The 48,294-nt window shown below is 40.4% G+C and carries 43 protein-coding genes and 2 pseudogenes (1 of these 45 running past the window's edge); 35 read left to right on the plus strand and 10 right to left on the minus strand.

All coding sequences use genetic code 11. The features are described from left to right. Both KQI87_RS05135 and KQI87_RS05140 read right to left on the minus strand, forming a co-directional pair. Positions 1-142, minus strand: the beginning of a protein-coding gene (locus KQI87_RS05135; protein WP_118330588.1) for an ABC transporter ATP-binding protein. Its footprint begins 971 nt before the window's first position; 142 of the gene's 1,113 nt are visible here — the first part of the coding sequence; the start codon lies at positions 140-142; its stop codon lies off the left edge, out of view. Between the two features lie 404 nt (positions 143-546). Further along, positions 547-1,566 (minus strand): ABC transporter substrate-binding protein, encoded by a 1,020-nt coding sequence (locus KQI87_RS05140; RefSeq protein ID WP_216459170.1) that lies wholly within the window; start codon positions 1,564-1,566, stop codon positions 547-549. Between the two features lie 433 nt (positions 1,567-1,999). On the opposite strand from KQI87_RS05140, the gene KQI87_RS05145 reads away from it, so the two are divergent. The 3 genes from KQI87_RS05145 (at position 2,000) to KQI87_RS05155 (ending at position 3,961) form a co-directional block, all read left to right on the plus strand. After that, entirely contained in the window at positions 2,000-3,001 is a 1,002-nt protein-coding gene (locus KQI87_RS05145; protein ID WP_216459171.1) for a calcium/sodium antiporter, read from the plus strand. Positions 3,002-3,017: 16 nt separating this feature from the next. Next, on the plus strand, positions 3,018-3,707 hold the full coding sequence (locus KQI87_RS05150) for a TMEM165/GDT1 family protein (RefSeq protein WP_216459172.1): 690 nt from the start codon (positions 3,018-3,020) through the stop codon (positions 3,705-3,707). A gap of 95 nt (positions 3,708-3,802) precedes the next feature. Then, entirely contained in the window at positions 3,803-3,961 is a 159-nt protein-coding gene (locus KQI87_RS05155) for a helix-turn-helix domain-containing protein (protein WP_253292373.1), read from the plus strand. Between the two features lie 137 nt (positions 3,962-4,098). On the opposite strand, the gene KQI87_RS05160 is transcribed toward KQI87_RS05155, so the two are convergent. Beyond that, positions 4,099-4,611, minus strand: a complete 513-nt coding sequence (locus KQI87_RS05160) for a substrate-binding periplasmic protein (protein ID WP_216459174.1) — start codon at positions 4,609-4,611, stop codon at positions 4,099-4,101. 324 nt (positions 4,612-4,935) lie between these two features. On the opposite strand from KQI87_RS05160, the gene KQI87_RS05165 reads away from it, so the two are divergent. The 8 genes and pseudogenes from KQI87_RS05165 to KQI87_RS05200 all read left to right on the plus strand — a co-directional run bounded on the left by KQI87_RS05165 (position 4,936) and on the right by KQI87_RS05200 (position 11,446). Beyond that, positions 4,936-5,115 (plus strand): DUF6440 family protein, encoded by a 180-nt coding sequence (locus tag KQI87_RS05165; RefSeq protein ID WP_216459214.1) that lies wholly within the window; start codon positions 4,936-4,938, stop codon positions 5,113-5,115. A gap of 104 nt (positions 5,116-5,219) precedes the next feature. Beyond that, positions 5,220-6,578 (plus strand): M20 family metallopeptidase, encoded by a 1,359-nt coding sequence (locus tag KQI87_RS05170; protein ID WP_216459175.1) that lies wholly within the window; start codon positions 5,220-5,222, stop codon positions 6,576-6,578. Positions 6,579-6,667: 89 nt separating this feature from the next. Next, complete coding sequence (locus tag KQI87_RS05175) at positions 6,668-7,744, plus strand: acyltransferase family protein (RefSeq protein ID WP_216459176.1); 1,077 nt, start codon at positions 6,668-6,670, stop codon at positions 7,742-7,744. A gap of 169 nt (positions 7,745-7,913) precedes the next feature. Then, entirely contained in the window at positions 7,914-8,468 is a 555-nt protein-coding gene (locus KQI87_RS05180; protein ID WP_216459177.1) for an alpha/beta hydrolase, read from the plus strand. A gap of 7 nt (positions 8,469-8,475) precedes the next feature. Continuing rightward, positions 8,476-8,646 (plus strand): annotated as a pseudogene (locus KQI87_RS05185) (LysR family transcriptional regulator); the annotation flags it as partial. A gap of 190 nt (positions 8,647-8,836) precedes the next feature. Beyond that, positions 8,837-9,307, plus strand: coding sequence for a flavodoxin (locus KQI87_RS05190; protein ID WP_216459178.1), 471 nt, complete (start codon positions 8,837-8,839; stop codon positions 9,305-9,307). 165 nt (positions 9,308-9,472) lie between these two features. Then, positions 9,473-10,240, plus strand: coding sequence for a carboxymuconolactone decarboxylase family protein (locus KQI87_RS05195; protein WP_216459179.1), 768 nt, complete (start codon positions 9,473-9,475; stop codon positions 10,238-10,240). A gap of 201 nt (positions 10,241-10,441) precedes the next feature. Further along, the gene (locus tag KQI87_RS05200) at positions 10,442-11,446 is read left to right on the plus strand and encodes an aldo/keto reductase (RefSeq protein WP_216459180.1); all 1,005 of its coding nucleotides are present in this window, start codon (positions 10,442-10,444) and stop codon (positions 11,444-11,446) included. Between the two features lie 157 nt (positions 11,447-11,603). On the opposite strand, the gene KQI87_RS05205 is transcribed toward KQI87_RS05200, so the two are convergent. Next, positions 11,604-12,968 carry a sensor histidine kinase gene (locus KQI87_RS05205; RefSeq protein ID WP_216459181.1) on the minus strand — a complete coding sequence of 455 codons (1,365 nt, stop codon included), beginning with the start codon at positions 12,966-12,968 and terminating at the stop codon, positions 11,604-11,606. A 103-nt stretch (positions 12,969-13,071) separates the two neighbouring features. After that, entirely contained in the window at positions 13,072-13,776 is a 705-nt protein-coding gene (locus KQI87_RS05210) for a response regulator transcription factor (protein WP_216459182.1), read from the minus strand. A gap of 424 nt (positions 13,777-14,200) precedes the next feature. On the opposite strand from KQI87_RS05210, the gene KQI87_RS05215 reads away from it, so the two are divergent. The 3 genes from KQI87_RS05215 to KQI87_RS05225 are packed head-to-tail and all read left to right on the plus strand — an operon-like array spanning position 14,201 to position 16,615. Next, positions 14,201-15,124: an ABC transporter ATP-binding protein gene (locus KQI87_RS05215; protein ID WP_216459183.1), complete on the plus strand. Its 924-nt coding sequence runs from the start codon at positions 14,201-14,203 to the stop codon at positions 15,122-15,124. A 1-nt stretch (position 15,125) separates the two neighbouring features. Beyond that, positions 15,126-15,878, plus strand: a complete 753-nt coding sequence (locus KQI87_RS05220; RefSeq protein ID WP_216459184.1) for an ABC transporter permease — start codon at positions 15,126-15,128, stop codon at positions 15,876-15,878. Positions 15,879-15,880: 2 nt separating this feature from the next. After that, on the plus strand, positions 15,881-16,615 hold the full coding sequence (locus tag KQI87_RS05225; protein WP_216459185.1) for an ABC transporter permease: 735 nt from the start codon (positions 15,881-15,883) through the stop codon (positions 16,613-16,615). Positions 16,616-16,687: 72 nt separating this feature from the next. Here the strand turns inward: KQI87_RS05225 and KQI87_RS05230 are convergent, their stop codons facing one another. Continuing rightward, entirely contained in the window at positions 16,688-17,527 is an 840-nt protein-coding gene (locus tag KQI87_RS05230) for a hypothetical protein (RefSeq protein ID WP_216459186.1), read from the minus strand. A 306-nt stretch (positions 17,528-17,833) separates the two neighbouring features. Between KQI87_RS05230 and KQI87_RS05235 the strand changes: the two genes are divergently transcribed. From KQI87_RS05235 to KQI87_RS05245, 3 genes are all read left to right on the plus strand, one after another. After that, on the plus strand, positions 17,834-18,205 hold the full coding sequence (locus KQI87_RS05235; protein WP_216459187.1) for a DUF2500 domain-containing protein: 372 nt from the start codon (positions 17,834-17,836) through the stop codon (positions 18,203-18,205). Between the two features lie 255 nt (positions 18,206-18,460). Further along, entirely contained in the window at positions 18,461-19,027 is a 567-nt protein-coding gene (locus tag KQI87_RS05240; protein ID WP_216459188.1) for an RNA polymerase sigma factor, read from the plus strand. Further along, on the plus strand, positions 19,011-20,210 hold the full coding sequence (locus tag KQI87_RS05245; RefSeq protein WP_216459189.1) for a DUF4179 domain-containing protein: 1,200 nt from the start codon (positions 19,011-19,013) through the stop codon (positions 20,208-20,210). The genes KQI87_RS05240 and KQI87_RS05245 overlap by 17 nt, the downstream gene beginning before the upstream one ends. A 55-nt stretch (positions 20,211-20,265) precedes the next feature. On the opposite strand, the gene KQI87_RS16525 is transcribed toward KQI87_RS05245, so the two are convergent. Both KQI87_RS16525 and KQI87_RS16530 read right to left on the minus strand, forming a co-directional pair. Then, positions 20,266-20,586 (minus strand): hypothetical protein, encoded by a 321-nt coding sequence (locus tag KQI87_RS16525; RefSeq protein WP_253292374.1) that lies wholly within the window; start codon positions 20,584-20,586, stop codon positions 20,266-20,268. Beyond that, positions 20,579-20,866, minus strand: a complete 288-nt coding sequence (locus KQI87_RS16530; RefSeq protein WP_253292375.1) for a hypothetical protein — start codon at positions 20,864-20,866, stop codon at positions 20,579-20,581. The genes KQI87_RS16525 and KQI87_RS16530 overlap by 8 nt, the downstream gene beginning before the upstream one ends. A gap of 238 nt (positions 20,867-21,104) precedes the next feature. Here KQI87_RS16530 and KQI87_RS05255 point away from each other — a divergent pair, with 238 nt between their 5' ends. The 12 genes from KQI87_RS05255 to KQI87_RS05310 all read left to right on the plus strand — a co-directional run bounded on the left by KQI87_RS05255 (position 21,105) and on the right by KQI87_RS05310 (position 35,708). Then, positions 21,105-21,380 (plus strand): DUF2442 domain-containing protein, encoded by a 276-nt coding sequence (locus tag KQI87_RS05255; RefSeq protein ID WP_216459190.1) that lies wholly within the window; start codon positions 21,105-21,107, stop codon positions 21,378-21,380. Positions 21,381-21,446: 66 nt separating this feature from the next. Then, positions 21,447-22,106, plus strand: coding sequence for a response regulator transcription factor (locus KQI87_RS05260; RefSeq protein WP_216459191.1), 660 nt, complete (start codon positions 21,447-21,449; stop codon positions 22,104-22,106). Between the two features lie 5 nt (positions 22,107-22,111). Then, on the plus strand, positions 22,112-23,383 hold the full coding sequence (locus KQI87_RS05265) for a sensor histidine kinase (RefSeq protein WP_216459192.1): 1,272 nt from the start codon (positions 22,112-22,114) through the stop codon (positions 23,381-23,383). A gap of 329 nt (positions 23,384-23,712) precedes the next feature. After that, positions 23,713-25,089: a DUF6034 family protein gene (locus tag KQI87_RS05270; protein ID WP_253292376.1), complete on the plus strand. Its 1,377-nt coding sequence runs from the start codon at positions 23,713-23,715 to the stop codon at positions 25,087-25,089. 467 nt (positions 25,090-25,556) lie between these two features. After that, positions 25,557-26,387: a helix-turn-helix domain-containing protein gene (locus KQI87_RS05275; RefSeq protein WP_216459193.1), complete on the plus strand. Its 831-nt coding sequence runs from the start codon at positions 25,557-25,559 to the stop codon at positions 26,385-26,387. 274 nt (positions 26,388-26,661) lie between these two features. Continuing rightward, entirely contained in the window at positions 26,662-28,029 is a 1,368-nt protein-coding gene (locus KQI87_RS05280) for an MFS transporter (RefSeq protein ID WP_216459194.1), read from the plus strand. 166 nt (positions 28,030-28,195) lie between these two features. Continuing rightward, entirely contained in the window at positions 28,196-29,125 is a 930-nt protein-coding gene (locus tag KQI87_RS05285) for an AraC family transcriptional regulator (RefSeq protein ID WP_216459195.1), read from the plus strand. 237 nt (positions 29,126-29,362) lie between these two features. After that, complete coding sequence (locus tag KQI87_RS05290; RefSeq protein ID WP_216459196.1) at positions 29,363-30,730, plus strand: ABC transporter substrate-binding protein; 1,368 nt, start codon at positions 29,363-29,365, stop codon at positions 30,728-30,730. Positions 30,731-30,856: 126 nt separating this feature from the next. Further along, positions 30,857-31,747, plus strand: a complete 891-nt coding sequence (locus KQI87_RS05295) for a carbohydrate ABC transporter permease (RefSeq protein WP_216459197.1) — start codon at positions 30,857-30,859, stop codon at positions 31,745-31,747. Continuing rightward, positions 31,734-32,549, plus strand: a complete 816-nt coding sequence (locus KQI87_RS05300) for a carbohydrate ABC transporter permease (RefSeq protein WP_026649109.1) — start codon at positions 31,734-31,736, stop codon at positions 32,547-32,549. The genes KQI87_RS05295 and KQI87_RS05300 overlap by 14 nt, the downstream gene beginning before the upstream one ends. A 23-nt stretch (positions 32,550-32,572) precedes the next feature. Next, positions 32,573-33,568 carry a LacI family DNA-binding transcriptional regulator gene (locus KQI87_RS05305; RefSeq protein WP_216459198.1) on the plus strand — a complete coding sequence of 332 codons (996 nt, stop codon included), beginning with the start codon at positions 32,573-32,575 and terminating at the stop codon, positions 33,566-33,568. A gap of 112 nt (positions 33,569-33,680) precedes the next feature. Beyond that, entirely contained in the window at positions 33,681-35,708 is a 2,028-nt protein-coding gene (locus KQI87_RS05310; protein WP_216459199.1) for a beta-galactosidase, read from the plus strand. A gap of 199 nt (positions 35,709-35,907) precedes the next feature. Here KQI87_RS05310 and KQI87_RS05315 read toward each other — a convergent pair whose 3' ends face one another. Continuing rightward, entirely contained in the window at positions 35,908-36,783 is an 876-nt protein-coding gene (locus tag KQI87_RS05315) for an AraC family transcriptional regulator (RefSeq protein ID WP_216459200.1), read from the minus strand. Between the two features lie 316 nt (positions 36,784-37,099). Here KQI87_RS05315 and KQI87_RS05320 point away from each other — a divergent pair, with 316 nt between their 5' ends. Further along, positions 37,100-40,183, plus strand: a complete 3,084-nt coding sequence (locus KQI87_RS05320; protein ID WP_216459201.1) for a glycoside hydrolase family 2 TIM barrel-domain containing protein — start codon at positions 37,100-37,102, stop codon at positions 40,181-40,183. A 166-nt stretch (positions 40,184-40,349) separates the two neighbouring features. After that, positions 40,350-42,527, plus strand: a complete 2,178-nt coding sequence (locus KQI87_RS05325) for a hybrid sensor histidine kinase/response regulator (RefSeq protein WP_216459202.1) — start codon at positions 40,350-40,352, stop codon at positions 42,525-42,527. Positions 42,528-42,728: 201 nt separating this feature from the next. On the opposite strand, the gene KQI87_RS05330 is transcribed toward KQI87_RS05325, so the two are convergent. Next, positions 42,729-43,634 carry an AraC family transcriptional regulator gene (locus KQI87_RS05330; protein ID WP_216459203.1) on the minus strand — a complete coding sequence of 302 codons (906 nt, stop codon included), beginning with the start codon at positions 43,632-43,634 and terminating at the stop codon, positions 42,729-42,731. A gap of 98 nt (positions 43,635-43,732) precedes the next feature. On the opposite strand from KQI87_RS05330, the pseudogene KQI87_RS05335 reads away from it, so the two are divergent. From KQI87_RS05335 to KQI87_RS05350, 4 genes and pseudogenes are all read left to right on the plus strand, one after another. After that, positions 43,733-44,866, plus strand: a pseudogene (locus KQI87_RS05335) (MATE family efflux transporter); the annotation flags it as partial. A 257-nt stretch (positions 44,867-45,123) separates the two neighbouring features. Continuing rightward, complete coding sequence (locus tag KQI87_RS05340; RefSeq protein ID WP_216459205.1) at positions 45,124-46,437, plus strand: Na+/H+ antiporter NhaC family protein; 1,314 nt, start codon at positions 45,124-45,126, stop codon at positions 46,435-46,437. Positions 46,438-46,597: 160 nt separating this feature from the next. Further along, positions 46,598-47,392 (plus strand): pyrroline-5-carboxylate reductase, encoded by a 795-nt coding sequence (proC, locus tag KQI87_RS05345; RefSeq protein WP_216459206.1) that lies wholly within the window; start codon positions 46,598-46,600, stop codon positions 47,390-47,392. Positions 47,393-47,718: 326 nt separating this feature from the next. After that, positions 47,719-48,186: a LacI family DNA-binding transcriptional regulator gene (locus KQI87_RS05350; protein ID WP_216459207.1), complete on the plus strand. Its 468-nt coding sequence runs from the start codon at positions 47,719-47,721 to the stop codon at positions 48,184-48,186. The last annotated feature ends 108 nt before the right edge of the window (positions 48,187-48,294 follow it).

Genomic DNA, 48,294 nt, shown 5'->3' on the forward strand with positions numbered 1-48,294 from the left:
GAAGTGTAGTAGATTTACCACATCCTGAAGGTCCTACGAAAATGATGAATTCTTTATCTTCGATTTCCAAATTGAAATCTTTAACTGCCTGGAAACCATTTGGGTAAGTTTTGTTAATGTGCTGTAATGATAAGCTTGCCATGATTATTATTCCTCCAAAATTATTTCATAGTGTTTTTGCTGATTGATTACTCGTTTTTTCATCTGTAGACAGTATAGCGAAAAGGAGGAGGGATGGCTAGGGAAGAATCGTACAAAGATTTTTTTTGTTTCTTGTCATTCTGACGAAAAGCCGGAATCAGTATTCGGGGATTCCATCAAACTGTCAAAAGGCATGAGAAAAACGCAGGACAAAATGACGAAATTCTGTCTGCGTTTCTCAAAATTGGAGTTAAAATATGGTTCTTTTTACTACCTGTTACTCAAAATATATATAAGATTATGGTTTGGCTGAATCAAGTCAAAAATCTCTGACAATATGAAGGAACGGATGAGAAGAGACGAATATCGGGCTAAAATTACAGGAGGATCAGAAAAAGCAAATCATCAGGAAGCATTTTGCGCAAATTCTGTGTTGACCAGTTCTGTATACGGTGTACGTTCTTTCAGTTCACCTGCATCTTCCAGGATATCCTGCAGCAGTTCAAAACCATCCTGCCCGAACACCAGATTTTCTTTCCAGGTGTCCTGATCGTAATAACGTTTTACAATGGCTGTGATGGTATCCAGATCTGTTTCAGGGAACTGTGGCTCGATTACTTCTGCAATCTCCTCTGGAGTATGACTCTGAACGTAGTCCATACCTTTCTGCAGAGCATCAGTGAATTTCTGCATGATATCAGGATTTTTTTTCATATAGCTGGTTTTGGCACTGTAGGAGGTATAAGGCACATAGCCGGAGTCAACACCAAGGGATGCCACGACATACCCAGCGCCCTGCTTTTCAAGAGCAGTAGCAGACGGCTCAAATTCTACAGTGAAATCTGCCGAATCATCTCCTGTAAAAGCAGCCGCAGTAGCGCCGAAGTCAATGCTCTGGTCAATAGACAGATCTTTCTGAGGGTCAAGGCTATTCTGCTTCAGAATATATTCAAATACCATTTCCGGCATGCCACCCTTACGTCCGCCTAATACTTTTTTATTTTTTAAATCTTCCCATTTAAAATCAGGCATTTCTTCCCGTGCCACCAGGAAATTTCCTGCCCTCTGGGTAAGCTGCGCAAAATTAACAACAGGGTCAGTAGCTCCCTCTTGATAAGCATAAATAGAAGCTTCAGCTCCCATAAATCCAATATCTGCTTCTCCGGAAATCACAGCAGTCATTGTTTTATCCGCTCCAAATCCAGTAACAAGCGTCAGATCAAGTCCCTCATCTTTAAAATATTCTTTTTCAATTGCCACATACTGCGGTGCATAGAAAATAGAATGAGCAACCTCATTTAAAGTAACCTTTGTAAGTGTCTTATCATCTGAACTGTCTTTTTTCTTCGCAAATGCTGTTACCGGCACTGCAGTCACGGCAAGTATAACCGAAGCTGCCAGTGCAATCCATTTTTTATTTTTCATGCAGATACTCCTTTTGAAGACTTCTGCTGTTAGAATATGCAGAAAGTATGGGCAGCGTTCGTATTTATTATTGTATGATCAGAAAGAAAACGATATAGAGATTTGGCGTTTTTTAGTATAAAAAAGTAGTATAAAAAAGTATCGAATGTTGTTGACAAGCCTGAATACATTTGATAAGATTTGTCAAGTAACTTAATATTCCATGAGGGAGTAGTTAGCGCGAAAGTGTGATTTGTCAACATTCTGATTATATTAGAGAGTATAATCTGGCAAATCTTAAATAATGAGACTCATGTATATCGATTAACAGCTGGTGTATGATGCATTGGCTGGTAATTGATATACATGAGTCTTTTTTTATCTGCTGGGTATACTCGTAATAGCAGATATTTCGGTTGACAGTGCTGTTGTGGAGAATAAAAAGGAGGAAAAAATGGAAAAATTCATTAACAATGCCCCATTTGCTCTTGTGCTTGTATTTCTTGTAATAGGTTTTGTACTGCTTATTAAGGGCGCAGACTTTTTTGTAGAGGGAAGCTCAAGCGTGGCAAAGAGACTGCATGTTCCATCTATTATTATCGGACTTACCATCGTTGCAATGGGAACATCACTTCCGGAGACAGCGGTCAGTGTATCGGCTTCACTTACCGGCAATAATGAACTTGCAGTAAGTAATGTAGTCGGTTCCAATATATTCAACCTGATGGTTGTTATCGGCGTGTGTGCAATGATCGCTACAGTAGATGTTGCAAAAGAAACAATAAAGAGAGATATCCCGTTTTCACTTATCTGTGCAGGTCTTTTATTACTTTTTGGAATTGCCGGATTTGGTGATAAAGCAGGTATGACACTTGGACATCTTGATGGTGTGATATTTCTTGGTGCGTTTGCAGGATATATTTTCTACATGATCAAGATTGCATTAAAGGCAAGTAAGGAAGGCAAGAAGGTTGAGATTGAAGGTGGTTCAGATGAAGATATCAAGCTGATTTCAGTGCCGCTCAGTATTTTATTCATTATTGGTGGTGCAATTGCGATTGCAATCGGTGGAGATGTGACTGTAGATGCTGCTTCAAGAATAGCAAGTGATCTTGGAATGAGTCAGACACTTATTGGACTTACAATTGTTTCAATAGGAACATCACTTCCGGAACTTGTGACTTCAATAGTTGCAGCCAGAAAGAACGAAGTCGATATGGCACTTGGCAATGCGATTGGTTCAAATGTATTTAACATACTTATGGTACTTGGTATTGCATCAGCGATCAGTCCAATCAGCATAATTACTGAGAATATTATTGATCTGTGTGTACTTATTGTATTTACAGTGTGTGTATGGATCTTTGCAGGAACCAAGAAGAAAATCGGAAAAATAGAGGGATTTGCTATGGTTGCGCTTTATGCGGCATATGCGGTTTACATTATAATAAGATAAAGGAGATATCAGACAAATGTTATTATTTTTAAAGGTATTTTTTACTGAATTCATAGCAGAAATGGGAGACAAAACTCAGTTCATGCTTATCGCTCTTACTTCTAAGTACAGGTTAAAAGATATTATATTTGGAACTGCTGCAGCAATCCTTGTACTTAACGGACTGGCTGTTTTGGCAGGCGGACTTGTCAGCGAATTCATTCCTGACTGGCTCATTAAGACAGCAGCAGCACTGGCATTTCTTTACTTTGCTGCATCAACGATTGCCGGTGATGATGACGATGAAGAGGAAGAGGGCGGTAAATCAAAAATTAAATTCGCTCCACTCGCAGTTTTCTGTACATTTTTCCTGGCAGAACTTGGAGACAAGACGCAGCTTACTGCTATTACATTTGGCGCTAATGAAGGTATAGAGTCAGCACTTGTTGTGTGGATCGGATGTTCCCTGGGACTTTTTGCTGCGGATATCCTTGGAATGTTAGTCGGCTATCTTTTAAAGAGCAAGACTCCGGATGGACTGCTTAATACACTTGCATTTGTGATATTCTCTGTATTCGGTGTATACACATTCTATCAGGGACTTAAGATTATCAGCGCAGGCGTCTGTCCAATCCCGGTATGGCCGATACTTATATCTGTAACTGTTGTTTTTGCTGTTTTATGTGTCTGTCTTTTTATAAGAAAAGAGAAGAAGAAAATTAAATAAATCGATGAGGAAAGCTATAGAAAGCAAGTCTATTATGTTTCATCAGTATTATTGTACGAAGAAATATGAAACTTAAAATTCAGGAGGACAACTATATGAAAATTGTAATTATTAACGGGGATGAAAAAGTGATAGATGTGGCATGGGCAGCGGGTTTTACAAGCTTGTCTGTATTTAATCGCTTTTTTAAAAAACAGATGGGACAGACACCATCAGAATATAGAAAGAACCAGTCAAAGCCATCTATAAACTGAAAATAAGTAGAAATTCTCAGCAAGAAAGAATCCTGCAAAAAAGCTCTGCCGATCTGACAGAGCTTTTTATTTTCTAACGAATATTTTTCTGATCTTTCTTTGTACGGATTTTATCGTCATACATTTTCTGGTCTGCTTCATTCAGCAGATCTAAGAGGGTAAGTCCGGAATAATCTTCGGAGTATGCATATCCGCAGGCATAATTTATCTGGAATTCTCCACGCAGGCCATGGAATTTCAGGATCATAACGTCCCTGTTCTTCTTTGGCAAACAGAATATCCTGAGCACGTTCGGCAGTGTAGGAAAGATCGCCCATAATATCAATCTCGCCGTTTTTGAGCATTTCAAGAAGTTCATTGAAGCTGCCGTTTACATATTCATATTCCCATCCTGCATAATAGGCAATCTGCTGGAGATATTCATAACCGTAGCCTGATTTTGGTTCATCGCCTTCGCCTTCCTGATAACCAGGATAATTCAGATATCCAACCCGGACTTTCTTTAATGTATGAGTTTCCTTCAGGGATTCTTTCTGTGTTTCTGGCGTTGCTTCGGCAGCTCTGGAAAGAACAGGGGGCGATGCAAAGATCAGGATTGCCATGATCAGTAAAATACTGACTTTTAATGTGTGTTGTAATTTCTTTTTCATACGTTAGCCTGTAAATCTTTCTCTGTTAATGTGTTTTTGGATGTGTGTATTTCTATATTTTATAGTGATAAAGTACTTGACGTCAATATATTTGTATATATTGTTGAAAATATAATAGTATTTTTATATTATAGTAAGAAATTCTGACAATTACATAAAGATGTGTGCTATAATAAAAAAGCAAAACTTAACCGAATCAAGTAAGTTCTCGGTTTCAATTGCGAAAAGTAATAAGCAATGGATGAGGACTTAGGAATGGTATTTGCATTATGCACAGCAGGCAGTAATTTGCTTCGCCTGACATTAATACTGGAGGAAAATAAAATGGCCAAAAACGAAAGATTCAAAAAAGTTTATTCTCAGGGTGCAATGACAGGAACAGAAATCTGGGTTGACAGAGAAACAGGTGTGAATTATGTATTCCATTTCAGTGGATATGCAGGTGGACTGACACCATTACTGGATAAAGACGGAAAGCCTGTTGTTACTTTGGTTGAGGACTGATGTTACGGGAAATTCGAACAATTCTGGGTTTTGGAATTTCGACATATAAAAAGAGAAATATAAATAAAGAGAAAGATATTATCTGATTGGAGGATACAAATACAATGGATATGAAAGAACAAATTCATGGATTAACAGATGAAATGCTTACAAACCTTGGCAGACTGGTAGCTATTGACTCTCAGCTTGGCACCCCGGCAGAGGGAATGCCATTTGGCGAGGGACCTGCGAAAGCGCTTGAAGAGGGACTTAAAATTGCAGAAGAACTCGGTTTCAAGACAGTAAATCTGGACAACTACTGTGGTTATGCAGAGATGGGCGAGGGCGAAGAAATCGTAGGTATTGCCGGACATCTCGACATTGTACCGGTAGGAGGAGACTGGACCTATGATCCATTTAAGCTGACACGAGAGGGTGACTATGTTTATGGCCGTGGAACAACCGATGACAAAGGCCCTGTTCTGGAGGCACTTTATGCTATGAAACTTCTCCGCGATTTTGGGGTGAAATTGAACAAAAGAGTCCGTCTCATCATGGGATGTAACGAGGAAACAGGCTCCAAATGTATGGAACATTATAATGAGGTAGCAGAAGAATTATCCTGCGGTTTCACACCAGATGCCAACTTCCCATGCATCCACGGTGAAAAGGGCCATATGGGAATGATGGCATATTCCAAGAACACAAAGATTATTTCAGCAGATGGCGGCTTCGTTTCCAACGCAGTATGCGATTCCTGCACCATCGTTGTTCCGGCAGAAGCAGGACTGAAAGAAAAGCTGGAAGCGTCACTTTCCGAAACAAAACTTCAGGAATACAAACTGACAGAAGAAAATGGACAGCTCAGCATCTATGCAAAAGGCGTTCCTGCACATGCCAGCACCCCGACTCTCGGAGTGAATGCAGCAGGTGTTACTTTTGAGTGCTTGGAGAAAGCAGGATTCGAGGATGATTTTGTGAAATTCTATAATACACATATCGGAACCTCCTGCGATGGTTCCGGAATCGGACTGAAATTTGCGGATGAGTACGGAGACCTTACTTTATGTAATGGAATCATTAAGACAGAAAATGGAGTAGTTTCCTGCACCATCGATATCCGTGTTCCTGTAACCTTAAAAGCATACGAAGTCCGCAAAATGTGCGCAGACAGACTGGAAGACGAAAACGGCCGCATGGAAATCCTGGAGATTGGTGATCCGTTATTCTTTCCAAGAGAATCTCCGCTTGTAAATGCCTTATACAAAGCTTATACAGATGTAACAGGCGATACAGAAAACAAGCCAATGGTAATCGGCGGCGGAACTTACGCAAAATCCCTCAAGAACATCATCGCATTCGGACCGGAGAAAATGGGAATCGACTACAGAATCCACAGCGCAGACGAGTATATTCTGGTGTCTGGTATGGAAGAAGCAGTTCTGATCTATATGGAGGCTATCAAAAATCTTTTGGCTATCTGAAAATTTGCATAATTATTCAGCTGCTTCGCAACTGGCAGCTGAATGGTTATAAATTCGCTTCTGTAAATGATAAAAAGAAAGGAATCTATATGTTTACAAAAGAAGAAACGAATTTTTGTAAAGGAATAGCCATTGTTATGATGCTGTTTCATCATCTGTTCAATGACTTCGAAGAGTACGCCGGATATATTGTGGATTATCGGCCATTTACGCCGGATTGTCTGACTTTTCTGGCTCTGTTGTGCAAAGTATGTGTAGCAGTTTTTGTATTCTTAAGTGGCTATGGCATTACTTTTGTTTATCACAAAACATTCGGGGACAGAGAACCGGAGAAAAAAGAACTGGTGGCTTTTACGTGGAACAGATACTGGAAACTTATGGCAGGGTACTGGTTTATTTTTATTCTTGCTTTGTTATGTCAGCCATTGGGAAGAACAATTGCGGATGCATACGGAACGGCAACAAAGGATATTATATTTTACTTTGTGATTGATTTCCTGGGATTGTCTTATCTGTTTTCAACACCTACATTAAATCCTACCTGGTGGTATATGAGTCTGGCAATTTTCATTATCTTTGTGATGCCTTTTATCATACGTCTGATGCGGAGATACGGGGCACTCACTGTAGTGGCAGTATTGACTGGCGGAGTTTATTTGCTGGGAACGGCGAATCCTTCCACATTTTATCTGTTCAGTCTGCTTTTGGGGGCGGCCTGTATGGAAACTGGATTCTTCCACAAACTGACACAGATAACGGATAAGAACAAGATAAGAAAATATACAGTATTTATTGTGGAACTGGTGATACTTTTTATACTTTTACGTTATCGTACGAATTACAATCTGAACGGAATTGTTGATGGATTACTTGCGCTGGTCATAGCCTGTGCAGTACATACGGTTCTGATAGATATACCGGTAGTATCACCTGCTGTTTGCTTTATTGGAAAGTATTCACTGAATATCTTTTTATTCCATACTTTATTATATTCCTATTATTTCCTGAGATTCTTTTTCTCATTCCATTACTGGGTTCTGATCGTGCTGTCACTGCTGGTGGTATCGCTTCTGGTATCTGTAGGAATTGAGTTTGTAAAAGAGAGAAGCGGATATACAAAAGTGATGAGAAAAGCAGGGGAAAAAGTGCTTCTGTTTTGGGAATAAATAGGTTTTGGAAGATAGGATTTCAGGCATTGCAGAATTAATTTGCGGTAAAATAGAGAAAATATAAGCAGAGCAGTATTTCGGAGAGGAAGTACTGCTTTGTTTATGGTTTGATTGTGGATATCTGTTTGATATGCAATGAAAGAAATATGACAAAGGAGAGCAAAACATGAAATTAGCAGTATTTTTCCCGGGCATCGGGTATCATTGTGACAAACCACTTTTATATTATTCACGGAAACTGGCCCAGGAATGTGGATATAAAGAGACAATTACATTGAGCTATTCTTATGATGGTGGAAACATCCGCGGAAATGAAGAAAAAATGCAGCAGGTATTTGAGATTCTGTATGCACAGGCGGAGAAAAGTCTTTCTGCGATTGATTTTAACAAATACGACGAAATATTATTCATCTCAAAAAGCGTAGGTACGATCATCGCATCAGCATATGCAGAAAAACACAACCTCAAATGCCGCCAGATTCTGTATACACCTCTGGAATACACATATGATTATAAACATGATAATGCAATCGCTTTTATCGGAACATCAGATCCATGGAGTATAGTTCCTGAAGTACAGGAACTTTCTCAAAAACAAAAAGTGCCAATATATGTTTATGAAAACACAAATCACTCACTGGAAACAGAAGATACACTGGAAAATCTGAAAATTCTTCAGGATGTTATGCTAAAGACAAGGGAATATTTAATTAAAAGGTGAAAAAAACATGGACTTACGAGTATTACGCTACTTCCTGACAGTAGCAAAAGAACAAAGCTTCACAAAAGCCGCCGAACAACTTCATATCACCCAGCCCACTCTTTCCCGACAGCTTGCGGCTCTGGAAGAGGAACTGGAAACGCCTCTTTTCAAACGTGGTGGTCATCACATTACCCTCCCGAAATACTGGCGCAGACACATTCCACATTCCCGTGCAGTGAATAAATTTATCGATGAAATCAATGCTTTTCAGGCATAAAAAGTAATTCAATATAAGTATTAGACATAATGACATTTGCAGATTAAAATAATGTGCAGGATATGAAAAAAGTATCCTGCACATTTTTTATCAAGGAGGATTCTTTATCATGGCAAAAAAATTAGTAGCATATTTCAGTGCAAGCGGAACAACAAAGAGAGTAGCAGAAATGGTTGCAGAAGCAGCAGGCGCAGACCTGTATGAGATTGAGCCAACCGTACCATACACAAAAGCAGACTTAAACTGGATGGACAAAAATTCCAGAAGCAGCGTAGAAATGAAAGACAAAACATCCAGACCGGAAATCAAACCAACAGATGCAAAAGTAGCAGATTATGATGAAATCCTCATCGGTTTCCCAATCTGGTGGTATGTAGCTCCGACTATCATCAACACATTCCTGGAAGCTTATGATTTCTCAGGAAAGAAGATTACACTCTTCGCAACATCCGGCGAAAGCGGATTCGGAAAAACCGTTCAGGAATTACAGCCATCCGCACCAGGCGTAGAAATCCGCGAGGGCAAACTCCTTAATGGTGGAAACAAACAGGCAATTGAGAACTGGGTTAAATCTTTATAATATAGAAAATGAGAGTTAGATTTTCGGAATAAAATTTCATATCTAAATGAGTAAACAATGGTCTGTCAAGTTTATAAATATGAAAATTTACAAACTGAAAATTAGTAATTGTGAACGAATGAAATAATTAGTAGAAATCATAACTCATAGCAGGAGGAAATTATTATGGCAAAGATCGTACAGACAGTAGGCAGAAATGCACTCGGAGAATTTGCTCCGGAATTTGCACATTTCAACGATGATGTACTCTTCGGAGAAAACTGGAATAATCAGGACATTGACATAAAAACAAGAAGCATCATCACAGTAGTAGCATTAATGGCATCCGGAATCACAGATTCATCCCTGAAATTTCATTTACAGAATGCAAAAGATCACGGAGTAACACAGAAAGAAATCGCAGCGATCATCACACATGTAGCATTCTACACAGGATGGCCAAAAGGATGGGCAGTATTTAACCTTGCAAAAGAAATCTGGCAGAACGGTGAGGGAGATCTTTCATATGAAGACGAAGCCATGAGAGCACATGCCAAATCCATGGTATTCCCAATCGGTGCACCAAACGATGCATTTGCTCAGTATTTCTTAGGACAGAGCTATCTGGCACCTGTATCCACAAGTCAGGTCGGAATCTTCAATGTAACATTTGAGCCGGGATGCAGAAACAACTGGCACATCCACCACGCAAAGAGTGGCGGCGGACAGATCCTCGTATGTGTTGCAGGACGCGGCTACTATCAGGAAGGAGGAAAAGAAGCCATCGAACTGAAACCAGGCGACTGCATCAACATTCCGGCAGAAGTAAAACACTGGCACGGCGCAGCACCGGACAGCTGGTTCTCCCACCTTGCAGTTGAAGTTCCGGGCGAAGAGGGCTCCAACGAATGGTGCGAAGCTGTTTCAGATGAAGAGTATAGTAAATTAAAATAAGAATCTGACTGAATCAGGGAAGTTATTTGCTTCTATAGCAGAGAACCATTTGATTCAATCAAGTCAAGTAGTGAGGCAGATAATTTTATCTGCCTGATGTTAAGTAGATCCTCCTTAGATTGATTTAATTGTGAAAACAATCATTCATAAAGGGGGATTTACTTCTATCTGAAATTAACAAAACAGGAAATGAGGATAAAAATGGAATACACAAAACTTGGAAATACCGACATAGAGGTATCAAAATTATGCGTCGGATGCATGAGCTTCGGTAAAGCAGGCACCATGCACGACTGGACACTGGACGAAAACGACAGTGAAAAAGTAATCAGACATGCCCTTGACCTGGGCATCAACTTCTTTGATACAGCCAACGGATACTCTGCAGGAACCAGCGAAGAATACCTTGGCAGAGCCTTAAAGAAAAACATTGCACGTGACAAAGTAGTCATCGCATCCAAAGTTTACTTCAATGAGGGCAGACTTTCCCGCCCTGCCATCATGAGAGAAATCGACGGCACTCTTAGCCGTCTGGGAACAGACTATCTCGACCTTTACATCATCCACAGATTTGACTTTGAAACCCCGATCGAAGAAACCATGGAAGCACTTCATGATCTGGTAAAAGCAGGTAAAGTCAGAGCCATCGGAGCATCTGCCATGTACGGCTATCAGTTCTACAACATGCAGCTTGCTGCAAAAGAACACGGATGGACCCAGTTCTCCACCATGGAAAACCACTACAATCTCCTCTACCGTGAAGACGAACGTGAACTGATCCCAATCTGCAAACAGATGAATGTGTCCTTAATGCCATACAGCCCTCTTGCAGCCGGGCACCTCACAAGACCACAGTGGAACACAGACACACTGAGAAGCAAAACCGACAGAGTAGCCATGGGAAAATATGACAAAATGGAAGAGTATGACATGAAGATTGTTAACCGTGTCCACGAACTCTCTCAGAAATACAACTGCAAAATGTCCCAGATCGCCATCGCATGGCAGTGGGCAAAAGGCATTGCCTCACCAATCATCGGAGCTACAAAAGCTTCTTACCTCGACGACGCAGTTGGTGCCCTTGATGTGAAACTTACTCCAGAAGATATTGCATATCTGGAAGAAATGTATGTTCCACATCCGATCGTAGGTGCTATCAACCACAACCCTGCACAGGGCGTGATTCTGCTGGATGAGAAGAAATAGTTTCACTATACAGAGAATATTTTAACCGAAACTGAGGAGCAGTTAATCGGTTATGAGCAAGTAACGAAGCGGATTACGAATATCCGATTGACACTGTATAATAATAAATAAGTGGCCGTATTAATTTATTCTTACAAAATTAATGCGGCCATGATTTTTATAGTAATGGCAGCCAAACTGTAGCTTTTGCACCGCAGGGAGTGTTTTGGCTAAAAAGTGTTTTTCCACCATGTGCCGCCGCGATTTGTTCGACTACATGCATTCCAAGAATGTGCGGTGTATTTTTCTGTATTTCATCAGAATTCAGCACTGCCAGAACTTCCGGCGGGTAACCTTTTCCGTTATCTGATACTGTTATCAGGAAAAACTTTCCGTCAATGTCGGTTTTTACAGAGATTTTTACATCTTCGGAATTATGCCGTACACTGTTATTCAACAGATTTTCCATCAATCGTCCAATCAACCCTTCATCAACAGAAATCTGCGCATGTTCAGCCTCAGCACTTTGTATCAGCGAAATCTCACATTTCTCCGCCAGTGGATTGTCGTAAAACTGCGCCGCCAGTTTCCGGATCAGCGGTCCTGCAGAGTACTCTTTCTTACGAAGCGGTTGTGCCCCATATTCCAGTTTACTTGTCAGATTCAGATCATCAATAAGACTGCGTAGTTTCTCGCTCTGTCCGCATATTCCAGAGGCTTTCTGCCGTGCGGCATCCGGAAGTGTTTTATCCTGCATTAACTGTTCCGCCCATCCAAGGATCAGTGCCAGAGGTGTCCGCACATCATGACTGACACCTGCAATCCACTGCGTTCTCGTATCATCTCTCCGCACAAGCATTTCATTCCTCTTCTGAAGATGAGAACTTGTCTGATTTAGTTTCTCAGCCAATTCCCCTGTAAATCCATTTGTCGGAAGCTGTACAGTCTGTCCGTCAGCCAGTGCATCCAGTCCTGCAGCAACTGTTTCCAGTCGTTTCGTTCCCCTCCATCCCAGCCAGAGGCAGAAAAGCAGTCCTGCAAACAATAATACAAGAACTACTACAGGAAGATTGTGTACCATACTGAGCAAAAGAGCTGGAGTACTGTAGAAATTATATTTCCACAGACTCCCCTTTGGAAGCCCGATTACAAACATCCCATAATCTTTTGTCTGACAGAACACAGGGTAATCATCCAGATACCAGCGAGTAAAATTGGCGATATCATTGACCGTGTAATGCCTATTCAGTTCAGATGGAAGCTGATAATCCCATTTAACATTTCCGTTATTATCCAGCACCATGCACCACGCATATCCATCCATCCATTCCTGCGGGGTATGCTGCGAGCCAAAAACAAGCCCGTCTTTTGTTTTAATCATAGAATCAGCAATATCACTGAATGTATACTCCCTTTGCGGCAGATAAGTCGCCTCATACCAGATCGTCCATCCCAGAAAACCAATACCTGAAACGAATAATAGCATTACAAATCCAACTGCAGCCAGTACGTATCTGCGGATCAGACGTACAAAAGTTTTCATGCTAATCCTCCTTTTACATCCGAATTTCTTGTTTCCGTGTTGTCATCAATTGTTATAGATAAAAAATTTATTCTGTAAAATTATCTAACAAGTCCATTTGTCATTACACCAGTTTATACCCAATTCCGCGTACAGTAAGAAGAAACTTAGGTGTACTCGGATGTTCTTCCAGTTTCTGCCTCAAATGACGGATATGCACACCAAGACTGTTCTCATAACCATAATAATCCGCACCCCACACAGCCGAACAAAGTGCATCAAAAGTCACAAGATGCCCACGGTTCTCCGCCAGTTTACATAAAAGTGCCAGTTCTGTAGCCGTCAAAGCAGTACTGCTTCCGTCTGGCATCGTAACAAGTGCATCATTCAGATCCACACTTCTTTCACCTAATTTCAGTGTTTTCTTCCCTGCATCTGCAAGTTCAGCACGATAAGAGCGTTGCAGGATATGCTGAATCCGGAGAAGCAATTCCTGCATCAGAAAAGGCTTCGTCAGGTAATCATCTGCGCCAAGCCCAAGCCCGAACAGCCGGTCCGCATCTGCATCCCGTGCAGAGAGAAACAGAGCCGGGATATCCGCCTCCGCCCGCAGGCTACGAAAAAGAGAAAAGCCATCTCCATCCGGAAGATTGATATCCAGGATCATCAGCTCGGGTCTTTCTGCAGCAAATACTTTTCTGGCTTCCGCGCAGTTTTTTGCAGTCTGAATATGGCAGTAACCGGCTCCGGATAGCTGTTCACAGAGCAGGTGAAGTAAGTCGGTATTGTCATCTACGATCAGAATCCGAACTTCATAAATACTATTCATAATTCTATGCCTCTTTCTATTTTATTTTCGAAGATTGCTATAGTCTAATCAGATAACTTCCCTGCTTTAACCGAATCAAGTAAGCACTTTGCTTCGATTGTGAAAAGCAAAAAAGCAACAGGCGACAGTTAAGATTTGCTTTACTATAACACATTTAAAAACTCTCCAGTCGGAAAATCCGAAATCTTAAGGGAAAATTAAGCCTGGATTCGGAGGGGATTAAGGCAGCAGGTGTAATCTGAGTGTGTTCCGAAAAAGTTATTGTTTACACGCTGTTATTCTTTGAAGTGTTTTCATATGGATGTGGCAAAATTCCGGGATGTACGGCGAAAATTTATGCGATTAGTATAAAATCTGCATATCTCAAAATGTATTGCTATGAAATAAACAATAACTGGAAAAACGAATTAAAGGAGAGGATATCATGAAAAATGTTATTGAAACTCATAATCTCTGTAAAAGTTATCACGGACGAATGGTAGTGGACAATCTAAATTTGAACGTCCTGCAGGGCAGCGTTTACGGCTTCATAGGACCAAACGGCGCCGGAAAATCTACCAGTATGAAAATGCTACTTGGACTGACACACCCCACCAGTGGCAGTGTGAAACTGCTGAACCAGACAATGAATGAAGAGAATCGCATAGCCTTACTGCGCCAGACAGGCAGTCTGATTGAATCTCCATCCGGTTATCTGCATCTGACAGCAAAGGAGAATCTCTCAATCATCGCAGAATTGAAGGGGATTTCCCATAAAGACATCGACAGAGTACTGGAAATCGTGAAATTAACTGCCGATGCCAACCGAAAAGTTGGCCAGTATTCTCTTGGAATGAAACAGCGTCTCGGCATTGCCATGGCACTCCTTGGAAAACCAAGACTGCTGATTTTGGACGAACCCACCAATGGCCTCGATCCCGCAGGAATTCAGGAAATGCGCAGTCTCATTGCCTCCATGCCGGATCGTACCGGAGCAACGATTCTGATTTCTAGCCATCTGCTCAGTGAAATGGAACAGATGGTCACTCAGGTTGGAATCCTAAATCACGGCAAAATGTTATTCGAGGGACCACTCCAGGAACTCCAGAAACACAGCCATGGAAATATCCAGCTAAAGGTATTAGACGTACCAAAAAGCATCGAGGTACTGAACCGTCAGGGAATCCGCACCACAATGATGCAGCAGCCCAATCTCCTGGAATTGCCGCCGTTATCAGATGAAATTCTGGCGGTTCTTGTCAGAGACCTTGCGGAAAGTGGAGCCGGAGTTGTGGGACTCACTACTCAGACCAAAAGTCTGGAAGAAATTTTCCTCAGTCTGACCCAAAGCAGCGGGGAGGTGGCATAAGATGACGGGAACTTTTCACATAGAAATACAAAAAGCCCACCGCCGTCATGACATATGGATCTGCCTGTTGGTTTCCATGATCATGGTAGTGTGGGTAGGAGGTCTGTCACCGTCTGTCCCGGACGAACTGGCAAATGCATACAGTGCACTGTTTTACAGTATTCCTGTTATCAATTCTATTATATTGCCAGTGTTTATGGCATTGCTTGCCAGTCGATTGTGGGACATGGAAATAAAAGGAAATACCACAAAACTTCTCTATACGTTACAGAGTCGCCGGAGCCTGTTTAAAGGAAAAGTTATATTTGGCGTTATGGAAATTTTTCTGACGGTGTTTATGGAAATGGGAGCTGTTCTTTTACTGGGAAAAATACATGGTTATACAGAAACTTTTCCGGCAGGACAGTTTATTTATCTGGCAGTCTGCACGACAGCAGCAGGACTAATGCTTTTCTTTTCTGAATTTTTTATTATGCTGATATGGAACAATCCGCTTCCGGCACTTTGCGTAGGAATCGTAGGGGCATTGTTAGGACTGTTCTCAGCATTTATGCCGCCGATTGTCAGTTACTTTGTGCCATGGGGATATTTTATTCCGTTAAGTTCTTATGAAGTTGCAAAATGGGATCAGGCTACACATACAGTGACTTATGGAACCCGAAGTTTTAACTGGGGACTACTGGCATTTACATTTGCTCTGGCAGCATTATTTTTTTATGCGTCATGGCGCAGAGTACAGAAACAGGAGGTGTGATCATGTTGAAACGTTGCATTATTGCAGAAAATCGTAAACTTCATGCATCCCCGATCTGGGTGATGTTCTTTCTTCTTCCGATCATTTCTGCCGGATACGGAACCTTTAACTATCTGCAGAATTTAGAGATACTGAAAGACAAATGGTACAGTCTCTGGACTCAGCACACCTTGTTTTATTCCATGTTTTTCTTCCCTGCCATGGTCGCCGTCTATGCGGCATACCTCTGGCGTCTGGAACATCTGGGTCACAACTGGAATATCATCATGGCAAGTCCGGTGAAACCGTTGGATCTGTTTGCTGCAAAATTTGTAGTCGTAGCAAAACTGGCTCTGTTGACACACGGATTTGTATTCTTATTGTACACATTCTGCGGCAAAACATTCGCCCATCTCCCCGGATGGCCGCCCATAGAACTGTCATTTTTTCTTTTACGCGGCGCTCTGGGAGCTCTCGCAGTCATCGCCGCCCAACTCGTCCTGTCCATGCTCATCCGCAGCTTCGCCGTTCCGGTATTCCTAGCCCTAATCGGAGGCATCTCCGGCATCCTTGCCAGTTCCAAAGGCTTTGCCCTGCTCTGGCCCTACTCACTGATGCAGGCTGGCATGAACGCCAACAAAAGCAAAGATGTACTGGACGGAGGATATGGACTATTCATTGCCAGTTGCGTGATCTGGTTGATCGCGATGTTCATACTGGCAGACATTCTTCTGAAGAAAAAAGACGTCCGGGCATAAAACCAAAATGCCACCGCATTGATTTAACATATGTCAATGCGGTGACATTTTGCTATCTGATATTTCAACTAATTAGTTGTTTGTGATAATTGTCTGACGATATTTCTCACGTTTATCCTCCGGAACTTCCAGAGCGTTCATTGCCTGGTCAATCGTCCAACTCATATTTTTCATAAGTTTTTTGATGGAGTCGGTCTGGTTGAGTTCGATACCTTTTTCAATACCCTTTTCCATTCCTTCATCCATTAACATCTGCCCAAGTCTGGTCATGCGCATTACCTCCTTAATCTCATCTAACTCAGCCTTATCCAAAAACTTATCAGCCAGTGTATACAACATAGCCGTTGCTTTTTCAGCACTCAGTTCAATATTTGGCTTTGCCAGACTAATAGCTTCTTTAAACATATCCTTGCGGCTCATCTTTCCGGACATCAATGGTGTCAGAGAAAGAGCAGCGTAATCATCTTCAGTAAAAGCTTCACCGTTATCCTGCTTCTGTTTTAACTTCTGGAATACTTCATCTGCATTCTTATCTTTCAGATAAATTGGTTGAACCCTGTAAGTATATAACCCACAGTCCAGCTCTGACTTTACATTGGTAATCCCACCAGAATAAATGACGTAGGTAATTACTTTCTTTCCTGTCTTGTTGGAATACACTGCATCATAAGCATGAAATCTGCGCAAATCGGCTTCTTTTTTATCCGTGGTCTGAAATTCCGTATGTACATAGAAACCACCAGTAGTCAAAAAAGTAAAGTCCATATACAAAGAATGAATTGTCAGTTCTACCAGCTCTGTAGGACCAATTTCTTCATACTGATAATCAATCCCAAGTGTCTTCAGAATTGTATTCCGAAAATAGTCAAAGCCCATCTTCATAACAGCATCTTCTTGTTTAGTGTTTGCCATGAGGCACTCCTTTAATTGGTTAAGTATAGTCCTCGTTTGTGCCTTGAAAATGTCTTCGGTTGTTCTTTTATCTTTTTATCATTTGTAAGGATTTCCAATTGTCCTCCTTTATATGTTTATCTTATCAGAAAACATCATACTTCACCATACAACAATTATGAAAAAACACTTAAATTTTTATTCTATTCTATTGCTTGTCTTGAAAAATATTTTACAAATTCGCTTTGTTCTATATTCTTACGATACTTTTACCAGATAGTATGCTATACTTAGACCAACAAAAATGAATGCGAAAGGAGAGCTGCTATGTTTTATATATTTAACGTTTTGTTTTCAATAATATTTTTCTGTATTTTGGGCTTAATAATCTATAATATTGCGAAAAACATAAGTACATGGAACCAAAATAATCATTCAGAAAGACTTACAGTTCCAGCAAAAATCGTTGCAAAACGAACTAAAGTTTCGCAGCATCAGCAGCCTAATGCAGGAGATCCAACCGGAGCACACGGATTTACTGTTATGTCATCTACTTCTTACTATGTAACCTTTGAACTGGAAAATGGCGAACGGATGGAACTGTCAGTGAAAGGACCGGAATATGGGATGTTAGCAGAGGGAGACATCGGAACATTAAGCTATCAGGGAACAAGATATCTTGGATTTGAACGGAAATAAAAGAGATTAAGTTCACAATACATTAATTTAGAAATCACCGCCGCATTGATTGATGAGACAATGTGACGGTGGTTTTTTATAAGAAAACTGCCCATTTTTCCAGTTAGAAATTATGAAAAGACAGGTTGACTTTTCGACAGTACATTGTTTACTCTGAAAAAAAGAAAAATTTTTCATTAAAACTGCAACTTCACACCCACAAAATCCGTCTTATTTTATGAAAACATAAATAAAAGAAATGCGAGGTGAAAAAAAGTGGAAGATACAGCAATCATCAACCTGTATTTTGACAGATCAGAAGAAGCCATACAAGCAACTGCGCAAAAATATGGCAGGTACTGCTTCGGTATCGCCTGGAATGTCCTGTATGACAAAGAAGACTCCGACGAATGCGTCAATGATACCTGGCTAGTCACATGGAACTCCATACCGCCAAGAAAACCAACAATCCTGTCTGCCTTTCTTGGAAAAATAACCCGAAATCTGGCAATAGACTGTTTTCGCAGGAAAAAAGCTGCAAAGCGGTCTGCAGACCACGTATCAGAATTATGCAAAGAACTGGAAGAAATAGAAGATGCAACCGCGTACTCTTTAAATGATGAGATTCAACGAAAAGAGATTTTAGAAATCCTTGAAAAATTCTTGGATTCCCTGAAACAAGGTGACCGTGACATCTTCATCCGGCGCTACTGGTATATGGACAGCATCAGCGAAATTTCAGCCCGTCATGGAATTTCAGAAAGCAGAGTCAAATCCAGCCTCTATCGAAGCAGAAAGAAATTATGGGAAAGGGTGAAGCATTTATATGGAAAAAGGATTTAAAACATTAGAACTGATTGGTGATCTGAACGATAAATACATCTATGAAGCCTCCAGACCATGGAAAAAACAGCGCCGTTTTTCCCGGATACAAAAAAGCTGGAAAATAGCAGTAGCCGGAATCATACTGCTTATCATGGTTGGATGTACACTGAGGTACCAGGAAGATGTAAAAGCAGCATTACAGAGAGTAACCTCGTGGATCGGACAGGCGCTGGGAATCGAGAATGGTGACACCGATTCTTATACAAATGTTGTAGGAAAAAGTATTTCAAGAGATGGAATCACCATAACCCTGAATGAGATTGTAATGGACAGCAAAAATCTATGGATCGCATATTCCGACAGTGAAGATTTAAACAACAGGAATCACACTGGAAAAGAACAAATTAAAAAAGACCTGACCTCTCAGGACACAGACTCAGATACACTGGATACAATAGAGGATAAAATCTTATTTACAGAAGTACGAATTAACGGTCAGGAAATCCAGCAAGGCTTAGGTCAAAGAACGGTTAATGATAATGCTCTGTCAGAAAATCCGATAACAGTAGAAGACTTTACAATTGGAGAAGAAATCAACACAGAGGGAACTGTAAATATAGAGTTCAAAGTATGGCCAATCGCAATGTCCGATGTCGAAACATGGGAAAATATCCAGAAAATACAGGCCAATACAGAACCTTATACATTTAAACTCACAACATCAAAAGAAGAACTGGAGAAAAGCACCGTAGATTTGAACCTGGATCAGAACATTAAATTCGATTCCAACATCCTGAACCTCACAGAATTCAGATGGAATCCATTCGAAAGTACAATTTACGGAACATATGATGGAACAGTGTATATTGACAGTGACTATTATCTGATCGGAGCAGACGATCAGGGAAACAAAATCTGCTATCAGGAGACAGGAAGAAATGGCGAAGAAACTGCATTCCAACAAACCATAGACCCTGAATTCACCGGCTACAAAGAAATCTCCCCGGAAGCAAAATCAATCACACTACAATTATATGAAGTAAAAAACGATACAACCCATCAGATATTCGAAGAAAAAACAGATAAAGATTCCTCAGATGATGTCTGCGAAGAATTCGCAGGCTACGTATATGATGATGGTGAAAACCCCACAGACGCCGCAATACCAATAGGAGACAATTTTACAATACAGATAAGATAAAAAATCCCGCCACATTGCCCCGGTAATAGGACAATGCGGCGGTACATTTTACCAGTTAATTGTTTGAAATAATTATCTGACGATACTTCTCACGTTTATCTTCCGGAACTTCCAGGGCATTCATTGCCTGATCAATCGTCCAGTTCATATTTTTCATAAGTTTTTTGATGGATTCGGTTTCTTTAAGTTCCATGCCTTTTTCCATTCCCTCATCCATTAACATCTGCCCAAGTCTGGTCATTCTTAATACCTCCTTAATTTCGTCTAACTCAGTCTTATCTAAAAACTTATCAGCCAGTGTATACAACATAGCTGTTGCCTTTTCGGCACTAAGTCCCATATTTGGCTTTGCCAGACGAATAGCTTCTTTAAACATATCCTTGCGGCTCATCTTTCCGGACATCAATGGTGTCAGAGAAAGAGCTGCGCAAATCTGCCTCTTTTTTATCCGTGGTCTGAAATTCCGTATGTACATAGAAACCACCAGTAGTCAAAAAAGTAAAGTCCATATACAAAGAATGAATTGTCAGTTCTATCAGCTCTGTAGGACCAATCTCTTCATACTGATAGTCAATTCCAAGAGTTTTGAGAATGGTATTCCGAAAATAGTCGAAGCCCATTTTCATAACAGCATCTTCATGTTTTGTGTTTGACATGAGTAACCTCTCTTATTCGTTAAGTATAGTCTTCATTTGTGCTCTGAAAATGTCTTCGGTTGTTTTTTTATCTATTTATCATTTGTAAGGATTTCCGATTGACCTCCTTTATATGCTTATTTTATCAAAGAATCACCGATTTCTCTAGATGAAAATTGTGAAAAGACAGATCAAAAAATATATAATTTTCAAATTTATGTATGATTGGTATAATGATTTATACAAAGGAGGCATTTATATGTTATACGATGTTGTTCAGGTAATTCCGTATAAAAATTATACAGTGTATGTATATTTTGAAGATGGAAAAATAGTATGTTACGATGCAAAGCCATTGTTAGATAAAAAAGTATTTGCTCCATTAAAAAATATAGATTTTTTTATGAATGCATGCACTATTTTAAATAACACATTGGCGTGGGATGTATCCGGGAAGAGGGATTGTAGTAAATGTCTGGATATTGATCCTGATATGCTGTATAATCTGGAAAAAGTTGAAGAGAAAATGGTATAAATTTACGCTGGTTATATGAAAAATGAAACTGCTATAGCTATACAAACTAACCGAGGTGATTCCAAAATGAAAAACAAAATCCTGGTAATCGAAGATGACAGAGCGATTTCTGAATTACTATGTATGAACCTGACCATAGCCGGATACGAAACAATAGCTGCCTATGACGGAATAGAAGCCCAGCGTTTATTGCTATGGAACGAAGATGCAGACCTTGCAGTCGTCGATATTATGCTTCCCGGCAAAGACGGCTTTGCTTTGATGGAAGATTTCCGCGCAAAGAATCTCCCGGTAATTTATCTCACTGCAAAAGATGACGTAGCATCCAAGGTAAAAGGCCTGAAACTCGGCGCAGAAGACTACATGGTAAAACCATTCGAAATGCTGGAACTTCTTGTACGAATCGAAAAAATTCTCGAAAGAACCGGTCGTGCAAAGAGAATTCTCACGATCAAAAACATTCAGGCAGACCTCCAGAGCCATCAGGTCTTGAAAGATGGAATCCCTGTAAATTTGAAACCACTGGAATATGACCTCTTTATCCTGCTCTTACAAAACAAAAATATCGCACTTGGAAGAGAAGAATTATTAAAACGCGTCTGGGGTGAAGAATATCTGGGAGAGAGCAGAACTGTAGACGTGCACATCGGTCAGCTCCGCAAGAAACTGGAACTATATAATGAAATAAAAACAATTCCAAAACTGGGCTATCGACTGGAGGATTAACTGCTATGAAGTTGTGGAAACGGACAGTAGCACTTATGCTGATAACACTTTTGTGCTCTCTGATACCGGTCGGCGTCCTGAGCCTGTATGTCACAGGAAAAAGAAGCCTGAATAATGCTGCTGAAACCTATGGACGACAGCTTACAAATGGAAAAAATCTCCTGGAACAATTCTGGGACAGCAGCAAATATGAGCAGATGTCTGAAACAGGAAAAAAATCTTATCTGGAATTCCAGTTTCTGAGATGCTGCGGTGAGGAAATGATACTCATTAATTCCGAAAGCAAGGAAGCCGTAGTAAACCGCACAAATTATAATATTGTCAGCATAGATAACCTTGATCTAAGCGACAAAACTGATTCCTATGAATACAAAATCCAGAAACTGAATCACAAATACTTACTTTTACAGCAGGGGTTGCTTACAAACCCAGAGGGTTACGAAATACTTTCGGTTCGTGATGTTACCTCTATGTTTACGGAACTGAGACAGACGGCGGTCTGGTTTCTGGGAATCTATCTGGCAGTATTTTGCATTGCAGGCTTGTTTATTTATCTGATGATGAGACGAACCGTACAGCAAATGGAAAGATTGCAGGAAGTAGCCGGAAAACAGGAAATGCTCATGGGAGCACTTGCCCATGAGATGAAAACACCACTTACTTCTATTATCGGATATTCAGACACCCTGCGTCATGTAAAACTAAACGATGAACAAAAAGACCGCGCCCTGGAACATATAAGCCGCGAGGGAAAAAGACTTGAAAAACTTTCCGGAAAAATGCTCCAGATGCTGGGACTCCATCAGAATGATTCAATAAAAATGGAGTCACACACGATAGGAGAACTGCTGGAACGAGTGACTGAACTGGAAGCAGAACAGGCAACGCAGAGACAAATACAATTACAGACAGAATACGAAGATTTTTTCCTGAAAATGGATGATGAATTAATGGAAAGTCTTCTTGTAAATCTGATAGATAACGCTTTCCGTGCTACAGAAGCAGGAGGTCATATTACCATAAAAGCATATAAAGAATCCCGTAGAAAAATTCTGGAAGTCACAGATAACGGTCGGGGAATCCCACAGGAAGAACTGGGAAAAATCACGGAAGCTTTTTACATGGTAGACAAATCCAGAAGCCGTCAGGAGGGCGGAGCAGGACTTGGACTTGCCTTATGTGTCAAGATTGCAGAAGTCCATGGAGGCAGACTGGATATCACAAGTCAGATAGGAACGGGAACGAAAGTAAGAGTAATATTTGACAAAAAAAGATAAGGATTTAACCTGATCAAATGAATATTCTGCTTCAATTATGAATAACTGACAGGTCCAGATGGATTCACTCGTTATTACATGGACAATATTGAACAAATGAAATTTACAACTTGTTTACATCTTGATGAATACATTAGAAATACAGTATGGTACTCTTTTCTTATAAGAAGAGGGTACCTTTTTTAACTAAACTGCGAAGCAGATGATTTTATCCGCTTGACTGAATCAGGAATGTAAAGAATGCTGATAATTTTATCTGACAGACCAGATTAAGCAGCAAAGAAAATATTTTATCTGCGCAGCTACATACGCGAAAGGATGAGAAAGAAATGAAGAAAATAAAAATATTTGTGGGAGCTCTTTTATGTATGAATCTTTTTACAATATCAGGATGTGACAAAGTCGTTCATTCTGCTGTTGTAGAAGAAAAGGATAAGACTGCTGCAAAGACAGAGGAAAATAAAGAGAAAGAAACAGTTCAGAAAACAGTCACTGAACAGGTGCAGGCTCCGGAAACTTACCAGACAACCATCCAGTCCGATTTAAGATCCGCAGAACGAACAGATCAGGAAAATCCTATGAAATTTACCCTGACAGCCGATGCTCCGATAGAAGTGCCGGATGTGGATGCCATATGCTTGAAAAATGTAAAAAAAGCGACAATTTCTGAAGAAGAACCGCAGAAAGTACTGGATACCTTTGCTCAGGGGCAATTGCGGAAACAAAATAATGATGGCTTGGTAGAAACATATGAGGTGAATGGACTGACGTACCAATATACCGGTACATTCCAAAATTTAGAAGAACTTAGTCTTTGGGAAAAATATTCTGCCTTTGATGATGTGAAAGAAGAAAACCTGTCTCAGGACGAGAAAGAACAAAGAGCAGAACGCTTCCAGAATTATATAAAAGCAGGAAACCAGAATGTGACTGAAGAAGATGCAGAAAATTATGTAAAGAATATTGTTTCCGGAGAATGGCGCCTGTTTGACAGTGCATCAAAAGAACTCACAGAAGAAAACAGCACTTTGGAAAAGGACACTTTTTTCTTTGAAAGAATGGTCAATGGCGTACCTGTTAATTATATACGGAATTCTTATTTGCCATATGATGAATTATCCCGTCCCTGGATAGATGAAGACGATAATTTTCATGAAGCGCAGTGCGATGGGTGGGATAATGAATCGCTGACAATGATTTTCTGCAGCGGAACACTTCAGAGTTTCCAACACAGTGATCCAATTGAGGTATCAGATGCTTCGGACGAAGCATTGTTTCTTTTGCCATTTGATGAAATCAAAGATATTTTTGAAAAAACAATCACCCTGCAGATTATGACAGAGCAGGAAAACCGTCTGCTGGCAGTAGATGGCACAAGTTTCTTCGCACGTTATCCCTCTATTGATGCACTGACAGTTGAAATGACGATAACAAAAGTTCAGCTTGGATATATGCGTGTGCGGGAGGGCAACAGCAACACAGAGGGAAGCTTGATCCCGGTATGGGATTTCTATGGAACCTGGAATTCCCAGGAACCGGTGGCTTACACAGATAGCGGTGATGAAATGGTTATAGACAGCGTTACTATGGATCGCATAGGGGTACCTCTTCTCACAATCGATGCACAAGACGGCAGTATCGTACAAAGAGTACAGAATGGACCATCATCAGGTACATTCCCTGGTGGTGTTGGAGAGTGCGAATAGAACGAATAAATAAGAAATGACATCTCCTATGGCACGAGATAAAAAACGCCACATTGCCCTATAATTGGACAATATGGCGGTACACTTTATCAGTTAGTTGTTCATAGCAATTCCATAGAATAATCAGAATATGAAATATTTTCTGGCTTTGCTATAATTTTGTTTATATTTTCAAAAATCCTGTTCATGTACAAACAAAACAGGTCAAAAGTATAATAAGGGAAACCGCTGAAATCAGGTTTCCGTAATGGACATTTCTGTGATGGCAGAAATGTCTTTTACATATAACGGCAGATTTTGAAGTAGTTAGCGTAAAAGTTCATAACGTAATGAATGTAGGATACAAATTTTTTCATTTGGTTTTCCTCCTTTTCTTTATCTTACAGGCACATTATAGTATGGGAAAGAGAAGATTACCTGCCAAATGAGAGGAAAAAGTAGACAAAACTTGCAGGAGATTAAATAATATGTTTCCGGTATATGAAGAAAAAAAGGAAAATCTGCATTTGAGGTTAATGGCATCCGGACATGCTTCCCCTCATCTGCACAATTCAATTGAGTTTATTTATGTGACAGAAGGTACGCTGGAACTGGGAATGGGACAGGAATTATTTCATATGGAGACAGGGGATTTTGCAGTTATATTTCCGGATGTGATTCATCATTACCAGGTCTTTTCAGATGGAGTGAATAAGGCATGTTATCTTTGGGCACAGCCATCTCTTGGAGAACAGTTTGCTGCTACAATGCAGAATTTTTGTCCGGTGAATCCGGTGATAAAGAAGAAAGAAGTATCACCTGACATTGTAAATGCGATCCACTGTCTGAGGGAAAACAAGAAACAGAAAAAGAGAGATGCAGTCGTTGAGCAGGCGTATGTACAGATTTTACTGGCCAGAAGTATTCCCTGTTTTAGTTTAACAGAGAAAGAGAATGTAGAGAGCAATGACATCATTTATCAGACGGTATCTTACATTGCAAAGTATTATAAGGAAGAGATTTCACTGGAAACGATGGCCAGAGATTTGGGAATTAGCAAGTACGCACTGTCCAGAGTATTTTCGGGAACTTTTCACCGTAATTTCAAGCAGTATTTGAATGAGCAGAGATTAAACTATGTCTGTGTGCATCTGGAATGTACGGATAAAAGCATTACAGATATTTGTCTGGATGCAGGATTTGAAAGCCAGAGAACCTTTAACAGGGTTTTCCGTGAAAGATATAAAGTAACTCCGAGAGAGTACAGGAATCTTTACAGGGAACAATATAGAGTTCAGCCTCAGGATAGTAATATGTGAAATATAAAGGTAAATCACAGGGGATAAAATATCCGATTACCCCATGTTAGAGAAATATATGCAATGTGCACAATATTCACAGTATAAAATTGTTTATATTTATTATTGCGCAGATTTTGCGTAAAGAGAAAGTTAAAAACTCTTTAATTTTGTGCATATTTTGTCTCATTCGGTTTATATAGTTTCGATTTCTTTTACTTTATAATAATCACCGAACAAAGGCGAAAACCGCCTGAACGGAGAAATCGGTATAAACTATGAGAGGAAGTAGAAAATGGAAGAAAAAAAGTACTTAAAATGGTATAATAAAGTCGGATATGGATCGGGTGATGTGGCAGGTAATGTTGTCTATGCGTTCTTATCCTCCTTTGTAATGCTGTATCTGACCAATACGGTTGGACTGAATGCAGGTATCGTCGGAACTCTGATTGCATTATCAAAGTTATTTGACGGTGTAACAGATATCTTCTTTGGCTCTATGATTGACAAGACCCATACCAGAATGGGTAAAGCAAAACCATGGATGCTTTACGGCTATATCGGATGTGCCGCAACCCTGATCGGTATCTTTGCAATTCCTGAAAGTCTTGGAAAAACAGCACAGTATGCATGGTTCTTTATTGCATATTCCTTACTGAACGCAGTTTTCTATACAGCAAACAACATTGCATATTCAGCGCTGACAGCACTGATCACAAAGAACAGCAAAGAACGTGTGGAAATGGGATCCTACCGTTTTATCTTTGCATTCTCAACCAGTCTTCTGATCCAGTCTGTTACAATTAAATTTGTAGAGATCATGGGCGGCGGAGCAGCAGGATGGAGAACGGTAGCCATCATTTACGCGATCATCGGTCTGGTCGTTAATACAATTTCTGCATTATCTGTTAAAGAACTTCCGGAAGGAGAATTAAATGATGGTGTGGATAATTCTTCAGATGAGAAATACTCTCTTGTTGAAGCAGCAAAACTGTTATTTGCAAATAAATATTACATTATGATCTGTGTTACTTATATTCTTCAGCAGATTTATTCAGCTATGTTGAATATGGGTATTTACTATATGATGTATGTTCTGTTAAATGAAAACCTATTCCCTGTATTTTCATGGGCAATCAATATTCCCCTGATCATTGCTCTTCTGATCACACCATCACTGGTGGCAAAATGGCAGGGATTGTACAAGTTAAATGTTACCGGCTATGCAATTGGAACCATCGGAAGAGGACTTGTGATCGTCGCCGCATATATGCACAGTGTTCCGCTTATGCTGGCGTTTACAGCAGTTGCAGCTTTTGGTATGGGACCATGGCAGGGAGACATGAACGCGGTAATTGCCAACTGCTCTGAATATACATACCTTACAAAAGGCAAACGTGTAGACGGAACAATGTATTCCTGTACATCTCTTGGAATCAAACTTGGAGGCGGACTTGGAACAGCTATCACAGGATGGCTTCTGGCATTCAGTAAATTTGACCAGAATCTGGCAACACAGCCAGCTTCCTGTATCAGTATGCTTCATATTATGTATCTCTGGGTACCGTTTGTTATCTGTATTATTATTACATTTATCATGTCAAGAATGAACGTAGAGAAAGCAAACAAAGAGTTGGTATCCGGAAGAAGATTAAACGGATAATAAATAAAAATTATATAAAGACTAAAAAGATGATTCCCCTCTGTTTTGGTAAAAGCAGAGGGGAATTATTAAATAGAGATAAATGGGAATTTTGTACTATAACAATGCAAGAAAATATTGCTATAAGAAAATATTGCTATAAGAAAATAATATATGGGGTGAGCAAATGTCAAACAGGAGAAGAGAAGCCAAATTCAAATATTGCCAGATTCCTGATGGGGAGGATTTGCTGGCAGTGCTTGGAAGTGCAGGGATTAAAACATATGGTCTGGATGAGGTGAGAAGAACCGTTCTGCCAAATCATTTCCATAATCTGCTGGAGATTGGAATCTGCAGAAGGGGCAGAGGGACAGTAGTATTTAATAATGACAGAAGATTTTATACAGAGAATTCAGTGATCATTATTCCTGCAAATTTTCCTCATAATATTATTAATGCAGAGGGGGAGAAAAGTTTCTGGGAATTCATTTATGTTGATACCATGGAATTTTTATTAAGTGCAAAGTTCAGAAAAAGAGATGCTAAGCGTTTTCAGAACCGGATTGAAAGCGGGCCTATCAAAAGACAGAAGGAAGAAGTTCCGCTGCTTGTGCGTGAACTTGACTGCCTCATGGATCAGATCAGAATACAGGATTATGGATACAGAAATTGTGTAAAGGGACTTTTATTTACGGTACTTATGGAAATCGTGAAAATTAATTCGGATGAATTTGTAAATGAGAAACGTCAGGACACAATGGAATATGTAAATGATGATAAGTCCGGAAAGCTGCAGCTTGCACTGTCATTTGTGGAGGAACATTTTGCAGAAGACATCAAAATATCTGATATTGCGGAAGCAACATTTATCAGTGAAAGCTATCTCAGAAGGTTATTTTCCGAAAAATACAAAATGACTCCTGTCCAGTATGTAAATTATATTCGGATACAGGAAGCCTGTAAGCTGTTAAAAAATAAAAAATTTAATATCAGTGAAGCGGCACAGAAAGTAGGATTCAATAATATGTCTACATTTATAACAAATTTCAGGAAAGTAAAAAATCAAACACCTGGACAGTGGATAAGGGAGGTACATAAAAGCATAGAGGAAAGGTAACGGTTTGGGGTCTTTCTAGTTATGAAGAAAGTATAGATAAGTAGTAAAACTGAGAAAAGTAAAAGATATGCGCAAAAACCGAAAATAAATTTGCACACGAGGATGAAATATTCATTTATTGTATCGAAAACGATAACTTTTTGAACAAGATATTAGGTATAATTTATACAAGTTGAATCGGTTTAACAGAAAATATTGTACATAATAACCAAAAATAATGCGCAAAATATAGGAGGAATGAGAGTGAAAAAGCGAACAAAAATTATTGCTCTTCTTATGGCGACTATCGTAGGCAGCAGTCTTTTAGCTGGATGTGGAGCAGGAACGGACACAAAATCATCAAAATCAGACAGTTCTTCTGATACAGAGAAAGCAGACAGCGCAGATAAGACATCTTCAGACGGTGATGATCAGACTCTGACAGTGTGGGCATGGGACCAGTCATTTAATATTTATGCCATGAAAGAGGCAGAGAAGATCTATCAGAAAGATCATCCGGATTTCAAGTTGAATATTGTAGAAACTCCATGGGATGACATGCAGACACAGCTGGGAACAATCGTTGGCTCAGGAAATTACTCTCAGCTTCCTGATATCTGTCTGATGCAGGATTTCGCATTCCAGAAATATGTAACAACTTACCCGGATCTGTATCAGGACATTACAGATTCAGGAATTGATTTTTCAAAGTTTGCAGAGAGCAAGCTGGCAGCTTCTACAATTGATGGAAAGAATTATGGTGTTCCGTTTGATAACGGTGCTGAAGTTGCATGTTACAGAACAGACATTCTCGATCAGGCAGGCTATACACTGGATGATCTGACAGATATTGACTGGAATAAATTTATTGAAATCGGAACAGATGTTTATGAAAAAACAGGATATTCTTTACTTTCTGTTCAGGCAGGAAGTTCAGACCTGATCTATCAGATGATGCAGTCAGCAGGATTCGGAACATGGAAAGATGACGGCACTCCTGATATTGCCGGAAATGAACATATTAAGCAGTGCATTGAGATTTACCAGGAAATGGTCGAAGCGCATGTCCTTGCAGTTGTAAACAGCTGGGATGAATATGTAGCAACCTTTACAAGTGGAAAGACAGCAGGCGTTATCAATGGATGCTGGATCCTTGCATCTATCCAGACAGCAGAAGACCAGTCCGGAAACTGGGGACTGACAGATATGCCGGCAATTCCGGATGCGGAAACTGCTACCAACTATTCCAATCAGGGTGGTTCCACATGGGCGATCACTACAAACTGCAAGAATACAGAACTTGCAGAAGATTTCCTTGCAAAAACATTTGCAGGAAGTGTAGAACTGTATGATACCATTCTTCCAAGCTCCGGAGCACTGGCTACATGGCTTCCGGCAAGTGAGAGTGAAGTTTACAGTGAGCCGCAGGAATTCTTCGGCGGACAGGCAATTTACAAACAGATTTCCGACTTTGCTTCCAAGACACCAACTGTAGATCTGGGCGTATATTACACTGAGGCAAATCAGGCACTTGCTACAGCAGTGGCAAATGTATCCGGCGGATCAGACATTGATTCTGAACTGAAAACAGCACAGGATACAGTAGAATTTAATATGGGACAGTAATTCAGACAGAGAGATGCTCCTGTATAAAAAGTGCATGAGCATCTCTTTCCATATCATCTTTTCCATAACAATTTCTATGATCATATGAGTGTGAAAGAATATCGTAATGAAAGCTGGTGTAAATCTATGAATAAAAAGAAAGGTCTCAGTATGAGACAGAAACAGAATGCAACCGGATGGTTATTCCTGGTTCCTGCGATCATACTGATCTGCGGATTCAGTATCTATCCGATGATCAGTGCCCTGATCACTTCTTTCAAAACAGGAACCGGTACAAACATGACATTTACCGGACTTACAAACTACATAAGATGTTTCAAAGATGATGTATTTATTCAGTCTCTGAAGAACTGCTTTTTCTATCTGATCATTCAGGTTCCGGTCATGCTGATCCTGGCATTGGCTCTGGCATCTATCCTGAACAATCCGAAGATTAAAGCAAGAGGATTCTTCAGAACAGCAATTTTCCTCCCATGTGCAACTTCCCTGGTTGCCTATGCGATTATTTTCCGTTCTTTATTTGCAACAGACGGATTTATCAACACCATCGCTGTAAAACTTGGAATTCTTGACAGCGCATACAATTTCCTGGCAAACCCATTAAGTGCAAAGATTGTTATCATTATTGCACTGGTATGGAGATGGACAGGATACAACATGGTATTCTATCTGGCAGGACTTCAGAACATTGAATATTCTGTTTATGAAGCAGCCAAGATTGACGGCGCTTCTGCAATCCAGACTTTCTTTAAGATTACAGTACCTTTACTGAAACCTACGATCCTGATGACTGCCATCATGTCCACAAATGGTACACTGCAGTTATTCGATGAATCTATGAACCTGACACACGGCGGTCCTGGAAATGCTTCCATTACCATGTCTCATTATATTTATAATATGTCATTCAAGGGTGTACCTAACTTCGGATACACTTCAGCAATGTCATTTATTATCCTGATCATGGTGGCAATCCTGGCACTTGTACAGATGAAAGTAGGTGATGATCGTGAATAATAAAGTAAAAATGACTCTTATGTATATTTTTCTTGGAATCTGTACTGTAATTTCCGTGTTCCCGTTATTATGGATGATCATTGCAGCAACGAACAAGAGCGTGGATGTTATTGCAGGTAAGCTTACTTTCGGTTCTTACCTGATGGAGAACTACAGAAACCTGATCAGTCAGCAGCCATTGTGGGGAAACTTCCTCAATTCCTGTAAATATACAATCCTTGTAACTGTTTTCTCCCTGATCGTAAGTTCTCTGGCAGGTTATGCCTTTGAGATTTATCGTGACAAGGCAAAAGAGAAAATGTATGCCATTGTACTGATGTCCATGATGATTCCGTTTGTTGCACTGATGGTACCGTTATTCAGAATGTACTCCCGTCTGGGACTCTTAAATACAGCAGTAGGCTTTATGCTTCCGTCTCTGGCAACACCGCTTCTGATCATGATGTTCAGAACTAATGCCAAAGCATTTCCGGTAGACATTATCGAAGCTGCACGTATTGATGGTCTTAGCGAATTTGGAATTTTCTTCCGTATGTATATTCCATCCATGAAATCCATTTTTGCAGCAGCAGGTGTAGTTACATTTATGAATGCGTGGAATAACTATTTGTGGGCAAAAGTAATCATGTCTGATAATACAACTCAGACAATGCCTATGCTGATCTCCAACCTGACATCCGGATATGTGACTGACTACGGTATGGTTATGCTGTCAGTTCTTATCACGACAATTCCGACTGCAATTGTATTCTTCTTACTGCAGAAGAACTTCGTAGAAGGTATTACCGGATCAGTAAAATAAGACAGACGAAAGGATGCACATACATGGATAATAAAGTAAATATCAGCCAGGTGGCCAAGGATGTAGGTGTATCAGTTTCGACAGTTTCGAGAGCTTTGTCCGGCAAAGGGCGGATCTCAGAATCTACAAGAGAGAAAATCAACAGCTATCTTTCAGAAAAACAGCTCATCCCTAACACAAGGGAAAAACGCTATACAGACATTGTTACGAAGATGATATCTGTGGTGTTGCCCGGAGAAGAAAACTTTGCCTCTATGCCATATTTTTTAAACATTTTGCTGAGTGTATATGATTATTTTTCCATCCGTGGCTACCAGGTAAATCTGATCAAGGTGACACCAACAGATATTTCCAATCTGACACATGCAGTGGAAGAACATGTCATGGATGGCGTGATCCTTACACGTATGGTGGAGAACAATGACGAGATTGTCTATCTGAAAAAAGCAGGCGTTCCATTTGTAGTGATCGGGCCTTATGATGATCCATCTGTACTTCAGGTGGATACAGATAATGAAGCTGCATGCTGTGATATTACGAATGTACTGCTTCAGAAAGGCCTGGACAAAATGGCAGTTATGTGTGCGAGACAGGAACATTACATTAACAGAAAGCGATTCCAGGGAATATTGAAAGCCTATATGGAAAGCTATATGCTTCTTGACCGTAGATACGTTTTTTATGATACAGAATTCGAGAATATAGCAGAAATGGCGATAGAGAAAGTACTGGCATCTGATGTGAACTGTATCCTGTGTATGGACGACAACATCTGTTTGGTGATCTTAAGAATTCTACGCAAAAAGGGAATTCCGGTTCCTGAGAGAATAAAAGTGGCGTCTCTTCATAACAGCAATCTGCTGGATGAATGGTATCCACCTGTCAGCTGTGTTCATTTCGATGTAGATGAGCTTGGAAAAGAGGCAAGCAGGATTCTATATGTATATCTTACAGAAAATAGGAAGCTGCCTAAATCCATTCTGGGATATGAACTGCAGATGAAAGCTTCTACAAATTAGTACACAAATATCATTTGTCAAAGCGGATGAATGAATCCGCCTGATATACAAACGATGTCAGATCATAAAATTTGCTCTTGATCTGGCATCGTTTTTACATAAGGAGGTTTTTATGGACTTTAGAACAGATAAGCTGCTCCATGGCGGCGATTATAATCCGGACCAGTGGTTAAAAAGACCTGATATTCTTGAGAAAGATATAGAAATGCTTGCAGAATCAGGATGCAACGTGGTAAGTCTTGGAATTTTTTCATGGGCAACACTGGAACCGGAAGAGGGAGTTTTTAACTTTGGATGGTTACAGGAGATTATTGATAAGCTTTATAAAAGAGGAATTTATACAATTCTCGCAACTCCGTCAGGTGCGAGACCGAAATGGATGGCAGATAAATATCCGGAGGTTCTTCGTGTAGATGAAACACGACACAGAAATCTCTTCGGTTTCAGACATAATCATTGTTATACATCTCCTGTATACAGAGAAAAAGTACATATCATAAACAAAAAGCTGGCGGAAGAAGTGGCCACACATCCAGGAGTAATTTTGTGGCACATTTCCAATGAATACGGTGGAGAGTGTCATTGTCCGCTCTGCCAGGATGCATTTCGTAAATGGCTGAAAGAGAAATACCAGACAATCGAAAATCTGAATGATCAGTGGTGCACTACATTCTGGAGTCATAACTATAACAGCTTTGATCAGATCGAGAGTCCGTCCAGAATCGGAGAAACTCAGCTTCATGCGTTAAACCTGGACTGGAAGCGATTTGTTACCCATCAGACTGCGGATTTCCTCCATCATGAAATTCAGGCAGTGAGGGATGGCGGAAGCAATCTTCCTACAACAGCAAATCTCATGTATCATTATAAGGGACTGGACTATTTTAAGATTGCAAAAGAAATTGATATCGTTTCCTGGGATACTTACCCGACATGGCATAAAGAAGATGCGATTGACACAGCTGATGATAACGGACTGTATCATGATCTGATGCGATCTCTGAAAGGGAAACCATTTATTCAGATAGAATCCTGCCCGGCGGCTACTAACTGGCAGGGTGTAAGTAAACTGAAGAAGCCGGGTGTCCTTTTTGCACAGTCTATGGAAGCAATCGCACATGGAAGTGAGGGGGCACTTTATTTCCAGATCCGTCAGAGCAGGGGAGCTTCTGAGAAGTTCCACGGAGCAGTGATCGATCATTATGGTGGAAAAGATACAAGAGTATTTAAAGAGGTTTCTGAAACCGGAGAGGCTCTGAAAAAGATAAAGGAACTGGCCGGAACAGTCGTAAACAGTAAAGCAGCGATCATCTATGACTGGGGCAGCCAGTGGGCAATGGAAGATAGTCAGGGACCGAGAAACAAGGGACTTCACTATATGGAAGTGCTGAGAAAATTTTACAGAGGTTTCCGCAGACAGGGACTGAATGTAGATCTGATAGATATGACCTGTGATCTGGACAAATATAAGATACTGGCACTGCCTATGGTATATATGTTTAAAAAGGGATTTGCAGAGAAAGTCCGTGCTTTTGTGGAAAATGGCGGTTATCTGATCACAAGTTACTGGTCAGGAATCGTGGATGATACAGACAGATGTTATCTGGAGGGAACTCCTCACGGACTGATGGATGTATTGGGGATCAGAAGTACAGAGCTTGATGCTCTTTACGACTGGGAAGAAAACAGACTGATTCCTGTACAGAATAATGAACTTGGACTGGACAGAACCTATACCTGTAAATATCTGTGTGATCTTGTGGAACTTCGCGGCGCACGTTCACTGATGACTTATGGAGAGGACTTCTATAAAGGATATTCCTGCCTGACAGTCAATGAGTACGGAAAAGGAAAAGCATGGTATGTAGCTGCTGACGCTGAAAGAGATTTCTATGATGATTTCATTGGAAAAGTAGTTGCTGACAGTGGTATTTCCTGCGGAGTAAAAGGAGAAATCCCGGATACACTGGAAATCACAGTAAGAGAGAATGACGATGTGAAATACTATATCTATCAGAACTTCGGAACAGAAGCAGTTGAACTTCCATTGCCGGAGGAAAATGTAGAATGGATTTATGGAACTGGAGAAGATAAGCTAAAAGTTTATGGGCTTGCAATCGCAAAGATAAAAATAGTTTAACCCAATAAACTGCGGAGCAGTTATTTGGTTATGAGCAAGTAGCGAAGCGGATGATTTTATCCGCTTGACAATTTTAGCTGTCAAAAAGTGATATAAAAATAAGAAAAGGTGACTGTTGGATGAATTTTCCATACGGTCACCTTTTGAATTAAAAAGATTATTATAAGCATCAATATAGCCAGATAACATATATAAAATTCTATTTAGGTTGAATTTCTTCGTTGATCAACAGCTGCTTACGAAACTGTGAGGGAGAAACTCCAAACTGTTTTTTGAAAAAACGACTGAAATAAAGAGGATTCTCATATCCTACCAGATTTGAAATCTCCGAAACATTATAATTGGTCGTTTCCAGCAGAGATTTTGCATTGGTTGTTCGCAGAAGCTGAACATACTGAGCCGGAGTGGTATTTGTATATTGTTTGAAATTCTGGATAAACCAGCTGACACTGATATTGTGGGAAGCGGCATAATCTTCAATACTCACTGGTTTATTATAATGAGCCCGGAAATATTCCACAGCCTGAGCCATGTCATCCATGATCATAGGATTCTTTTTTCTTGGTTTGGTAAGAAGCTGTCGGTGGATCAGAATGAAAAGCTGTCGCAGGTAGTTGACCAGTAGCTCTTCGTAATCCTCCTGTTTGAGCTGCAGTTCCTGGATCATATTCTGATATAACTGCTTATACTCCATGGAAATACCGGAACAGATTACATGCACATCGTCTGCAATCCCATATTTTCGCAGGATATTTTTGACATTATTTCCTGTAAAATGCACCCAGTACACTTCCGGGTGTTCCGCACCGTAATAGTAGTAGCGCTGTTCCTCTTTCGGACGGTACAGAACCATATTTCCGGCAGATACAATCTGTTCTTTACCATTAAAATAGAAATGAGCTTTTCCGGAGGCAATATATAATAGCTGATAATCCACACGTCCGCGGGGACGGTGAGTGGGAAGTTTCTTTACTGTATAGAGACGGTAGGTACCGCAGCTTCCGACAAATAGAGAATGTTTTTTATCCTTAAAATCAACACGGGACTGATGCCAGTATGCGGAGTTTGTATACATAAGAAAACCTCCTGTATAAAGTGAAAAAAGTATATTTAAAAACTTTTCTGATATAACATGGTGAATCGAAAAGTAGAGCTGGATTTCAAAAAAGTAAATCAATCTATCTTTTAAAATTATATCATTTTGTGCATATTTTGTCGAATACAGTTTATATGTTTTTTAAATAAAAAACAGTATAATCATTGCTGAAAACGGAGCAAGCAGTAACGTACAATCCGAGTGTGAAAAGAAGCAAAAAAACATCTGCAGTAAAAATGAAAAATAATTGGGAACACACGCAAGATATGATTAAAACGTATTGGGAGGAAATCAGATGATCATACCAAAGTATTATGAAAACCTGAAGATTTTACACGAAAATACCATGCCATATCGCGCATACTATATGCCGGCATCAAAAGAAATGGGACCACTGGTTCATGACAGAGAGAAATCAGACAGAATGCAGCTTCTGAATGATACCTGGAAGTTTAAATTTTACAAGAGTATCTATGATCTGCAGGAGAAGTTTTATTTGGATGGGGTATCTGTAGATGAATTTGACGACATCCCGGTACCGGGAATCTGGCAGAATTTTGGCTATGACAGCCATCAGTATACAAATGTCCGTTATCCAATCCCACTGGATCCGCCATATGTGCCGCAGGAGAATCCCTGTGGAGCATATATTCATGAATTTGAGTATCACAGAGATGCAGAGGCATCTGAAGCATTCCTTAATTTCGAGGGTGTAGATTCCTGCTTTTATGTATGGATGAATGGATGCTATGTGGGATACAGCCAGGTATCTCATGCAACAAGTGAATTTGATGTAACTGCATATATGCAGGAAGGTACAAACAGACTGGCAGTGCTGGTTCTGAAATGGTGTGACGGAACTTATCTGGAAGATCAGGATAAATTCCGAATGACAGGTATCTTCCGTGACGTATATATTCTGAAAAGACCTGAGAATGTTTTGTATGATTATTTTACAAAAACAGAAATTCAGGGCGAGAAAGCAAAAGTAGAAATCCAGGCAAGTTTCCTTGGGGAGAAATGTATTTCGAAAGATCTGGAAATACAGATACGGGACATGCAGGGAAATCTGGTGCAGAAAGGAAAGTTCAGCCCGGCAGACTGCGGGGGAGCTTATAATTATAGAGCAGAATTTGTGATTGATGATCCGAAACTCTGGACGCCGGAAACTCCATATCTGTACCAGGTCGTATTTGCTTCAGAGAATGAGGTAATCACAGACCGTATTGGTATTCGTGAGATTCACCGTGAGGGAAGTGTGATTTACGTCAATGGAACAAAAGTTAAATTCAATGGTGTAAACAGACATGACTCTGATCCTGTAACTGGTTCTGTGATTAATATTGAACAGATTAACAAAGATTTGTCTATGATGAAACAGAACAATTTCAATGCAGTACGAAGCAGCCATTATCCGAATTCTCCGTATTTTTATCAGCTGTGCGATGAATATGGATTCTTTGTGATCGCAGAAGCAGATAATGAGAGTCATGGTATACAGACACAGTATCTGCAGAATTCTGAGTGGGATAATGTAGTAGAGCATTGGAACAGACGAATCTCCAATAATCCGGAATTTATTCCGGCGACATTGGATCGAACAAAACTTTGTATATGCAGAGAAAAGAACCGTCCGTCCATTGTAATCTGGTCAATGGGAAATGAGTGTGGATATGGATGTACTTTTGAAGAAGCACTGAGATGGACGAAAGCATATGATCCCACCCGTCTGACTACATATGAGAGTGCTTTTTATAAGAGTACAGACAGAGAATATGATTATTCAAACATTGATATTGTTGGAAGAATGTATCCGGCCTTTGAAGAGATTGAAGACTATATGAAAGAGGAACCTGAGAAACCTCTCTTACTGGTAGAGTACTGCCATTCCATGGGAAATGGACCTGGAGATTTTGAGGATTACTTTAAGTATATTCAGAAGTATGATGCTCTCTGTGGAGGTTTTGTGTGGGAATGGTGTGATCATGCCATTTATAAAGGAGAAGCAGAAAACGGAAAGCCAATCTATTTCTACGGAGGTGATCATGGAGAAGAAATTCATGATGGAAACTTCTGTATGGATGGTCTGGTATATCCGGACAGAACTCCACACACAGGACTGAAAGAGTATAAAAATGTATATCGTCCTGCAAGAATTGTCTCCTATGATCAGGCATCCGGAGAACTGGTACTGCATAATTACCTGAATTATACAGATCTGAAAGATTATCTGTACCTTACCTATGAAGTGACAGAAGATGGCGAAAAAGTACAGACAGGAGAAATCCAGCTGGATGAAAAGATCCCTGCCGGAACAGATGGAAAAGTAAATGTTAAAGTTGAGATTCCTGATAATGGAAAATGTTATCTTAAAGTGAATTATCATTTGAAGAATGAAAATGTACTTCAGGAGAAAAATCAGAATCTGGGATTTGATGAAATCCTGTTAGAGAATAAAGATGGAAGAAACCAGACCGCAGCAGAACTGCTTGAGAAAAAAGTAACTGTGGGAAATGCTGACAGTATGAAAATTGAAGAAAAAGATCGTTACCTGACAATTTCCGGTGAAAATTATGTATATGTATTCAACAAACTGACAGGCCTGTTCGAAAGCATGAAATCTGGGAATAAAGAGCTCTTTACGGCACCAATGGAATTAAACATCTGGCGTGCGCCGACCGACAATGACAGAAAAATCAAACTGGAATGGATGAATGCACATTATGACCAGAGTTATGCAAGAGCATATGAAACCACGTATGAAACAAAAGAGGGAACAGTGATTGTTCGCAGTGTGATCGGACTTATGGCACCTACGGTTCAGAAAATCCTGGAAGTGAAAGCTGACTGGGAAATTATGTTCGATGGTTCAGTGACAGTAAAGATGGACGTGGAAAGAGATATGGAATTCCCAATGCTTCCGAGATTTGGAATTCGACTGTTCTTGAATAGTGATTTCGCAGATATTACTTATTCCGGTATCGGACCTGAGGAAAGTTACGTGGACAAGAGACATGCAGGAAGTCATGGAGTGTACCGTGCAGCTGTTGAGAAAATGCATGAAGATTATCTGCGCCCACAGGAAAACGGAAGTCATACAGACTGCGATTATGTGAAAGTTTCCAGTGGTGATCAGAGTATTTATGCAGTTGGTGAAAAGACATTTTCGTTTAATGCGTCTGTATATACTCAGGAAGAGCTGACCGACAAAGCTCACAGCTATGAGCTGGAGAAATGTGGCAGCACAGTGTTATGTCTGGATTATGCACAGAATGGTATTGGATCCAATAGTTGTGGACCGGAATTATCAAAAGAGTATCGTCTGGATCAGAAGAATTTTGAATTTATGATTAAATTGTTGGTTAAGGAGAATAACTAAAAATCTGCCTCCTGCGTAATTGGTATAATTATTTACGAAACGTCGCGTAGGTAAAAAAATAAATTTGCATTAAAAATCAGTCAGAAACAATTTTCTGGCTGATTTTTCTATGATATAATATTTGCAAATAGGGAAATTTCCTGGTCGACCAGAGAGGATTATGAGAATGAAAAAGTATGAAAACAGTGCCGAGGTTTATAAAAGAAAATTAGAGAGCATGGATGAAATCCTGCACCAGATTTCTTTGATGGACCAGGTATCTGAAGAGACAGAACTGATGAAAATGATTCCGGCACTGTTAGAGGCACTGGGAAAATATACAGATGCTGAGAATGTTTATATGTATGAGTGGGATTCAGAGGAACGTGATAAATATAGCAACACACTGGAATGGTGCAAAGAAGGCGTGAAACCCCGTAACTGCAATCTGAGACAGGTTCCTGCAAAATATCTGTCGGGGTGGAAGAATGAATTTAAGAAGGGAAAGGCCATAATCATAGTAGACAGGGAGAAAATAAAAGAGATTGCTCCTTGCGGTTATGAGCTGATGAAGAAACGGGGGATTCGGACAGAAATCGCTGTTCCGATCTTTGCCAGCCATAAGCTGACAGGTTTCATCGGTGTGGATAATCCAAATCTGGATGACGGAGAGCTTTCCATGAAGCTGCTGACGGATGTGTGCGGACACCTGGGAAGCGTACGCCAGAATCTGAAACTGATTTCTGCCCTGGAACAGAAGCAGAAGAAAATAGAAGAGGCATTGGCCAGTCAGATACTGAATAATGAAATCATTTCCGCAATCGGGAAAATGTACTGGTTAATATATCGAATGGATCTTCAGACAGATACCTATGAGGAAGTTGCAAGCGGAGATACAATTCATTCTCTTACAGGAAAAACAGGAAGATCTTCAGAATTTTTCGGGAAAGAAGTATTGGAAACAATTGTTCCGGAGTATCGCCAGGTTATGCAGGAATTTCTGGATATCTCTACTCTGGCAGAGAGACTTAGGAATAAAGAAACGATTTCTCATGAATATCTTTCCGCAGAAGGAGACTGGCATCAGGGAAGATTTATTGTGAAAAAACGTGATGCAGAAGGTACAGTAACAAATGTGCTTTATTTGGTAAGAGAAATCAATGAACAGAAGAAAATAGAATTCGAATATCAGAAACAGCTGATGAAAACGGCAGAAGAAGCGAAACGTGCAAATATAGCGAAAACTGATTTTCTGCGCAGAATGAGCCACGATATCCGCACGCCTATAAATGGAATAAGAGGGATTGTAGATATAGGTGATTATTTTGCACAGGACCTGGAGAAGCAGAAGGAATGCAGGGCAAAGGTGAGGGATGCTTCCGGATACTTGCTGGAGCTGGTTAATAATATTCTGGATATGAATAAGCTGGAATCCGGCGAGATCAGACTGGAAGAGAAATCATTTGATTTAAAGAAACTGTTGCAGGAAGCAGATGAGATTATAGAAGTTCAGGGGGAAGAATGTGGTCTTTCTTATTCTTCTGATTATGGAGACATCCGTCATCAAAGGCTAAAGGGAAGTCCGGTACATCTGCGGCAGATATTGCTGAATATTCTTGGAAATGCGGTCAAGTATAACAAAGAGGGTGGATATATCAGGGTATGCTGCAGGGAAACTTCCTGTCAGAATGGCAGAGCTGTTTTTGAGTGGACCTGTGAAGATAACGGGTATGGAATGAGTGAAGAATTTCAGACGCATATGTTTGAACCATTTGCTCAGGAAAATATCGAAGTGCGGACAAAGTATGCCGGTACAGGTCTGGGACTTGCAATTACAAAAGAACTGGTAGAGCATATGGGCGGCAGGATTTCGGTGGAAAGCATAATGAATCAGGGAACGAAATTTTATGTGACTTTGTCATTTAAAACGGACGAGGAACAGACGGAATCGCCGGAAACAGAATCCCAGACAGATTCGGTCAGTCTGCAGGGAAAGAGAGCACTGCTGGTAGAAGATAATGATATGAATATGGAGATTGCGGAGTTTTTGTTGCAGAACGAAGGAATCATTGTTACAAAAGCCTGGAATGGAAGAGAGGCAGCAGAAATATTTGAAAGCTCTGTTCCGGGGACTTTTGATATGATCTTCATGGACATTATGATGCCGGAAATGAATGGAATTGAGGCAACGAAAATGATCCGTACCATGGAGCGAAAAGATGCGCAGACCATACCAATCTTCGCAATGACAGCCAATGCGTTTATAGATGATATAGAAAGAAGTAAGGCGGCAGGGATGAATGAACATTTTACCAAGCCGCTGGACATGAAAGCAATCTGCTCTACGATTAAAAAATACTATTAAATTTGCAAGTGAATTGCCATGAAAAAACTACAGCGTCTTTGAAACGGATGATGTAGTTTTTTTATATTACAGAAAAAGTCAATATCTGTATCATGTAAATCAATACAGGAATCGTCTTTCAGACAGGTTTCGAATATAATTAGCCATGCAGCAGAATCAGAAGCGTTCATTTCACATTTCAATATGATTGAAATGACAGAATCAGAGATTCTGCTGCTTAAGAGAATTGTATTCACCGGGATTGCAGCCAAACTGTTTACGGAATGCCTGAGCAAATCGGCTTGCATTGCTGAATCCTGTCATATCTGCAATCTGGATCATGGAGTACTGACTGCTCTGTACCAGAGACAGGCTCCGGTTGACACGGTATTCTTCCAGATATCCGGTAACTGTTTTGCCTGTCATTTTTTTGAACAGGCGGCAGCAGACTTCTCTGGACAGATGAACCTGATCGGCCAGTTCCTGCAGAGAAATTACAGACTCAAAATGTGTATTAAGATAATTCAGCATCTGCTCCAGTCTTTCCAGTTCAAGCTGGTTGGACGGAATGAATTTTGTGAATTCTTTCTGATGTTCGCAGAGGATCAGACTGTACACTTCGCAGAGAAGACCTTTGATTTTCAGTTCGTAGCAGTAGGACTTCTGATCAAAGATTTCCTCTATTTCATTGAGCTTCTGGATCACGCTGTTTGTACATTTGCATTCTTCATTCAAAAGAATGCAGGGAACAGCAGAATTCTGCAGGAATGGACGGAAACAGTTGCGTTCCACATCACTTCCAAATTCACCGTATATAAAATCCGGACGTGCCAGAAAGGTGCTGTATCTGGTGTGGCTGTTGTTTGGTGAATGACAGCTGTGTGGTACATTTCGGTTCAGTACAAGAGCCGCTCCAGGCTTGACAGTATAACTTTTCTGGTAAACCTGATAGATTGCCTCCCCTTCTCTGGGAACACTGATCTCCAGGTCATTATGCCAGTGAATAGGAACACTTTTTCCCTCAAAAGCCCAGAGGTCATCATGACTGACTGTCATGGGAAACGTGGCAGTTCCATGTTCACAAAGTTCACGGTTGGTGTCATCCACCAGAATTTTACGCATAGCCATTTTACAATTCTCCGATTTTGATTTGAAAATAATAATTTTATTATAGCGTTAGATACATTAACGCGCAAGGAGGAGTAAACATGGCAAGATCAAAAGAAATGGACCTGACCACAGGAAATCCGTTCTGGTCACTGCTGAAATTCGCAATCCCTGTTATCCTGGGAAATCTGTTCCAGTTATTTTACACACTGGCGGATTCAGTGATCGTAGGAAAAACGCTGGGAGCGGATTCTCTGGCAGCAGTGGGTTCTACCAGTATCATTATTTATTTTGTATTCTGTTTTATCAATGGATTTACAGGCGGATTCGGTATCTGTCTTGGACAGAAATGCGGAGCAAAAGATGAAAAAGGAATGCGCAAAAGTGTGGCAGTTTCCACATTGCTGAGTATTGCATTTACAGTAGTACTGACACTGATCTGCTGTCTGCTTGCCCGACAGATCCTTGTATGGATGCAGATTCCATCTGACATTTCAGAGGAAGCATATGAATACATGTTTATTGTTTTGCTTGGAACAGGTGCAACTGTTTTCTATAACATGATCTCCAATATGCTTCGTGCATTGGGTGATAGTAAAACACCGCTGTATTTTCTGGTATTTTCATCTGTGCTGAATATTTTTCTTGATGTCCTGTTTATTGTACCGTTACATATGGGCGTGGCGGGAGCAGCGTGGGCAACTATTCTGTCACAGTTCCTTTCTGCAGTACTGAGCCTGATCGTAGGACTGAAGAACTTTCCAATTCTGCATCTGCACGGAGAAGATTTTACAGATTTAAAAGATGCAACAATCCTGCATTTAAAGACTGGATTTCCAATGGGATTCCAGATGTCCGTTATGTGTATCGGTCAGCTTGCCATGCAGACAGTTGTAAACTCACTGGGTACTGCAGCAGTTGCAGGATACACCGCAGCATCCAAGGCTGATCAGCTCTCTGTATTGGTAAACAATGCAATGATGACGGCAATCTCCAACTATGTAGCCCAGAACTTTGGCGCCGGTAGAAGAGACCGTATCCGTCAGGGCGTACGCGCCTGCCTGATCCAGACAGAAACTTTCAACCTGATCATGTGTATCGGCATCCTCCTGCTCCGTCATCCGATCGTAAGAATGTTCCTTACAGACCCGACAAAGGAAATTTATCACTATTCAGATATGTACCTGACAGTTGTAGCACCATGTTACTTCATACTGGGTCTGCTTGCAGTATACCGTACTTCTATCCAGAGCATGCAGAATGGACGTGCACCGTTTGCTGCCTGCATGATCGAACTGGTAATGCGAATTGCAGCAACCGTAGGACTTTCAGGAGTTATTGGATATACATCTGTATGCATTGCCAGCCCAATGGCATGGATCGGAGCCTGCTCACTGCTGATTCCGGTTTACTATAAAATGATGAAAACATCAAAAAACCTTAAAGCATCAACAATATAAGAATAGAAAAAGAACTGTAGCTGATATATAATAATCTCCGGAGGTATACTATGGAATTATTATTACTTGGAATATTTGCGGCAGTTCTTTTATTATGTGTTTTTACCGGGATTTCTATTATTTATGCCATGATTCTGGGACTGGTGCTGTTTTTGACATATGGACTGGTAAAGAAGAAAACATGGAAGCAGATGATGGTTTTTTCCTGGCAGGGAGTGAAGACTGCGAAGAATATTCTGCTGACTTTTATTCTGATCGGAATCATGACTGCCGTGTGGAGGGCAAGCGGTTCGATCGCATTTATTGTCTATTATGCGTCTGGAATATGTGCGCCGTCGATTATGTTGCTGGCATCATTTCTGCTATGCTCGTTGGTGTCCTTTCTGACCGGAACTGCATTCGGAACAGCGGCTACTATGGGCGTGATCTGTATGACAATGGCGAAGAGTATGAATGTTTCAGAAGTTCTTGCAGGAGGTGCCATACTTGCCGGGATTTATTTTGGAGACAGATGTTCACCTGTTTCTACCAGTGCGCTGCTTGTAAGCGAATTGACGAAAACAGATTTATACGAAAATCTGAAAGGCATGGCGAAGACTGCAATTGTGCCATTTATTATCTCCTGTACAGTTTACTGGACTTTGGGCCTGCGGACACATACAGGAACCGCAGATGGAGAAATCAGGACGATACTGGGAGAGTTCTATCATTTATCAGTATGGACATTACTTCCTGTTGTAGTAGTGCTTGTTCTTTCAGCAATGCGTGTTGATGTGAAGAGAACTCTGGCGGCGAGTGCGCTGAGTGGAATATTTGTCGCAGTCCTGATACAGAAATATCCAATTTCCGGACTTTTATCATTATGTATTTCTGGTTTTCAACCGGATAACATACAGATTAACCGACTGATGGGCGGAGGCGGAATTCTTTCCAATATAAAAGTTATTGCTATCGTAGGCATTTCCTCCTGCTATTCCGGAATTTTCAAAGGAACAGATTTCCTCCATGGAATCGAAGATTTAGTTGGAAAATTAAACAGCAAAATCACGCCATTCGGAACAACCCTGCTGACATCTGTTGTGACAGCAGCTGTATCCTGCAACCAGACCCTATCAATCATGCTGACCAATCAACTTTGCGGAGGAAACAACCAAGATAAAAAAGAATTTGCACTTTCACTGGAAAATTCAGCAGTTGTAGTTGCACCGCTGATTCCGTGGTCAATTGCATCAGCGGTACCTCTGGCATTTATCGGTGCACCAACAGTGAGCGTGTGCGCGGCAATTTATCTGTATCTGTTACCGATGTGTTATTTCTTTATGTCAAATAAAGCTGCCAATAGAAAGAAGAAACGAGTATCATAAACGGACACTTTACTTTGCTAAAGGATTGTACTATAATATGCGAAAAAGCAGAGAAAAATAAAAAGTTACATGATGCAGGACTTCACACTCTGCGGGGCAGGACTGCATGCAGTATTTTCTGGAATTACTATTAAGAACAGATGCGAGAGGAGTTATGCTTATGAAAATCGGATTTATCGGATGTGGAAATATGGGTTCAGCAATGATCAGCGGTATGCTGAAAAAAGGACTTTACAAAAAAGATGAGATTATTGTTTCCAATCTTACAGAAGAAGGAAGCAGACGAAGCAAAGAAAAGCTGGGTGTGGTGACAACTCTGGATAACCGTGAAGTAGTAAAAAGTACAAAGCTGGTTTTCCTGGCAGTAAAGCCACAGTTTTATGAAGAAGTACTGAATGAAGTAAAAGACGAACTGACACCGGAACACACAGTCGTAGGCATTGCACCGGGGAAAACTCTTGCGTGGCTGGAGGAGAAATGTGGACAACCTCTGAAAGTAGTAAGAATGATGCCAAATACTCCTGCGCAGGTTGGCGAGGGCATGACAGGCGTATGTGCCAATGAGAAAGTATCATCAGAAGAATTAGCTCAGATCTGCGAGATAACTAATAGCTTCGGTCGTACAGAAGTAGTACCGGAACGTCTGATGGATGCTGTAGGTGCTGTGAGTGGATGTTCACCGGCGTATGTGTTTATGTTTGTAGAAGCAATGGCAGATGCGGCAGTAGCCCAGGGAATGCCAAGAAAACAGGCATATCAGTTCGCTGCACAGTCTGTACTTGGCAGTGCGAAAATGGTACTGGAAACAAGAATGCATCCAGGTGAACTGAAAGATATGGTATGCTCCCCGGCAGGAACTACCATTGAAGGAGTTCGAATCCTTGAACAGAACGGATTCAGAAGTGCTGTTTTTGAAGCTCTGAATGGAGCGGCTGAAAAAGGAAAGAAGATGTAATTTTATTTGTATAAGAGGGACACTCTGAAATATTGTTCTGTTGATATGCGGTTTCGGGATTTAGTAACTCTAAGCCCCTGAAAATTCGCTAAAACCATAAAAAATCCGCCCAAACTCGCCGCTATGCGGCTCAGACAGTGGGCGGATTTTTTATAACGCGAATTTCCAGAACCTAAGAGTTACTACGATCCCTGCAAATGCATATCAACAGAACAATATTTCGGAGCTGTTTTATTTATTAAGATATGCACAAAACAAAAGAAGCCATTGACAAAAGAAATATATCTGCTACAATACAGGTAAACGTTTACTTAAAGGTGAGATAAATGATTCAGAAAAATCAACACAGGGTAACGATTAAAGATGTTGCCAGGCAGGCGGATGTGTCGATTGCTACGGTTTCCAAGATTATTAATGGAAAAGATGAACATATTTCAGAGGCAACCAGACAGAAGGTCTTTGAAACAATTGATCATCTGGGATATGTTCAGAACAGTATGGCAAAGGGGCTGAAGGAATCAAATACAAAAACACTGGGGCTTGTGATACCGGATATTGGAAATGCTTTCCCTGAAATGGCGAAAGGTGCACAGGACGAGGCTTTTGCCCATGGATATACAGTATTGTTTGGAAGTACAGATAATAACTATATACAGGAAGAGAAGTTTCTGGATGCGCTGAAATCCAAGATGGTAGAAGGAATTATATATGTCAGTTCTGATCCGGCAACAAGTAAGAAACTGCTCGCAGATATATCAGTTCCTGTTGTATTTATCGACAGAAAAACCTGCTAACAAAAGTCAAGTACTTTTAAGCAGGTTTTTAAAATTATTTCTTTAATCTATTTTTGTGTACAACAAGAAGACTGGCGTTATTTCCAGTCTGTATAATTACATCAGATG

It is taken from the genome of Blautia sp. MSJ-9 (assembly GCF_018919065.1).
GTDB lineage: Bacteria > Bacillota > Clostridia > Lachnospirales > Lachnospiraceae > Blautia_A.

Bases quoted from the DNA above. Each gene is read 5' to 3' on its own strand.
- KQI87_RS05140 (WP_216459170.1), bottom strand. From the start codon at position 1,566: ATGAAAAATAAAAAATGGATTGCACTGGCAGCTTCGGTTATACTTGCC.
- KQI87_RS05145 (WP_216459171.1), top strand. From the start codon at position 2,000: ATGGAAAAATTCATTAACAATGCCCCATTTGCTCTTGTGCTTGTATTT.
- KQI87_RS05150 (WP_216459172.1), top strand. From the start codon at position 3,018: ATGTTATTATTTTTAAAGGTATTTTTTACTGAATTCATAGCAGAAATG.
- KQI87_RS05155 (WP_253292373.1), top strand. From the start codon at position 3,803: ATGAAAATTGTAATTATTAACGGGGATGAAAAAGTGATAGATGTGGCA.
- KQI87_RS05160 (WP_216459174.1), bottom strand. From the start codon at position 4,611: ATGAAAAAGAAATTACAACACACATTAAAAGTCAGTATTTTACTGATC.
- KQI87_RS05165 (WP_216459214.1), top strand. From the start codon at position 4,936: ATGGCCAAAAACGAAAGATTCAAAAAAGTTTATTCTCAGGGTGCAATG.
- KQI87_RS05170 (WP_216459175.1), top strand. From the start codon at position 5,220: ATGGATATGAAAGAACAAATTCATGGATTAACAGATGAAATGCTTACA.
- KQI87_RS05175 (WP_216459176.1), top strand. From the start codon at position 6,668: ATGTTTACAAAAGAAGAAACGAATTTTTGTAAAGGAATAGCCATTGTT.
- KQI87_RS05180 (WP_216459177.1), top strand. From the start codon at position 7,914: ATGAAATTAGCAGTATTTTTCCCGGGCATCGGGTATCATTGTGACAAA.
- KQI87_RS05190 (WP_216459178.1), top strand. From the start codon at position 8,837: ATGGCAAAAAAATTAGTAGCATATTTCAGTGCAAGCGGAACAACAAAG.
- KQI87_RS05195 (WP_216459179.1), top strand. From the start codon at position 9,473: ATGGCAAAGATCGTACAGACAGTAGGCAGAAATGCACTCGGAGAATTT.
- KQI87_RS05200 (WP_216459180.1), top strand. From the start codon at position 10,442: ATGGAATACACAAAACTTGGAAATACCGACATAGAGGTATCAAAATTA.
- KQI87_RS05205 (WP_216459181.1), bottom strand. From the start codon at position 12,968: ATGAAAACTTTTGTACGTCTGATCCGCAGATACGTACTGGCTGCAGTT.
- KQI87_RS05210 (WP_216459182.1), bottom strand. From the start codon at position 13,776: ATGAATAGTATTTATGAAGTTCGGATTCTGATCGTAGATGACAATACC.
- KQI87_RS05215 (WP_216459183.1), top strand. From the start codon at position 14,201: ATGAAAAATGTTATTGAAACTCATAATCTCTGTAAAAGTTATCACGGA.
- KQI87_RS05220 (WP_216459184.1), top strand. From the start codon at position 15,126: ATGACGGGAACTTTTCACATAGAAATACAAAAAGCCCACCGCCGTCAT.
- KQI87_RS05225 (WP_216459185.1), top strand. From the start codon at position 15,881: ATGTTGAAACGTTGCATTATTGCAGAAAATCGTAAACTTCATGCATCC.
- KQI87_RS05230 (WP_216459186.1), bottom strand. From the start codon at position 17,527: ATGGCAAACACTAAACAAGAAGATGCTGTTATGAAGATGGGCTTTGAC.
- KQI87_RS05235 (WP_216459187.1), top strand. From the start codon at position 17,834: ATGTTTTATATATTTAACGTTTTGTTTTCAATAATATTTTTCTGTATT.
- KQI87_RS05245 (WP_216459189.1), top strand. From the start codon at position 19,011: ATGGAAAAAGGATTTAAAACATTAGAACTGATTGGTGATCTGAACGAT.
- KQI87_RS16525 (WP_253292374.1), bottom strand. From the start codon at position 20,586: ATGTTTAAAGAAGCTATTCGTCTGGCAAAGCCAAATATGGGACTTAGT.
- KQI87_RS16530 (WP_253292375.1), bottom strand. From the start codon at position 20,866: ATGTCAAACACAAAACATGAAGATGCTGTTATGAAAATGGGCTTCGAC.
- KQI87_RS05255 (WP_216459190.1), top strand. From the start codon at position 21,105: ATGTTATACGATGTTGTTCAGGTAATTCCGTATAAAAATTATACAGTG.
- KQI87_RS05260 (WP_216459191.1), top strand. From the start codon at position 21,447: ATGAAAAACAAAATCCTGGTAATCGAAGATGACAGAGCGATTTCTGAA.
- KQI87_RS05265 (WP_216459192.1), top strand. From the start codon at position 22,112: ATGAAGTTGTGGAAACGGACAGTAGCACTTATGCTGATAACACTTTTG.
- KQI87_RS05270 (WP_253292376.1), top strand. From the start codon at position 23,713: ATGAAGAAAATAAAAATATTTGTGGGAGCTCTTTTATGTATGAATCTT.
- KQI87_RS05275 (WP_216459193.1), top strand. From the start codon at position 25,557: ATGTTTCCGGTATATGAAGAAAAAAAGGAAAATCTGCATTTGAGGTTA.
- KQI87_RS05280 (WP_216459194.1), top strand. From the start codon at position 26,662: ATGGAAGAAAAAAAGTACTTAAAATGGTATAATAAAGTCGGATATGGA.
- KQI87_RS05285 (WP_216459195.1), top strand. From the start codon at position 28,196: ATGTCAAACAGGAGAAGAGAAGCCAAATTCAAATATTGCCAGATTCCT.
- KQI87_RS05290 (WP_216459196.1), top strand. From the start codon at position 29,363: ATGAGAGTGAAAAAGCGAACAAAAATTATTGCTCTTCTTATGGCGACT.
- KQI87_RS05295 (WP_216459197.1), top strand. From the start codon at position 30,857: ATGAATAAAAAGAAAGGTCTCAGTATGAGACAGAAACAGAATGCAACC.
- KQI87_RS05300 (WP_026649109.1), top strand. From the start codon at position 31,734: ATGATCGTGAATAATAAAGTAAAAATGACTCTTATGTATATTTTTCTT.
- KQI87_RS05305 (WP_216459198.1), top strand. From the start codon at position 32,573: ATGGATAATAAAGTAAATATCAGCCAGGTGGCCAAGGATGTAGGTGTA.
- KQI87_RS05310 (WP_216459199.1), top strand. From the start codon at position 33,681: ATGGACTTTAGAACAGATAAGCTGCTCCATGGCGGCGATTATAATCCG.
- KQI87_RS05315 (WP_216459200.1), bottom strand. From the start codon at position 36,783: ATGTATACAAACTCCGCATACTGGCATCAGTCCCGTGTTGATTTTAAG.
- KQI87_RS05320 (WP_216459201.1), top strand. From the start codon at position 37,100: ATGATCATACCAAAGTATTATGAAAACCTGAAGATTTTACACGAAAAT.
- KQI87_RS05325 (WP_216459202.1), top strand. From the start codon at position 40,350: ATGAAAAAGTATGAAAACAGTGCCGAGGTTTATAAAAGAAAATTAGAG.
- KQI87_RS05330 (WP_216459203.1), bottom strand. From the start codon at position 43,634: ATGGCTATGCGTAAAATTCTGGTGGATGACACCAACCGTGAACTTTGT.
- KQI87_RS05340 (WP_216459205.1), top strand. From the start codon at position 45,124: ATGGAATTATTATTACTTGGAATATTTGCGGCAGTTCTTTTATTATGT.
- proC (WP_216459206.1), top strand. From the start codon at position 46,598: ATGAAAATCGGATTTATCGGATGTGGAAATATGGGTTCAGCAATGATC.
- KQI87_RS05350 (WP_216459207.1), top strand. From the start codon at position 47,719: ATGATTCAGAAAAATCAACACAGGGTAACGATTAAAGATGTTGCCAGG.